The sequence below is a fragment of the Streptomyces monashensis genome, assembly GCF_001866665.1.
Classification (GTDB): Bacteria; Actinomycetota; Actinomycetes; order Streptomycetales; family Streptomycetaceae; genus Streptomyces; species Streptomyces monashensis.
The window spans coordinates 1-57671 of record NZ_MLYO01000004.1; the positions used below are offsets into that span (position 1 = coordinate 1).

The following is a 57671-nucleotide window of genomic DNA, read 5'->3' on the forward strand; positions in this document are numbered from 1 at the left end:
CCAACAAACCCCCCTCCGAGCGTTACCATCGCCCGCATCCAACAGGTCAACAGGTCGCTGGAGGCGTCGATGGAATTGGAGACGGAGCAGCTGATCAACGAACTCCTCCACGGCCGTGGACCGGCCATGCGCAAGGCCTTGTAGAAGGTCGGTGCGCAGGATGCGCAGTACGCTCTACCGGCCGGAGGCCACGTCCCGGGCCGCGTAGGCGAGCAGTTCGCTGACGGCCGCCTCGTTCGAGGCGGGCGGCCGGGCCTTCCATGCCTTCAGTGTTTCCCGCACGGTCTGTGTCACCGTGCGGGCGTGCTCCGCAAGGTCGTCGTCCAGTGCGGCCGCTTCCCCGTCCGGCGTGCGGCCCGTGATGACGACAGGTCCGTGCAGTGGGTACAGAGGCATGCCGCGCCAGGCGCTCGCGAGCGCCCATGCGGCGACGTTCTGGTCGAGCCCGATCACCTGGCCCTCGCCGTGCACGTGCAGGAGGGCACGGTGGTGGTACACGGCCTGGTCGACGGCTCCGGATGTTCCGACGTGCTGACGGATCACGGAGAGCGCATCGGCTTCAGAGAGGGTGAGTTCCGTGAGGGTGGTATCCGGGGCGATACGCAGTGCTCTCATGGCGGTCCTCCTGGTCGCTCAGGGTCCGGTGCGCAGGCCTGCGCAATGATCATTCTGGCTGCGCATTGGGGATCTGATCAGAGGCTTTACGGATTGCGCATCGCCGGGCTTCCGATGCGCAACGGGTGTGCGCCACGCTCTACTGCTGGGTGTCGGCGTGATAGCGGGTGAGGGCGTGCCAGCGCCGCTCGAAGTCGTCAGTCTGCTCGGTGACCTGCGCAGGGGTGATGGGCTTGTTGTACTGCGCAGTGATGCCGCGGGCTGCGCAGTCCTGCGCAACGGCGTCCACCGCAGGGTTCTCATTGCGCACACGGTGCTCGGCCCAGACGCTGTAGATACGGAACCAGAGCGGGTACCGGCGCAACGTGGATGGGCTGACCGGCTTCCCTCCCCGGCCGTGCATGCCCTTCTCCGCGAGATAGGCCGACAGCTGCTCGGCGCCGGGTTCATCGCCGTGCTCGGCCTGGTAGTCCACCCAGGCCAGGAAGTAGCGGTCAACGACGGTGAGGTCGCCTCCCGCCGGGTCCGGGGGTGCAGGCTGCTCGTCGATGGGAGCGTTGACGCTCGGCCCGCGCTGCTCCTTGGCAGCGTGCGCACCCGCACTGGCAGTCTCCTGCTGAGTCTCCGGTGCCGGGCGGCGCGCGGTGGCCTGCTGCTCGCCAGGATCGGCGTCCGCCTCCTCCTTGACGGACGGCTCGGGTGCCGGTGCGCTGGTGCCGTACTCGCGTTCCCGGAATTCGGCGACGAAAGTCTCCACGTCAGCCCCGGTGACCGGCCGTCCGTCGGCGCCCGTGATGCCGTCACGCTGGTGCACGTACCGGGCGAGCGCGTCAGCGTCGGGGTACGCGCCGTACTGCTGCGCGTACGTCTGCCAGGCGTTGTAGAAGTAGTCACCCCAACCGTCGTCCGTGTCGTGCAGGGCTTGTGGTTGTGTCTCCCCCTCGGCAGGTGACGAGTGGCGCTGCTTGAGGAGTCGCAGCAGGGGTTCGAGTTGCTCGTCGGACAGTGGCCCGCCGGCCGCGGTGGCGATGCCGTACCGGTCTTGGAGCCACAGGGCGAACTGCGCCCTGGTGGGCTCGTATCCGAAGGCTGCCATCCAGTCCTGATAGGCATCGGCGAGGTGCTGAGCGTTCCCTTCGTCTTCTATGTCGTGCGGCTGCTCCAGGCGTTCAGCTCGTACTTGCTCCACCGGCTGGGGCTCCACGCCGCCGGCTTGCACCAGTTCCTTCTCCTGGTCGACGGCGGCCTCTAGTTCGGGGCTCTGGCGCTGCGTCGGAACCGGGGTCCGCTCGACGATGAACTGAATCGGCGGCTCATCAATGCCTGCGGCGGCCAATCCGGCCGGGGCCGTCTGGGCCAAGGGGACGCCGTAGCGGGCCAGGCGGAGCGGCATGAGCGACTCCACCGGGGCCTTCCTGCGCCAGGCTCGGCCGAAGCGGGAGCGCAAGCTCGCTTGATAGACGAGGCGTTCCTGCTCCAGCTTGATGACCTGGTCGTAGGAGCGCAGCTCCCAGAGCTTCATTCGGCGCCATAGGAGGAACGTCGGGACGGGGGAGAGCAGCCAGCGAGTGATGCGGACGCCCTCCATGTGCTTGTCGGCCGTGATGTCCGCGATCCGGCCGACCGCGTGCCGGGCCGCCTCGACCGCGACCACAAACAGGATCGGGATCACCGCGTGCATCCCCACGCCCAGCGGGTCCGGCCAGGCGGCCGCGCCGTTGAACGCGATCGTCGCCGCCGTCAGCAGCCACGCCGTCTGCCGCAGCAGCGGGAAGGGAATGCGTATCCAGGTCAGCAGCAGATCCAGGGCCAGCAGGACACAGATACCCGCGTCGATGCCGACCGGGAACACATAGGAGAAGTTCCCGAAGCCCTTCTTGATGGCCAGCTCACGGACCGCCGCGTACGAGCCGGCGAAACCGATGCCGGCGATGATCAAGGCGCCGGACACCACCACGCCGATGAGGAGTCGGTGGGCCCGGGTGAGTACCGGTCGCGCACCGTTCCCTGCCGCAGTCACTTCTGTTGCCACTCCCCTGACGCGTCGCTTTCTGATCAGGCCTCACACTTCCACGGTTCGCCGTGCGATGGAGGTGCTTAGCGCGTGCTTGCGGAGAATCGTCAGCGAAAAGTGATCACATGGGAGTGTCTGGGGCCCTTCCTGTCATCCTTCCGAAGCTCTTCAAGATCACCTACCCAGTAGGGTTGCCTGCACTAAAGGAACGTTCCCGACACTTCGAGCGACTTGCTTCATCTCGGACCCTTCGAGGTGGGTGATTGCGGCGCAATCACCCACCACGGCCTCGATCCGCGGTCTCGGGTCGATAAGCTCGCGTCGCGTCAGATACAGCACCCCACGGAGAAGCCCATGCCGAACAAACCTGGCCTCACGCGAGACCTCGCCGCCGAGAGGGCAGCGCGTAAGGCTGCCAGTCAACAGGCTCGTCTTGTGCCGCAGGGGTTGCCGACGGTGCGACCGGAGCAGCTGATGTCCAGTCCTGAGAACGGGCGCAAGAAGCTCCTGAAGATCGATGAGCTGGCGGACACCCTTCGCACTGACGGTATGAACACCGCGATGACGGTCATCCCGCCAGACGTCTATGTGGAGCTCTACCCACAGCACAGGGAGGCCGTCGAAGCACGCGTTGCTGAAGGCGTCCTCTTTGTCGTCCATCACGGTCACCGGCGGTTGGCTGCGGCCCTGAAGGCCGGCTTGACCGAGGTTCCCATCTTGGTTCGCCGCGAGGTACCGAGTCTGCGCATCGCCGCGATCCAGGAAAACCTCCAACGAATGGGCCTCAATCCCATCGAGGAGGCGCTGGAGTTCCAGGGAGCCCTCGACGAGAAGGATAGGACGGGAAAGGGCCTATCGCAGCGCGAGCTCGCTAAGCGCGTCGGCTGTTCCCAGACCTATGTCTCTCATCGCATCGCCCTGCTCCGTCTTGTCCCGGCCTTGCAGCAGGCGGTCATTGACCACTGGCTCAAGGAGCAGCAGCTGCTGGAGGCTCCCGAGGGCCCGAGCAACTCGGAAGCACGGCTGCTGCTGCCCGTGCGCGAGGCAGCGATCGTCTACTCCCGGCTGCGGCCTGACATGCAGGAAGCATTCATGGGAGGAGAGCTCAGCTCAGCGGACGCGGCCGAGGTCAGCAAGCTTCCCGCAGAACAACAAGCCATCCCCGCGAACGATGGCGTTGGTGATTGCGGCGCAATCACCACCAGGGAGCCGGAGACCGCGCCTCTGCCAGAACCCCGGGCCAGCGAGCCTCCACAGGCGACGGCCGCGCCGACGGCGCCTCAGGCTCAACCAACCGCTTCCGGGCCTCGAGTACCTCAACCCAGCACGAACACAGAGACCAGCACAGCGCCAGCCCCGGAGCCAGCCACCGCAAGCACCTCGGTGGCCACTGCAGAGGAACCACGCGGCGTGATCGTGGTGCGAAGCGTCGAGGATCTGGCTCTCAGCATCGCGGACCTCCTGGATGAGCCAGAAATCGAACAGCTGAAGGCGCTTCTCTCCGCCTGACCCGTGGGCTCACTGTCGCCTCACCTGCTCCTCGCGGTGGGGCGACTAGTTTTTACGCCGCCTCGCCCTGTAACCTGCGCCCCGGTACAGCAACGTCTTCAGGGCCTGCCGCCACAGCATGGTGCTGGCCCTGAGAGATCTGATTGCGGCGCAATCAGCTCGCGCTATCGACAGCCCACCTCGTGCACCGAGGAAGACGCCGCCACACCGGTGGCAACCCACAAATCCGTGCTCGCCACATGGCTCATGGCGCGCGAACTCTGGCTGTTCAACTGATTGCGCCGCAATCATTCGTGGAGGCTCACTCATGACATCGTCCCGCAACCGCAGCACCACTGAAGCGAGTCGCATCGCCCGCGTCCTGGCCCTCACGAACCAGAGCGGCGGCGCCGGCAAGACGACATCGGCAGTCAACATCGGAGCCTGCGCGGCCGACCTCGGCTTCACCACGCTCGTCATCGACGCCGACGCTCAGTGCGACGCGTCGGCTGCCTGCGGCTACGACAACCCGGACGACATTCCCAACCAGGCCAACCTCTACGACGTCCTCACGGGAGTCGCCAAAATCGATGAAGCCGTCGTGCAGGCCATGGCCGGACCCTACGGTGGGGACGACACAAAGCCGATCCCTAACCTGTTTGTCGTCCTCGGCTCCGGCTCCCTCGAAGAAGCAGAGCAGCTACTCGCCCCCAAGACCGGCCGGGAGTTCTGGCTCAGGACTCAGATCGACCGGCTCCGTGACACGTACGATCTCATCCTGATCGACTGCCCGGGCAACCTCGGCCTGATCGTCGTCAACGCGATTGTCGCTGCCGATGACGTTGTGGCCTGCGTGAAGCCAGGGTGGAAGGAACTGCGAGCTCTTACGCGCATGGAAGCGAAGATCGACGAGATCAGCGCGACGTTCTCAGCTATGGGTGCGCACGCGGAGCTGGCCAACATCCTCATCGTTGACTGCCCGACCACTCGGAACCAGGGCGCCGTGTATGACGACAGTCAGCAGCAGGCTAAGGAGGCTTATGAGGAACTCGTCCTCCCGACGGTCCGCAGGAGCCCGCGCATCCCTGAGGCCTATGCCGCGCAGAAGGTGTTGCGCTACTACGACCCGGTGACAGAGAACCCCTCCAAGCTCAAGCCGGAGACTGCCCTGTCGGCCACCGACGACTACTACCTGGTGACGCAGGCGCTGGGATTCACCCGTCGGTGAGCGGTCGTGTGATTGCGGCGCAATCACCGGTACGAGGCCCTGTGCGGTATCACGATTACCGTGCAGGGCCCGGTGCGTAAGCGGGCGTCTCGTTGCGCCGATGGCGATACTCGGGGCCGAGACTCTGTCTTGCCCGCGTGCTACCAAGGCGGCGTGGGCTTGCCCTCCGGGTCGAGCCCGTACGGCCATCTCTGCTGGGGACACCCCTGTCGATCGGCGCCATCGAACGTCCACGGCGCTTCGGTGCTGCCAGCGTCAGCTGCCTGCTTGTACAGGGCGTCGGCGGCCGGCAAGTCCCCGGCCTTCTCACGCATCCGCGCCAAATGCAGCAGGGCGTAGGTGTCACCGCTCACGAGCACTGTCTGTAAGTTGCATCTGCGGCCACCAGGTCCCCGGCTCTCTCACGCATCATGCCCACTGAGACCAGAGCGTCGGGGTCACCGCGCTCAGCGGCTTCCCGGTACAAGGATTCGGCACCGTCTGGATCCCCGGCCTCGTAGTGCATCCACGCAAGGCTCAGCAGGGCCGAGCTGTCACCATCATCCGCGGCCCGCCGGTAGTGAGCGGCGGCACCCTCTCGATCCGCCACCCGTTCTTGTATCCGTGCCAAACCGGAGAAAGCGAGTGCCTCACCGGCATCAGCGGACTTGCGGTACCAGGGCTCAGCACGCCCAGGTTGTCTGTGCATCTCCCACATCTGCGCCAAGTGCAACGTGGCGCGGGCATCGCCAGCATCGACGGCCTGTAGATAGATGGCCTCCGCGCCGTCACGGTGGTGCCAGGGACGCGCTGGGTGCTGCTCCTCTGCCGACTGACGGGTCTTGATCTCGTGGATCTCGTTCGCGAACTTGGTGATGCCGGGGATCACGGTCGTTGAGTGATGGCCTGGGGGCTGGGGGCTACAAGGCCGGTGCGTCCGGACTCATCGAGCCAGCGCTGAGCGTGCGCTCGGTCGTGAGCACCGGCCATCTGTGCGAGGCCCTCGTCTGTAGTCACGTAGACGGTCCACGTCGTACCGTCGGCTTCGCCTTCGGCTTGGGCTGCCGTGATCTGACTGGTGAGCCAGCCGGGCAGGGGCATGTTGTTCTCCGAGGCTTTGGTGGGTCAACCGGGTCAAGGGGTGCGGATGTCTAAGACGAAGGGGGTACCGCGGGCGTCCTTCGGCAGATGCAGGACCCAACACCAGCACAGCTCGCCGCCCGGGTACAGGCCCTCGGACGACCAGCCACCCTCGCCCTTGCAGTCGGGCAGTTCTTGCGGGGCCTGGGGGAGATGCGACTCTCGTGGAGTCGGTCAGCTCCCAGGAGCCGGCCGCGAGCGCGAGGGCGGCCGCCGCAGTGACCGTGACTGGAACGGTTGCGGCCAGCAGCAAAGCGGTTCGGGCCCGCACTCAGGCGAGCAGGATGGGGCAGTTGAGGGCGCCGGTCACTTAGGGCTCACCGGCGGCGGAGCTTGTGTTCTGTGGTGTGGACCGGCCGGCGGCCCCGCTCTCCTGGTCGGGGAGCGCGGGCCGCGGTTGCAGCACGGCGGTTACACGCCGGGCTTCGGCGGCAGCGAGGCCTCGTCCTCGTCGGCGAGACGCAGGTACATGGCCTTGTCAGCGTAGGTTGGGTCGTGGCGGGCAAGTTCGCCGAAGAGGTTGGCCAGGACGTGAAGCTGCTCGTTCGGGCCCTCGCTCGGGTCCGGCTTGGGGTAGCGGCGCTGAACGATCTGAAGCAGGAACCAGTGACCTGCCGCGACGGTGCCGATCGCGACACCTCCGGCGATGGGGCTGATGGCCAGGGTGACGCCCAGGACGACTCCAAGGGCGCCGTAGATCGCAAGGGCCTTGGCCTTGCCGGTGTTGAGAATGTCCTTCAAATCGCCCTCCTCAGCGGTGTGTTGGGGGGAGCATTCCACGTGTCGACGGAGACTGCCTGCCGACTCAGAAACTACTTTCCGTAGTTGGGCGGCCAGTACACTCAAGATCAACATCCCCTATCGATAGGATCGGGCATCTTCGGGCAAAAGCCTCTGGTAGGAGGTAGGTAGGTGGGTCCTACCAGGGATCAGGCAGAATCGGAGGGCGGGGGAGAGGGGTTCGAAGGCCCCGCTGTGGGCCTGCCGTTCGGATACAGGATGTAACCGGATGCCCCGATCGGCATCTTTGCTGGAATGGGCTCGGGGACGTTCAGCCACTTCTCGAACTCCCGGGCGTTGACGCCTTCCTTGACGCTCTGGGAGCCGTCCGGCGTCTTCAGCTTGACGCTGTCCTTGGTCGGGACACCGACGGCGTGGAGGGCCGTCCGCACGCCGCTGACGCTTCCCTCGGAGAGGGCCCCCAGCTTGCTCAGGGGCTCGATCAAGTCGGCCAGATGCACTCCATTGCGGGAGCCGATCCCGCGTCGGACCGTGTCCACAACGGCGGCCGTGCGGTCGACGGGTTCCGGCTCGGCCTTCTCCGCCGGTTTCTCCTCGGGCGCCATCAGCGCAGGATTGATCTCGTCCCGCAGTTTCGGCGCCGGGTCCAAGACGTGAGGCCAGCGGCCCTGTACCCAGAACACCAGGGCGAGCACTCCCCCGACGACGATGATCACCACGCCCCCGGCGAACCGCGTCAGGACTCCGACGGCGACTGAAACGGCGAAGGCAGCGAGCCAGCGGCGGCGCACGGCCTTTTTCAGGGTGTCGTTCAAGTCGTCTTCGGTGAACGGTAGTGGATTGAACTCCTCGGCCCGGAAGGTGTCGCGCAGCTCGCGGGCCTCGATAATCCGTTCCCGGATCTTGTCGCGCTTCTTGGGGTTGGCGTCCTCCTCAGCCTGCGCGTACGCCGCTTCCAGTTCCTTGACGGTCGCCTCGGCGTCGTGCACCCGCTGGGACCGGCGGTTGAACCACGCTACGTACTGCGCGTTCAGCCACCTCGCGTGAAGCCACCGGTTGGACAGGTCGCAGCCGTCCCACCACCGGCCGAACTCGCGGCCGGTGTGGAAAGCGCCCCGGATGATCGCGAAACGCTTGTCGGTCATGTCATCCCACCCCGTGGGAGAAGACCCACCCGATCGTGTGGGCGCCCGCCCAGTTCGCGGCGGCCACCAGGAAGACGCCGTTGACGAAGGGTCCGAGCGTGATCCCGGTAGGGACGCCCCAACGCAGGTCCTGCTTCCACACAGCAGGCAGGCTCTTCCAGCACGTGACCATGAGTGCGAACAGCACGATCATCACGGCGCCCCCGAAGGGGGTGAGCAGCCCGTGGCCGCCGTGGCCGGAGCCGGACACCGTGGATTGTCCGAAGACGTGGATGATGATCCAGTCTCCAATGGCGCCGATCTTGCCTCGGAACCAGCCCAGCACGGTTCCGAGAAATCCCCCCGCCGTCCCGCCCGCCAGGGCGAAGAGGGCGGTAGACGAGAAGAATGGCATAAGGGCCCGCCAGTTGAGTTTCACGAAGCTCAAGGCCCTCCTGGCAGTGGCCTTGGCTCCCTTCGCGGGGGCACCTCCCCCGCCGCTGGACGCCCGCACGATCTTCGTGCACAGCAGCACCAGGCCGACGAGGAGCGACCCGAGCGTGACAACCATTACTTCCCTCCGAGAAGAAACTGTTGGACAGGCGCCCACAGCAACGCGCCCGTGAAGAACGACCACGCCACGCTGAGCAGCGCGAATTCGAGCGCACGGCGGACGGCCGTGACCCGCAGCAGCCGGGCGCCGATCGCCGAGAGGGCTTTCATGACGGCGGTGAACAGCACGTCCACCAGGTCTGCCCCGGCCACGGTGCCCAGGACGGCCCCGGCGAGCAGGGCGACGACGCCGAGGGCGAGCAGGGCGCCGAGCCACCGAAACGGCAGGTTCATCCCGGCGACGGAGAATTGCAGTGCGAGCGGGCCGGCGACCGTGCCCGGAATCGCCGGGAATGGCAGCAGCCACCCCGCGAGGATCGCGCCGACGTGGCGGCTGACTGCGCCGAGGCAGCCGTGCAGCTGCCGCTGGTGGTCTTCCTTTCCCTCGTCCTCCGGGGGCTGCTCCGGCAGGTAGGACGGGGGGTAGGACGGCTGCGGCGAGATCACGGGTTTGTCGTCCTCGACTGCTTCGGGCTCTTTCACCCGCCACCAGTCGCTCACAGCGTCACTCCGAGGGCGAACAGCCGGGCTTGGACGGCGCGCTCGTCCTCGTCCGGGCCGTGGTCCTGGTGCTGTTCCTCGGATGGCCCGGAACCCTCGGAGGGCGGGACGGACCACACGATGCAGCCGGTACTGGTGACGCGGGCGGCGGAGCGCTGCTGGCAGTTGAGCGGCGGGTTGCGGGCCCAGCGCTCATCCGAACCGGGCGCGGATTCGCGCGTGGTGTTGTCCACGGGAGTCGGTGGGTTTCCACACCCTCGCTCGGCGAGCGGCCCGAGGCCTGGGTGCGCGGGGGTGTTCGCGTGCGTGCGAGAGTCGGTCTTGGATGAGGTTCCTGCACAATGGGAACGCATGTTCGGTTCCTGTTCCGGCATGATGCGTAGTGCTCCTGTCTGCCTCGTGAGGGCTGGGGAGTGGCGGCGCCCGGCCGGGCCTCGACAACTCGGGCCGGGCGTCGCATCGTTGTTGGTCAGTCGGCGCTCTGGGCGGCGGCCTTGGCCTTCTTGTCCTCCTCCTGCACCGCGTTGCGCAGGCGGATGAGGTAGCGGTTCTGTCCGCCGCCGACGGCGTCCTTCACGATGCGGACGCTGAGCTTGTCGGCACCACCGAGGACCCTCGCCGCCCGGCGGACCTTTGCCAAATCTGCCAGCCTCAGTGGCCGTTCGTCGGCGTCGCCCTTCTCCCTCGAAGTGGCCTGCTTCCCTTTACCGACAAGGGTTGTAGCGATGTAGACCCTGCGCTTCCGGGAAGACCTACGGCTGTTGCGTGCCATCGCTCGGGCGTTGGCGTCGGCCTCGTCACAGACGGCGGCGAGTGCCGCGAGCATCTGGTCACGGTCAAGGTTGCGGACGGTTCCGTCGGCGACGTCGTCTCGGTAGGAGCAGACCTCTACCGGTGCCTTGCGGACCTTGCCATAGCGCTGCCGGATGTAGCGGGCGCAGGCGCGGCGCAGGCGTTCGAGCTTGAGGGCGTCGGTGTAGGAGGTGATCTCCCACAGACGCATGCGGCGCCAAAGGAGGAAGGTTGGAAGGGGGGCCAGGAGCCAGCGGGAGAGGCGGACGCCGTCCATGCGGGTTCCATCCTCGATGCCCGCAAGTTGGGCGACGGCGTTACGGCCGGACTCGACGCCGATCACGAAAAGTGCGGGCAGCACGGCGTGGAGGCCAGTGCCGGTCCAGTCGCTCCGCCCCCAGGCTCCGGCGGCGTTGAACCACACCGTGGCCGCGGTCAGCAGGTGCGCGGCGGGGCGGAGCGCGGGGACGGGCAGGCGCATCATGGCGAGCGCGAGATCGAGGCAGAGGAACGCGGCGATCCCGGCATCCACGCCGATCGGGACCCAGTGAGCGACTGCCGGGCTGATGCCGTGGTCGATGGCCAGGCGTTGCACGGCGCTGTAGGAACCTGCGAAGCCGATCACGCCGACAACGACGGCCCCGAGGACGGACGTTGTGAGGAGGAGCCACAGGTGCCAGCTGCGGGGCCGGGTGGGGGGTTCGGGTGTGTCCGGGGTCTGCTCGACCGGCTGATCTGCGGCGCGGCTGGAGTCGACGAGCAGCCCAGCATCGGTCATGCGCTTGATGTCACTCTCGTAGTCGGACAGTGTCTGGTCGATGCGGCCGACATCCACGGCGAGGGGCATAACGGGGTTCCTTGCTGGTGACGGGGTCAGGGGTGGTGGGTGATGACGGCTCCGGTGCGGACACAGGACGAGCAGGCCCAGCCCCATACGGGGTGGGGGTCACCGCGTCGGCCCCCGCCGCACACGGGGCAGGTGTCTCCCTCGCCGGGGGCAGGCCAGAGGGAGCCGTTGCCGGCGTGCGCGGTCTTGACCCGGTCCCAGAAGCCTTCGGTCGCTCCCCTGCCGGGCTGTCTGCCGCCGGTGACCTCGTGGCCGCTTCCCCGCCAGGCCTCCACACGGCGGATGAGGCCGCGTTCGCGGAGGATGGCGCAGGCGTGGGCCAGAGTGCGGCGGGACGTGCCGTAGATGTCGTTGAGGTCGTCGTACGACGGGAAAGGGGCGCCGGGCGCGGCGTGGGCGATGCGCCGGGTGATGTCGTCGGCGATCTGGAGGGCGCGGGCCTCGAAGTAGTCCAAAGTACCGTTAGTACCCAGGCCAGTACCGGGGGCAGTACCGCCCATTGCTGCTTGTCCTCCTGAGTATTGGGCTGCTGGTCGTGGTGCCCTGCCGGGATTCGCACCCGGACTGTGGCCGCATGTACGGCGGGGCTTCTGCTGCTGCGCTCCGAGGGTTGAGCCCCCGACCCGGAGGGCCGGGGGCGTGGTGTTCAGGTGCGAGTCAGCAGGGCAGGTTGGGCGGAATGTCTGCGAACTGGCGCCGGATGTAGCCGGTGTAGGAGGGGCCCCAGCCGCCGGGCTCGCTCTGGTGGACCTCGATCAGGTCGACGCCGTTGACGCGTACGCACTGGCCGAGGAATTCGAAGTGAGTTCCCTCGCTGATGCCGCTGTTGGTGGGGGCTCCGTCCTCGGCACGGAGGATGAGGCCGCCGGTGCCGGCCTTGGGGGTGCCGAAGTACTCGGCCGGGTAGGTGGTGTCGGCGGCGGCGCTGGTTGCGGTGCCCAGGGTGACGAGGGCTGCGGCGGCGGTGGTTGCCGCGAAGGCGGTGGCGATGCGGTTGTCCACGAGCATGGTTCCTGTTCTGTACTGGACGATCCCGTGCGGGCGGGGTGGCCGGTCGGCCGTGTCCGCCCCGGTCCGGTGCGCTTCCGCGTGGTGCGGTGTCGATGCCGGCCCGGAGCGACCACGGACTGGCCGGTCAGTCGTCCATGCGTCCGGACCGGCGCGTCTGCTCGGGAACCTCACGCCCCTCGACCGGCGTGCATCGGGCAGCGCGGAGCCGGGCGTTCAGGCCGTCCTGTCCGGCCTTCTGCTTCGGCGTCCAACCGCCGCCGCTCGTGCTGCTGTTCTTGCTGCTGCGTCCGAGGCCGAGTGCCATTACGCACCCCCGGTGGGGGACTGGCCCGTCGGGGCGCCGGGGTTGGTGGACTTCGGCAGAACGTCGTTGGCATGGCCTCGCAGATGCGCGAGCTGGTCGTGCTTGGCTCCGGCGAGTGCTGCGCTGTTCTGCTGGTGCTGGCGGTAGATCTCCAGGTCCTGCTCGCTCACCGGGCACCCCCGGCGGGGGTCCAGGTGCGGGATAGGCGCTCGGCAGCCTGAGCGGAGGACCTGCGGTCCACGGGCGGGACGTGCGGCGGTACAGTCTGGCTCACGGCCATAACTCCCTTGTCAGCTCTGGGAAGGGATGTGGTCCAGGCCCCGGGCCGGTGTTGCAGTCACCGATGCCCGGGGCCGCCGTGTTTTCTGCGGCAGATCGAGACTCACACAAAAGTCGTTGACTTTCAAGTCTCTTGAGATCTCGCGATTCTTGGTGTTCTCTAGATCCTGTGACGCCCCGTACGCTCACCTGCATGGAAGAAGTCATGACGACCGAAGAAGTGCGGAAGAACTGGGGGAACCTGCTGACCGAGATCCGCGCCCGCGTTCGGGGCGCGATCGTCCTGCGGCGCTACAAGGACGAAGTCGCCGTACTGGTCCCGGTCAGCTGGTACCGCCAGGCCGTCGACGCAATTGGGCATCCGAAGACGCTGATCGACCCCTCAAAGACCGAGAAGGAGTGACGCGCGCCAACCAGGTAGCGCGACACGCTCCACAGCAACCGCAGCCGGCTCGCATTCATGCGCGCGCGGCGTCATGACGCACGACAGCCCCGGCCCTGCTGGGATCCGAAGTCAACAACGGCCCTCACTGCGGGCCCACTTGCCCACTCACCCGGTCAATCCAGGCAGAATTCATGACTTGCCCACACCAGTGGCTTGATGATGGCAAGGCAAGGCGGTACGTGCCTGACTGAACAGCGGAGAGGAGACATCCGGCTGCGCCTCCACACGCCGCCACGGCGCTACAGGAAGCGCGAGCGCGGCGGGGGAGGACCAAGGGACGCCAGGTTCTACCACGGGCGCCGCAACGGCTCTGTGCGCCGCCTCAGGACCGTCGGGCTGGTGGCCCGGTCAGCCGACCCGTCGCGCCGGTCGCCGGGTGCCTCACGGCACCGCACGGGGCGCCACCATGAGCGGCTGGTCACGCAGCCAGAAAGAGATGTTGATCAAGAAGTCAGCGCCAGACGCACTCAACCATCCGTAGGCAACGCAGCGCGCGCTTCGCAGAAGACGTCACCGGGGAGGTGCAGCAAACAGATGGGCCAGATCCGTTGGACCGGTCCGCTGCTCCTGCTCCAGGGCGTTCTTGTACGGCGTCAGCGCTGCGAATGCGGCCTTGAGTGTGACGGCGTCCTTGCTCCAGCGTTTGGGTGCGATCAGCTTCAACCGCGGCGTCTCGGGCGGTGGCATGACTTGGCTCTTGCAGTCGATCACCGGTACGAGTCCCAAATTGTGCGTCCAGAGCAGCACAGGCTTCTTCGCGATGAGGCTCCGCAGTTCGAGTCGGGCGACAGGTCCGAGGGTGTGTACGCGACTCCCGACGCGCTTCGGCTGTCCGATGACGACCAGCCCGTCCATGCGGTCCGCGACCAGATTCCAGTCGTAGGGACGGTCGTCGCCGAATTCGGTGCGGTAGTGGCAGATCTGCACACCCGCGGGCAGATCTCCGCTGATGCTGTCCAACCACCGTTGCCAGTTGCGGCCGCTGATGGTGCGAGGTGCCGCACTGACGTACAGCCGGACGGCGTCCTGGCGCCGGCGTTCCGCAGCGATGCGGTGCATGGCCGCGGCATAGCGACGTTGCTGTGTGGGGCTGGCGAACGTCTCCACGTCCAGGGGATCGCCGTTGGTACGGGACAGGTGCGTCGCATGCATGCCGCTCATCATGCCTGGGCGGTGGCTCGGGTGTGGAGCAGGGCGACTAAACAAGGGCTCTGGCGCTCCGTCAGACGTGGTTCGTCCGTTGGCGACACGAGCAGTACCGGGGTGTCGCTTGGGGTTCTCAGAGGGGTACCGTGTCCCCTGAATAAGATCCATATGAACATGGTTAAGCCCCGCGAGGTGGTGCTCCGGGGCCACGGCCGCAGACCTACACAGGGATGGTCTCGACATGGAGCAGGGTACCCGTACCCTCCGACAGGCACACACCAAGGCACCCGCCGTGGCAGCGATGACTCGTACGTCGCTCCGGTTGGGTGCCTTCAATGTCTTCCCGCGCCAGTCCGGCTGCGGATGCGCCTCCGCCCCGGAAGGGGGCGTGATGTCGTAGTCATTTGCGGCGGCGCCCGTTGGAACGGGTCTTCGAGCCGCCGGGACGCCCGGCCACCGAGGTGATTAGCAGTCACCTCGGCTGATGGCGTCCCATCTGCCACAGGGCGGGCTTAGCAGGCCCTCCCGAAGGAACTGTCCGTCCGGTTAGCAGCCGGCCGAACAGATCGATCTTGGTTCGCTCCAGAACCCACGAAGTGCCACAAAGCCCTTCGCTATGCCCTCTCCCAGCCCGAGAGAAGGACAGGACTCATGTTGCAGCATTGGGCTGCCCTTTGTCAGCCCATCCATGCCCGGTTGGCGTATTTTGCGCCGTCTTTCCGGTCACATTCCTCGTCGAGGCTCCGCTCACGCGTGGGCAAGTCGGCGCAGTGAGCACCAAGGCGGCATCGGCTGCGGTCGCTCTGTCACCCCGGTCCGGACTCGTTCCCCTGCCCATGGTGCTAGCGGAGGAGCAGGTCGTCGCGAGGACCAGGTCACGGCGCTCTGGACCGCGACGGTGGCTCCGGTCGGTCGAGTGGCTGGTGGAGGCCAGGCTGCATCCGCGCGCTTCCCCGGTGACGGTGACGGTCGCGCGTGATCTGGCGGAGCGGATGGATTTCGACTCGGGTCACGTGCGGTACTGCCTGGAGGGCATGGTGGTGCGGCTGGGGCTGTCGCGGGCGACGATCAGCCGGCATGTGGCGTATCTGCGGGAGCTGGGCTCCTTGGTGTGGGTTGAGCGCGGGAGCCGCAAGAATGTGCGCCGCGTGCGCGGCTTGGGCGGGTACGCGGGGACCGCGACGGTGTACGGGGCGGTCATCCCTGCCGTCTATGACCACGCGCAGGGTCACACCGTCGTCGGCTCCGGATACGCAGCCCGCATCGTCATTGACCAGCGTGGCGCCGCGCCTGTGTCTGCTGAGCCTGTAGAGGCTGTGGATAACTCGCCTGTGGATAACGTGAGTTCGGAGGCGCGTGAGACCCCTTCCCGTACCTGGGTGAGAGAAGTGGGTCAGCTGAAGGTAGTGGGGGGGTGTCACTACATCTCGCGCCAGCGCGCGAACCGGTCGAAACCGCGAGCCACCCACCAGAGCATTCCGATCAACGGCCGCCGCCGTACGGCGGGCGACGTGCGGCGTGCCGAGCGAACGGTTCGGCTGGTGCGGGCCCTCGTCTCCTGGACGCAGAAGGTCCCGCTCCGACGCCTGGAATACGTGCTGCGCCCCCTGACAGACCGCGGCCTGGGCGCCCACGAAATCACTGCCGAGCTCATGGCGCTGTGTTCTGGCATGGACTGGCGGCCGAGGCAGCCCGACGTGTACATCTCCCAGCGGCTGACCGCGGTCACGGCGTACGACCAGCAGCTCGCCCAAGCACCGGAGACGCCCCTCGCGCCCGGCGAGCATGCCGTTGCGCCGATGAGCAACCCAGAGTGGGCGGCTTACATCGAGCTCAAGCAGCGCCTGGAGGCAGAGTCCGCCGCGCGGCCCCGCACCGACGCCGACCGCGCCGCTGCCCGCGCGACCTGGGACAACTGGCCGACTGTCGCCGACCACTACGCCGAGGCCCCTGACGATGCTCTCGACCTCTACGGGCTCCGCCTGTGCCAGTACGCAGTCGCCCAGGCCGACCGCCTCGAAGACCGGAGCCTTGTGTGATCAGCCCATCCGGGGTGCTGCCCTGTGCAGAGCTACGGCCGTTTCCACCAGCTCACTCCCGGGAGACGGGCAGGGCTCGCCCGCCGAATGCATCGCCTGGCACCTTGGCTGCAGTAGCCGAACCACACCTGCTACCACCCTGCTACCACGCGAATGTGACTTCCGCGAAGAGGCAGCCCCAGGTCCGGCTCGAAGAGGCGGTGCTGGAGGCCGGCAAGGCCGCCGCGGCCGCCCGCCGACTGGACTTCAACAAGTACGTGGAACGGCTCATCATCGAGGACACCACGGGTGCCCGCGCCGCCGGGATGGCGGCAACCCGGCGGCTCATCGATGAGCACGGCGTGTCCCTCGACGACGTGGAGCAGCACCTCGACGCCCCCTACGGCCAGCAGCAGCCGGGCGCCGCCGCATGATCCTGCACGTCGACGAGTCCCGGATCCTCGAAGTGGCAGAACGGGCCGGACACCGCGGCCCGGCCGCCGACGACTACGGCGCGCCCATCGCCGCCGTCGCCCGCCATCGCGGCGAACTCCTTGAGACGCCCGTCTACGACGGTGCCTACGCCCACGCCGCCGCGCTGGTACACACGCTGGGCCGCTGTCGCTGGCTGGAGCGCTCAAACCTGACCGTCGCCTATGCCATCGCAGTCATGTATCTCGAGGCCAGCAACACCCCGGTCAGCCCCACCCGCGAACAGCTCACCGCACTCGCCCACGAGCTGAAAAATCCACGCTGCACCGCCGAACGGATTGCCTCCTTCCTGCGCACCTGGAAACCCTGACCATAGGCTCCGGACGGAGGAGAGCTTTCTCATCACCGCGGATCCTGGTTGGCGGGCGGCTGCCCTTCGTGACAACTGTCCTTGCCGAGCGGGTGCTTCTAAGCTCCGTATCGGTGATCACCGCTCGCGCAGTGGCGACACAGGCACCCGTTCTGCACGCGGCTGACGCCCGCCGGCTTTGGCGGTCCGCGCCCACGAAGGGCGGCGGGGACACCGGTGAGGAGCGGGCTCGCGGGCGCCGTTGATGATGCCGGTCGAGGGCAGGGGAGAGACGTGGAACGAGTGTGTCTTGACGAGGCGCTGCAGGTAGGCGACTACCTTCCGGTGGCCAGGGAACGGATGACCCCCGAGGACTTCCGACCGGGGGAGGGCTACGCCCGCATCGAGTGGCTGGAGCACATCCACGACCCCTCGTTCCTCGACCCCGAGTCCACCGACCTGTTCACCACCACGGCGGACACCATCGTCGCCGTCTGCTGCCAGGGACTTCCCGGACCTGTGCTGCTCAGGGGCGGTGACCATTGGGTGCTCACCGAAGTGGACGCTGAGCGTCTTGCCCAGGACGCCCAGCACCCGAGCTGGCCGACGCGCCAGGAGTTGTTCGTCGGCGGCCAGGTCCCGCAGGAAGTCCACTGGAGCCGCGGCGACCTCACCGGCCCGGTCGGCGTCACCACCAGAGACGCCGGCGGGTCGCCGACCCGCCGGGCGGCCTCCTTCACCAAGCCGGCCAGCACCCTGCGCATTGGCGACTACCTTCAGATACACGCCGTACGGTTCCCCGAACATGACATGGGGACCGACGAGGGCTACCACCGCGTCGAATGGGTCGGCCATCTCACCGGTGAGCGGATCGCGGGACTGCTCGCCGACCCCGTATGGGCGGGCGGCACGGTCACCCTGGTCACCGTCCACGGACTGTCAGGCATGCTCGTCCTGCCAGAGAAAGACGTGCGGGTCCTGGTCCAGCCCAACCTCGAACGCGTTAGCTCCGACAACCAGGAGGCCTGGCACGAGGGACCCCACTTCGAGCTGACCGGTGTCCTCGAGCCCGACCCCGCCGTCCAGGACACCAAGGACGCCGCATACCGGCCCGCCGCCCCCGAGGACGAAGCCGACCTGTACCCCACGGTCTTCTCCACCCCCGAACGCCGCACCCTGCACCTCGAAGGCGTCACCGGCGTGCGGGCGGTGCCGACCGCCGCGCTGCCCTGGCCGCACGGCCTGTTTAAATGCGAGTACGCCGAGCGCGGCAAGCGCATCGCGGGCACCTACCCCGGCGGCCGCCGCGAGGACCAGACCGCCCACGCCGAACTGTTCGCCGAACTCGGCGAGGAGGAGTTCGCCGCCTGCCCGTACCACCAGGGCGACTGGCCGGCCATCGCCGAGGCCGTCCTGGCGCACGCCGAAGTCGACGAAGACGAGGAACCCGAGCGGGCCGCGCGCCTGTACGCCATGGAGCACCTCAGCCCGCGGGACCGCGAATGGGCCCAGAGAATGGTCAGCGACCACATCTGGTGGAACGAGGGCTCCGACTCCCTCACCAACGGCCAGCACCGTCTGTGCGCCATGCGCGCGGGCGGAGTGGCGAACGTGCCGGTCAACGGGCGTTACCTGCCGGGGAAGCAGCAGCCTGACGCGGTGGACGCGCGAGAGCACGCTCGCATGACCGTCGAGCGCTACTGGATCGAGCGCCTCGTCGACCTGTGGGGACCAGGCCCCTGGCCGGAGCGTCTCGGCCCGCTCGTCGCCCGCCACCGCATGCTGCGGCGGCCACTGCCGCGCCCAGACCGACGACCGGAGTGACTCTCCGCAGCGGACGGCAGGGCCTCGATCGAGCCACGCGCGCCCGGTCGACGGGGCGGCGTGTTACAACAGCCCTCCCAGCGGCAGGACGCGCTCGGCGAGTTGCCCCCGCAGGCGTCCTGCGGCGGTGTCGGCTTCGGCCAGCCAGTCGGCGGTGACCAGCAGTTCGGCGTGCTCGGCAACTTGGTCGGGTGACTGGGTGCAGAACGCGGCGACATGGTCCAGCTGCAGCCCGCCGTCCTCGGGGTACCCGAGACGGCCGTCGGGGCGGGTGTGGGCGGCGGTGTACAGGGCCAGGAGCCTGGTCGCGGCGCCCAGCTTCTTCTTCCTGATCTTCCGGTCGCCCACCACTTTCTGGGCCCACCCGGAGATCCTCGCCCGGGTGATCTTGCCGAAGTCGAACGGGCGGGTCTGTTCGGGCAACAGCGCGGGGACGGTGATGCTGGTGGGATCTTCCGGCTGGGAGGCCATCGCCGCGGCGACGGTGCCGGGCAGGCGCAGCCAGTCGGCCTCGACCAGCCGCTGAAGCACCTGCTCGGCATCGCCGGGGAGCCAGCCGGTGAGGTCCTGGCCGGTGATGTTCCCGGTGCCGGCGCGCGCGGCCCGCAGGGTGAGCAGGAGCACCGCCAGGCGCACCTCCGCCTCCGGGTACGGGGCGTGGGACTGGGCGTAGTCCAGCACGGCGCGGGCGTGCGTGGCCTGGTTCCGGGTCAGCAGCCGTTCCACGAGCGGCACGTCACCGCCCGCGGTGTCATCGACAGGGTGCCCGAAACGGTTGGCGTGCATCTCGCGGGTGGTCTGCGCGGCCTTCTCGGCACGCGCCGCCTCATGGTGCAAGGACCCGTCGCCGCTCGCGTCGGCCCACAGACGGAAGGCCCGGGCTTTGCGATCGTGGAGCAAGGCGAGCAGGGCGAGGTCGGGCTCGGGCTGCTGCTGGTAGGCACGGAAGGCGTCCCCGAGCTCGATGAGTTCCACCCGCAGCACGTCCGGCGCTAGGTCGTGCGGCACGACCCGCTGTGCGATCTTCCCCCACCGCTTCGCTCGCTGGGACGCCGGCCGAGGTGAGGCGGCACGGGCACCGGGCACCGACACCGGCGCGGCGGGCTGGGATGGCGAAGCAGCGGAGGCGGGGGAGGGACTGTGGTCGGAGAACACCGCCGTCACACCGTCTTCCGCCGTGCCGCCTACGGGCTCCCGCTTCGAGGCCGGCTTCCCCGCCGCGTCGGTCGCTTCGGTCGCTGTCGGGGTGGTCCGGGCGGGGGCGGTGTCCAGGACGCGGCAGCCGGGAAGGGCGGCCGCGCACCGTGCGCACATCTCCGCGATCCGCCACAACCGTCCGGCCCTGTCCACGTACACCGTCAAGGTCACCGGGCCCCCGCACCGCGTCGCCGCTCGCGCCGTCGGCCGTGGTCCACCCTGGCGTCCGGGGCGGGAGTCGGGGTCGGGGGTGTGCCAGGCGCAGTCGGCGGCACGGCAGCCGCACCACGCCTCGCCGCGCGGCCCGCCGCCCGCACGGATGCCTGCCAGGTGCAGGTTGATGTGCCCGATCGCAGCCTTGCGGCCCTCCGCGGCGCTGGCCAAGTGCTGGTCTGCGCAGGCCCGCTGGGAGCACGTGAGCCTCACCGCGCCTGCGGAAGGCCGGCCGTGAGGGTCCAGGCGCACTGTCCACACCCGCCCCGCGACGCGCTCCTGCTGTGTGCCGGCCTCCACCGCCATATGCGTCCTCCCAGCGTTGCCCGATCCGTTGCCCCGGACGGGTTCCCATCATCACGGATGTCGGCACGCGGGCAGGGGATCCCGGCCTGCATCGGCACCTCTGTCCTCGCAGTGCTCGGCCGTCCTCGACTGCTGCGAGGCTGTGCAACATCTCACACGAGGAGGGCAGCGCCGAGGTCGCGCAGGCCGGTCCCCGCTGGTGGGCGCCGGGCGGGGGTGTGCGGTGCCGGACTGGTGGGTGCCGCCGACGGTGTTCGCGCGGTGGATCCGTTGATGGCATGTCAACTTCTGTTCCGGGGTGTGGCAATTGCCGACAGGTGCCGGGGCGTGCGCGGGATCCGGGCGTCGGCGGATGGACGTGCGCGGGGCGCGGGGCGGACTGGGCGTTGGGCGGAAGCCGCGGGACTGTACCCAGCGCCTCTGACAACCGGATGCCTCATCAGGATTCAGCCACTGAGGAGGTTTTGCGCCACGCGGTGATCACTTGCTTCCATGGCGCTCACTCACCGCCTTGACCTGCACGGATGCCGGTCCGGGGCGGTGCGGGAACTGGAAGAAGGAGCATCGTGTCGAGCCTGTTTCGCGTTGACCGGGACCCCTGTGTCGCGGTCCGCGTCCGCCGAGGCCTCACCGTGAGCGAGGCTGAGGAACTCGCCGCCCTGGTCCCCGGAGCCACCGAGGGGACCACGGCCGTTGTCGGGCTGCGCCCGCTGTTCGCCGCCGCGCATCTGCTGGCCGATCTCGACGTGCAAGAGCCTCCTCTGGAGGCGATGTGGCGCCGCGTCCTGGCCGCGATCGCCTTGCGGGTAGGCGGCCTGGACATCTCGCAGGGCCAGGCCTGGCTCGACACCCGAGAGGACCTCCTGGCGCAAGGCCGGTTCGACACCAGCCGGATCGCGGAGTACTTCGATCCGTCCCCGCAACGCTGGCGACTGTACGGCGGACCGCGCCCGTTCCTGCAGGACCCGCGGCTGGCCGACGAGGGCGGGGACCTAGCCCCGCCCGGGCGGCTGGTCATGAGCCGTCCGTCGGGGGCGAACGCCGTGTGGACGGACTCCACTCCGCAAGATGTTCCCGTCAAGGCTGCAGACGCAATCGGCTGGCTGCTGGCCTGGCGGGGCTACGGCCCCTCCGGCACCGGCGGGACCCGCAAGCACGGCGGCCGCAGCAGCCACATCGCCAAGGCTGGCCCCTACCGTGCCCTGATCTCCTACTTCCCTCACGACCCCGAAAGCCTGTTCACCACGCTCGTCCTGTCCGTCCCCGAGCCCAGCTCCTGGCCCACCAACCCCGGCCCGGACCTGGCCCCTTGGGAACGCGAGGACCTGCCTGACCCCCTGGCGGTGGCGCCGCCCTGCGGGCCCGCCTCTCTGCTCGCCGGGCGCACCGCCCACGCCGTCCTGCTGACCGGCGACGACATGGGCTCGACGGTCGGATGCCAGGTCACCTGGGGCACCACCACCGACCTGCCGGCAGCAACGGACCCCTACGTCATCGAACGCGACACCGGCGGCCCCGTACGCGCCTCGCGCAGCCGGGCCGTCTGGCGCGACCTGGACGCCCTGCTGCTCCACCAGCGGCCCGGCGACAAGAACACCTGCCGCCGGCCCGCCGTCTTCGACCACCTCGCCGAACTCGACCCCGACCTCCTCGCCCAGCTCGGCGTCCGAGCCCTGGGCTGGGACCAGGACCGTCAGGACCGCGACCGTGCCTGGTACAGCGCCACCACCCCGCCCGTGCTGCGACACCTCGCCGAAGCAGATCCCGACGGCGCTGCCGTGATCGCGGCCGCCCGCGCCAGCGCCGAAACCTGGGCCGGCCGGCTACGCCGCGCCCTCGAGACGGTCTGGGACCACGTCTACGGCAAGCGGCGCAAGGAAGAGCGGCCGGGCTTCGCCGACCAGGGCGCCGCACGGTACTGGGAGCGCGCCGAGGCCGAGTTCTGGACCACCCTCGCCGCACCCGACACCGCTCCCGCCTTCCAGCGCCTGGCCGTGGACTGCTTCGACACCAGCGCCACCGTCCTCAAGGCCACGGCCCACGGCCGCCGCGCCGCTGCCGAAGCCCGCGCCCAGCTCACCCGCCCACCCCGCGCGGCCTCCCGCTCCCGACGGCAGGCCCCCTGACCGCCCCGACCATCCGGAAGAACACGATGACTCTCCCCGAGCCCGGCCCGAGCCCGGCCCACGCCCTGGCCACTCCGGCACCGGAGCCGCCCGCGTGGCTGGCCCGCGAAACCGCCTACATGAGTTACGTCGCCGACGTCTGCTCCACCCCGCAAGGACGCCGAGATCTCAGGGACGGCCTGAACCTCCGCCGCCTGGACGAGTCCTGGCGGATGATGCGGCATCTGCGCCCCCGCATCCCCAACTGGGGCCCGGACGCCACCGTCGCGCACCTCGCCGTCGCCGGCCTCTACGCCCATCAAGCAGCCAACCCCACCACCGACCACGCCGTCCCCACGGTGTACGACGCTGCGCACGGAAATGTCGGCTGGTCCCTCGAACGCGCCGTCCACCACAGCGTGCTGCGCGAGGACAGCACCGCCGACCTCCTGGAACGCGTCGCCCGACAGCGCCGCCTCAAGCCCGCCCTGGCACTTCTGCACCGGCCCGTCATCCGCATGACGGCCGCCGGCATCCCGGTCTCCTGGCCGCGACTGCTGCGCGACCTGAACAGCTGGCCGAAGTACCGGCTCAAGATCGCCGACGCGTGGATGCAGAGCTACTACAGCCCCGAACCGACCCACCCCGCGAACACCACTGAGGAACTTTCCGCATGAGCCTCGTCATCGACGCGCACGTTCTGCACGCCTACCCGCTGTCCAACCTCAACCGCGACGAGTTCGGCTCGCCGAAAATCGCCGTGCTGGGCGGTGTTGAACGCACGCGGATCTCTTCCGCCTGCCAAAAGCGCGGCTGCCGCATCAACACCGAGACCGTCCTCGGCGAGCGGGCCCTGCGCACCCGCCGCATCCCCGAGAAGGTCGCCACCGAACTGCGCGATCGCGGCTGGAGCGACCAGGACGCCCTCGACGCGGGACAGGCCATCGCCCTGACCGCGCAGTTCTCTGGGATGAAGCTCGCCGAGGCCGGCACCACCAACTACATGCTCTTCGTCCCCGAATCCGCCATCGCCGACCTCGCCGAACTCGCCGTCACCTACCGAGACCTGCTCGCCCAGGCCGCCGACCACGCCCGCGCCCAGGCCGAAGCCGCCGAGAAGACCCAGACCAAGAGCAAGGCAAAGACGAAGACACCCACGCTGGACAAGGCCACCAAGACGAGGATCACCGAGCTGCGGGACGCCGTACGTACCGTCCTGTGCCGCAGCAACGCATCCATCGCGGCCTTCGGCCGCATGCTCGCCAATACCCCCGAAGCCACCGTCGACGGCTCCATCGCCGTCGCCCACGCCACAACCACCCACGCCGGCGAAGAACAGCCCGACTTCTTCACCGCCGTCGACGACATCCCCGGCACCGACAACGGCTCCGCCCACATGGGCCAGCACGCCCACACCGCCGGCACCTTCTACCGCTACGCCACCATCAACGTCGACGAACTCCTGCACAACCTCGACGACGACCACACCATGGCACGCGACCTCACCCACGCCTTCCTCACCGAGTTCGCCCGCCACGTCCCCACCGCCAAGAAGAACAGCACCGCACCCTTCACCCCGCCCGCCCTGGTCCACCTCACGGTGCGCACCGACCAGCCCATGAACCTCTCCGGCGCCTTCGAAGCACCCGTCACCGCGGACGACACCTCCGGCTGGACCACACCCAGCATCACCGCCCTCGACCGGCACTCCGCCGCCGTCAACGCCTTCCTCGGCGACGAACACCTCCTGGCCGCCGCCCACTCCGGCACGGCCGACCTCACCCAGGTCACCGCCCTGGGCACCCACATCCCCCGCCTAGACAACCTCGTCACCACCATCACCGACACCGCCTTCACGCAGGCAGCCGAGCAGTGACCAGCGGACTCCTCCTGCATCTGTCCGGCATCCAGTTCTGGGGCGGCCCCCAAGGCGGCACCACCCGCACCAGCCACCCCCACCCCACCCGCAGCGGCATCACCGGCCTCCTCGCCGCAGCCCAGGGCCGCCCCCGGGGCAGCGACCTCACCGACCTCGAACAACTCACCCACACCATCCGAATCGACCGGGCCGGACAACTCCTCCTCGACTTCCACACCGTCGGCGGCGGACGGCTCAAACACGAGACCGTACCTACCGCCGAAGGCGGACACCGCGGCAACGCCCTCGTCTTTCGCGACTGGTACCTCCACGACGCCGCATTCACCATCGCCCTCACAGGACCAGAACCCCTCATCCACGACCTGGCCCACGCGCTGCGCCACCCCGTCTACCCACCCCACCTCGGCCGCCGCGCCTGCCGACCCGACACCCCGGTCCTGATCACCACCACCGACGACCCCTACAGCGCCCTCGAAGACCTCCCCCTACACCGCACCGCCCCCCGCACCGGCGACACCGTGCCGGTCATCTTCCTCAACGAACACCCACCCACCCACACCACCCCCCACACCCGCACCATCGACGACGTCCCCCACCCAGGCCGCACCTTCACCACCCGCCGCCTATGGGAGTCCACCCGCCACCTCCCCACCACACGCTGCGCAGGCCTCGGGACCACCTACCTCCAAGCACTCACCTCACACCGCACAACCAGCTGACAACCCGCCCGCACGCGCGGGAAAACCTACGGAGCACCACAGATGGCCCCCACCGCCCACCTCACCCGACTCAAACTCAACCCCATGTCCACCGAGGCCGCCCGCGACCTCCGCAACGTCCACTCCCTGCACCGCACCGTCCTCACCCTCGCCCCCGACAACCTCGGTGACAGCCCCCGCGCAGCAGCCGGCATCCTCTTCCGCCTCGAACAACACCCCCGCGGCCACACCCTCCTCATCCAGTCCACCCACCCTCTCAACCTCGACGCCCTCCCCATCGGCTACGCCGCCGCCACCGACGAACGCGACCTCACCCCCCTCTTCACCTGGTGCCAACCCGGAACCCCCATCCGCTACCGCATCCACGCCCAACCCACCCGCAGCCTCGCTATCAAAGGCCGAGACGACAAAGGCCGATTCAAACGAGGCCGCCGCATCCCACTCCACGGAGACGACGCAACCCACTGGTGGCACGAACGAGCCACCGCAGCCGGCCTCACCCCGCACACCGAGATCACCAACACAGCACCCCAACCCGACCTCGTCGGCTGGAAGACGAACCCCGAGCACAAGAACAAACGGATGCACATCCGAGACCGCGTCACCCGCTTCGAAGGCACCGCCACCATCACCGACACCACGGCCCTCCACACCGCCATCACCACCGGCATCGGTCGCGGCCGCGCCTTCGGAACAGGCCTCCTGTCCATAGCCCCACTCGTCCAGGCCTAAGCACCACGCATTCCAGCCAGGCCTCACGGTCATGAACCTTGATAAAAGAACAGCAAAGCCCTCAAGAATGAGCAGGTCACGAAGCGTTCGGCCCGCAGGCGCGGGTGTCCGACGGTAGAGAGCAGCGGCGCGCAGAACCAATTCAAGTTCGGCCCGCAGGCGCGGGTGTCCGACGTACAGGTTGCGTCCCTTGGCCAGTTCGTTCCAGTTCGGCCCGCAGGCGCGGGTGTCCGACGGTGATGCACCTCGTCAGTTTGTGCGCCGCCATGTTCGGCCCGCAGGCGCGGGTGTCCGACGATCGTGCTGAGCCTCGTGTCCATGGCCGCGGCCTTCGGCCCGCAGGCGCGGGTGTCCGCCGCGGCACTGGATCAGCCTCGTGCCCCGGTGGGCGTTCGGCCCGCACGTGCGGGTGTCAGCCGATGACGCCCATGGACGATGCGATGCTGCACCTGTTCAGCCTGCACGTGCGGGTGTCAGCCGGTCTTGCCGACGCAGCCTTTCTGGTTGCCGACGTTCGGCCCGCGCGCGGGTGTCCGCCGTCCTCACGGGCCCGCAGGGCCGTTCCGGACTCGCTCAGCCCGCACGCGCGGGTGTCCGCCGTAGCGCTGACGGGAGTGCCCGTACGCGAGCCAGTTCTGCCTGCACGCGCGGGTGTCCGTCAGCGCCGTCCAGGCCGCCGATGGAGTCGGCCTCGTTCGGCCCGCAGGCGCGGGTGTCCGTCGGTCTCCGGGTCAACGCGGCCGGCGACGCCCTCGTTCGGCCGGCAGGCGCGGGTGTCCGTCGGCCCAGCAGGGTCAGCAGGGAGCGAAGAAGTGGTCCGGCCTGCAAGCGCGGGCGTCCGCCGTACTGCGAGCGCGGCCAGGATCAGAAGAACGCGTTCAGCCCGCCGCCTGCGGGTGTCCGTCGCTCGTGCTGATTGGCGACCAGCATCAGCTGCAGTTCAGCCCGCAGGCGCGAGTGTCAGCCGCCGAACAGGTGGGCGAGGACCACGCGGCTGGTATCGGCCCCCAGGCGCGGGTGTCAGGCGATCGCGGCGGTGTAACCGGTTGAGTCGACGTAGTTCAGCCCGCAGGCGCGGGTGTCCGGCGTAGGCCTGGAACCGCAGGTCTGTGTTGGCATTGTTCGGCCCGCAGGCGGGTGTCCGGCGATCTGATCTCGCTTACCCTCGCGTTCGGCCCGCAGGCGCGGGTGTCCGACGCCCCCGGGGGTCAGTACCGAGTGTTAGCAGCAGTTCGGCCCGCAGGCGCGGGTGTCCGACGTGGCCACCTTCGTCTTCCATGACGCAGAGCACGTTCGGCCCGCAGGCGCGGGTGTCCGACGATTTTGAGTTGGGTCTTCTACGGCGTCAGCCTGTTCGGCCCGCAGGCGCGGGTGTCCGACGTCCCCGCTTTCGCACGGCTGCTGCTCGACGCAGTTCGGCCCGCAGACGCGGGTGTCCGACGGTGTCCGGCGATCTGATCTCGCTTACCCTCGCGTTCGGCCCGCAGGCGCGGGTGTCCGACGTAGCCGTGCCAGATATGCACTCGGTGGTGGGGGTTCGGCCCGCAGGCGCGAGTGTCCGACGCCCCGTCATCACGCCGTGACCGAGGAAGGGGTGTTCGGCCCGCAGGCGCGGGTGTCGGACGGCAGCCCCCGGCAGTTGGGGATTCACCGCGGCGCTCGGCCCGCAGGCGCGGGTGTCCGACGCCGCCTTCGGCGGTCGCCTTCGGCGACCCCGGGTTCGGCCCGCAGGCGCGGGTATCCGCCGTACGGGCCCGAGTCGCTCCCCGGTGTCGCGTCGTTCAGCCCGCAGGCGCGGGTGTCCGCCGGCCTGATCGGCGCTGCGTTTGGCGCTCTTCATGTTCAGCCCGCAAGTGCGGGTGTCCGCCCTACTGCAACCACGTCCGTGCCCTGATGCTCCAGGTTCAGCCCGCAGGCGCGGGTGTCCGCCGCGGCACTGGATCAGCCTCGTGCCCCGGTGGGCGTTCGGCCCGCACGCGCGGGAGTCCGACGATCCTTCACCAGGTCCTCGGGCGTACACAGCGGTTCAGGCCGCACGCGCAGGGTCCGACGCCGCGCACCTTGCGCGGAACGACGAACACAGGGTTCAGCCCGCAGGCGCCGGAACCCGCCAGTGATTCTCGGCGAGGACCTCGCCTCTACGCGTAGGTGTCCGTCGGTGCCCGGCGTCCTGGAGGGGTAGTCATCAGGTTCAGTCTGCAGGCGTGGGTGTCCGACGAAGTTCGGGCGGGTGCTCTACGAAAGGCTCGCGTTCAGCCCGCACACGCGCGGGTGTCCGGCGTCTTTTGCTGAGGGGGCGGCCTTTGTCGTCAGGTTCAGCCCGCACGCGCGGGAGTCCGTCGCCGACCCAGAGTACGGCCGGACCGCCGGAGATGTTCAGCCCGCACGTGCGGGTGTCCGACGTGGCGCCAGGGCCACACCCTCGGTGGACGGATGTTCGGCCTGCACGCGCGGGCGTCCGACGGTGATGGCGCGGACCGCGCAGCCGGTGCGTGGGTTCCAGCCTGCATGCGCGGGTGTCCGACAGAGGAACTGGGTCGCTTCATCAAGGAGCAGGACTTCAGCCCGCAGGCGCGGGAGTCCATCAGTGATCCGCGGTGAGGATTTCGCCTCCACCGTGAGGATCTGCCTGCACACGCTGGTGTCCGCCGTCGCCGAGGACTGGCTGCACCTGCAGCATGGGGTTCAGCCCGCACGCGCGGGAGTCCGACGCAGCGTGACGTTTCTCGACACTGGCCTCGGAAGTACAGCCTGCACGCGCGGGAGTTGTTCCAGAGCCGCGGTTACGGGAAGCATCACGCAGCGCAGCCGGTCAGCGCACGCGCGGGAGTCCGACGTACATCGACGCGTTCGGGGTGAGTACGAGGTCGTTCAGCCCGCACTCGCAGGTGTCCGGCGCTCAACTGACACCAGCGGATGGCGAAGTACGAGTTCAGCCTGCCCGTGCGGGTGTCCGTCGTCCCCCGGAGCGCGCCATCAGGCCGCTCCTACCGTCGAGCTTGCACGCGCGGGAGTCCGACGCCGATCGGCCCGTGGTACATCATCTCGTATTCGTTTAGCCCGCACGAGCGGGCGTCCGACGGTCTCTTCCGCGATCCGCTCCAGGTCGGCCGGGTGCAGCCTGCACGCGCGGGAGTCCGTCGCGGCGGGGGGACAGACGCGGGTATCAGTGGCTGTCCACCCCGCGAGCGGGAGTCCGTCGGCGTTCCTGATATACGCCTTCCTCGCCAAGCAGTCCAGCCGTCACGCGCGGGAGTCCGTCGCTGAGCTATTCCCTGGAGGAAGAGGAGGCGACGTTCAGCCCGCACGCGCGGGTGCCCAACGACCTGGGCGAACCCGTTGCTGAGGGACTTGCCGTTCTGCACGCGCGGGTGTCCCACACTCCAGCCCAGGACCCGCATGGCGAAGCCGGAGTTCAGCCTGCACGCGCAGGTGTCCGACGTCGAGGATCCACGGCAGGATCAGCTGCGAGGTATTCAGCCTGCACGCGCGGGTGTCCGTCGTTGCGGCATTCGGAGACTGTTGATGCGGCCGTGTTCAGCCATGCGCAGGTATCCGTCGGCTGACAGCGATCGCGGATCGCGGCCGCCCGGGTTCAGCTTGCACCGCGCGGGTGTCCGACGAACCGCCGCCTGATGGTCGGTCGCACCCTGAAGTTCAGCCCGCACATGCGAGTGTCCGACGAGACATGCCCGACTACCAACACTACGCCCTCCGTTCAGCCTTCACGTGCGGGTGTCCGACGGGGCAGGTCGGCTGGGTGAGCTGCGACTACATATTCAGCCCGCATGCGCGGGCGTCCTTCGAGGAGCGCTGCGGACCCGGCCCAGGCGCCGCCGTTCAGCCCGTAGGCGCGGGTGTCCTTCGGTCCTGGCGGAGGGGCCAATCATCTGCGGAGTGTTCAACCCGTACGCGCGGGTGTCCGTCGTGGATCTTGAGAGTCGGGTCTCCCCCTTCCACTCCAGCCTGCACGCGCGGGTATCCGTCATAGCCGTCGTAGATCAGCAACCACACGAACCAGTTCAGCCAGCACGCGCCGGTGTCCGTCGGCACGCCACCTGTCCGGACGTCACAAGGCCGTTCATGTTCAGCCCGCACGCGCGGGAGTCCGACGATTCGCACCGCCATCACGGTGGTGAGCGAGATGTTCAGCCCGCACGTGCAGGCGTCCGACGCAGGACATGGTCAGCTGGGGCGTGGCTTACGGGTTCAGCCTGCACGCGCGGGTGTCCGCGGATCGCATTGGCGTCGTGGCCGTATTGCCCTCGTTTTAAATTTCCGAAAATCTCTCACTCGTATTTGAGGTGTTTATCTACATGTCTTCTGGGTTGTATTCTTGCGTGTGGGGGAAATTCGAGGAGCTTCCCGAGCCGTATCCGTTGGGGTGTCATTCGCTGGATACGGCGGCGGTTGCATTGGTTCTGTGGGATGTGCATCTCTCTGCCGGTCAGCGGAAGTTCGTCGCTGGTTCCTTCGAGGTCTCGGAGTGTCAGGCTCGTGAGTTGGTGGGTTTCTGGGCCGGTCTGCACGATTTGGGGAAGTGCTGTCCGTCGTTCCAGTCGGCTCCGAGTGGTCCTGATCCGGAGTTCTTGCGGGAGGAGGATTTCGCTACGCCTTCAGGCTGGATGAACGAGGGTTCTGTACGTCATGAGCGGGTGACGCATCTCGTTCTGCCGTCGCTCCTTGCCGCCTACGGGTATGACATTTCTGTGCGGCCGGGGCGGTCGGTGGCTCATCAAATAGCGCAGATTCTTGGCGGGCACCACGGTGTATACGGCTCCATGCTGGACCGGGTGGCGCTGCGGCATCCGGAGCGGAGTGAGCCGCGGGTCGGGACGGCGTCGGGGTGGCGGGAGCAGCGGGCGGCGTTGGTGGATGTCGTGCACCGGGCGTGCGGCCGGCCGGCGGCGCCGCAGCGGGTGGCTTCTGCGGGCGCCGCGGTGCTGGTGACCGGACTGGTGGTGCTCGCGGACTGGATCGCCTCAGGGAACCAGTGGGTCTCTGCCCGGCAGCGTGCCTGGCTGACGGCGGCGGACGGGGACTGGGAGGCTCATTTCCAGAGGGCGTTCGCCGCGGCAGGACCTGTGGTCAGAGCCTTGCAGCTCGACGCGCCGCAGTGGGCGCCCGCGTCCCGGTTCGCGGATGTCTTCCCGGAAATCACGGACCCGTATCCGCTGCAGGCCGACATCGCGGCCCGGCTGCCGGGCCTGGTGAACGGGCCCGGGATCTTGCTAGTGACCGCGCCGACCGGGGACGGCAAGACGGAGAACGGCCTATTCGGTGCCCGGCTGCTCGGCGGTGCGGCCGGCCAGCCCGGGCTCGCGGTGCTGCTGCCGACGATGGCCACCACCGACGCGATGTGGGACCGCGTGCGCGCCTACGTCCGCCATAGCGCGTCAGCTGACACTCCGGTGACGCTGCTGCACGGGATGGCATGGCTGCGGGAGGGCTACTCCACCGACGCCCCGGACACCGAACTCGCCGACGACGGCGTCTCCACGACGGCTGGCGACTTCGTACGCCGCAAGCACCTGGGCCTGGCCGCCGGCGCGGCGGTGGGCACGTGGGACCAGGCCGCGATGGCCTGCCTGCCGATGAGGTTCAATGCTCTGCGCTGGCTCGGCCTGTCCGGCAAGACCCTGATCATCGACGAGGCCCACGCCTACGACGCCTTCGGTCACGCGCTCACGGTCCGCCTGCTCCAGTGGCTCGGGCACCTCGGTACACCCGTTGTGCTGCTGTCCGCCACACTCGCCGGCAGCCTCGCCGAGCGTCTGGTCCACGCCTACCTCCAAGGCGCCGGCCACAGCGAACCCCCGAGCGTGGCACCGGCCTACCCCGGCTGGCTGTTCGCGGACGCGACCACCGGCACCGTGACCACCTCGGCGACCATCCCCAGCACCCGCGCGCACGCCCTCACCCTCGACCAGCACCTCGTGCGCCACACTCACGACCCCAAGCCGGCCGACGGCCGCGCCGCACACCTGGCCCGGACCCTGGCCCCGCTCTACGACGAGAGCGAAGACCCGGGCGCTGTTCTTGTGGTGTGCAACACGGTGCCCGATGCCCAGGCCACCTACCGGGCCCTGGCCGCCCGCACGGGTACGCGAGCGGTGAACCTCCTGCTGCTGCACGCCCGCATGCCGCAGTGGCAGCGCGAAGACCTCACCCGTCGGCTCCTTCAGCTCCTGGGCCCCCGTGCCTGTCGGCCGCGTGAGCCGTGGATCGTCGTCACCACTCAGGTCGCGGAGCAGTCCCTCGACGTCGACTTCGACCTCGTCGTCACCGACCTCGCTCCCCTTGCCCAGCTCCTCCAACGTGCCGGACGCGGGCATCGCCACGCTCTGGCCGGCCGCGGCCGCCGGCCCGCCTGGGCACCGACCCCGCGCCTCGTCGTCCTCACACCCGACGGTGAGCTGCCCCCTCCCGCGTGGGGAAACGTCTACGACCCCGCCTTGCTGCGCCGCACCCGTGACCTCCTCGCCACCACCGCCAAGGGCCCCGTCGCCATCCCGGAGGACGTCACCTTCATGATCGAGACCGTCTACGCGGACCTCAACACCCTGGCCGAGCACGCCCTCGACGACGACCGCCGACGCGCCGGACACGACGCCGCGCACGCAGCGGCCGCCGACACCGCCGCCATCCCCGCCCCCGGCACCCTCACCGACCTGTACCCGGTCACCGACCGCGACCTCGACCCCGACCTGCTCACCACTCGCCTTGGCGCCGACTCCGCACGGCTCCTCCCCGTCTACCGCACAGCCGACGGCACCTGCTGGCTCGACCCCCAGTGCACCCAGGAGCTTCCGATGCCGGCACCCGGCCACAAGCGCCTCACCCGCGACCAGGTCGCCGACCTCGCCCGCCTGAGTGTCCCCGCACCCTGCATCTACCTGTCCGAAGGCCCCGACACCGCCCCGCCTCACCAGTGGAACAAGACCCCACTCGCCCGCGAACTGCGCCTGCTGCCCCATCGGGTGACGTCCGACGGGCAGATACAGGGACACCGGACCGAGCGGCACATACTCCGCCTCGACCCGGTCCTGGGCCTGGTCCGCACTCCGGCACGGTGAGACCGGCCGGCCCGAGCCACCTCGTTCTGGGGCTGATCGGTGTGACCTCGAACGGTGTCACCGCAGCGCTGGCAGTGTGGGCCCTTCCCTTGCCCGGGGCACCGGCCCCACTCCGACTTCTCGCCCCCTGATGAGGCCTGCCCGGTCCATGTCATGCGGTGCCGTCTCCGGGGCGAACTCAGACAGTGGGAGGCTCGGCCGCAGGGAATCGGCCGACCCACATTCGCCAGGCGAAGGCCAAGGCGACCAAGCCGATGCCGAACACGAGCGGCCACAGCGCCCACGGCAGCGGCAACGGCAGATGAGCCATCACAGCGAAGGCCGTGGTCCACACGATGATGAACAGCGGCGCGATCCAGAAGATCGGCACCCTGCGGACCGGTGGGCGGCTTCCGTAGGCGGTGGCGATGGCGAGGTGTGCACTGGGGACCCCGGCAAGAAAGCACCAGCGTGCCCATCCCACGCCGCGCATGCTGTCGGAGTTCAGGGCGATGATGAGGGTGGCGGTGACGAGGCCGAGGTGGCCCACCGCCAGGACGGTGATCACGATCCGGATGGGCACACTGACCCTGGTCCGGATCAGGGGGAGATCGGCAGGCCGCTCCGGGGCATCGGTATCGGGTTCGGATTCTGCTTCGTCGTCTTCCTCGTCGGCGGTGTCCTCGTGCAGGAGCACGTCGATGAACTCGTCCATTTCTTCGGCACCGGTAGCGACTTGGGCCTGTACCTCGCCAAGGAAGGCGGCGGCCCACTCGTAGACGTCGCGGTCAACGTCGGGTTGCGCGGCGCGGTCGGTAATCGAGTGCTCAAGGTCGGCGAGCCACTGCTGGGCCTGATCGGGGCCGAGTTCGGTAGTGATGGTCTGGGCGGCCAATGGAAGCAGCCGCTCCGGGTCTGAGGCGACGGCCCGGTGCGCGGCGTCGGCGAGAGCCGGCTGTTCCTGGGCGGCGCGGATGACGGTGCTGAGAGTCCGGCGGCGCTGCTCGGGTGCGAGGACGTCGTGCTGAAGGAAGTGTTCGACGAACTCACCCCCGTTGCTGGTACCGGCCTCGGTGAGCCAGGCGGCGGCCAGCGGTGCGCCGATGGCGCCCCAGTGCGCTCCGTCCACGGCGGGGTAGGCAGCGGCCAGGACGTCGTCGAGAGCGGCGAGGCGTTCCGGGTCGGGAGGGGCAGTGGCCCCGTAGCCGTGGTGATGGACGTCGAAGCCGGCGCGGATGGCTGCCTTGCCGTCCCGGGCGGTGGTGGCGCCGGCCAGCAACTGCGCGCTGACGAGGGTATGCAGCAATTTCATGTCGACGGCGCCGGTACCGAGGCGGGCTTCGGCGATGCGGCGCAGGTAGTTCTCCTCGTTGGCCAGGAGAACCTCCATGGGATGGTCTTTGCGGGCGAAGTCCGGGTTGGCGCGGGCCAGGACGTCGGCGAGCGCGGCGACGTGGTGGTAGATCACCGGCTGTCTGAGGGTGTGCTCGATGCCATCTCCGTAGCGGCGTGGGGCGTCGGCGACCACGGTGTCGGACCAGGTGCTGTCCGCGTGACCGGCCTGCTGGAGCAACCGGATGCGGCGGGCGAAGGCGGCCTTGGCCTCCACGTAGATGTTCTCGGGACCGTGGCCTTCCAGCGCGTCGTCCGGCGTGAGCATGAACGTCTCCCTGGCCGCGCCGGCCTGCTGCGCGCGCAGATAGCGGCTCAGGGCCGGCCACCACCCGTCGTGCCCGCGGGCCAGGAGGAGCACACGCACGCACGCGCCGTCATGCGGAACCGCCAGTGCCCGCGCCAGGTCCCGGATCTGGGGGATGTGTGCTTCCGCGAGGTCGACGGCGATGAGCAGCGGGTACGAGGAGGAGGCGAGCATCCCGTAGTCCGTGTGCGGCGGCGTCTCGGAGAGGAATCCGCCGCTCCACGGCCGGGAGTTGTCGTGCCTGGCCGTGAGGCGGCTGAGGAGCTCGACGACCAGGCGGGACTTGCCCGTACCACCCAGGCCGGTCACGGCCGCGACATCCACCTGGCCAGGGCCGTTGCACCACTGTTCGATCTGGCCGATCAGATCGGTCATGCCGGTGAGACCGACGACCTGCGCGCGAGGGTCGAGCAGATGGGAAGAGGACAGCGTCGGACTGGGTATGTCGTCGAGCAGGCCCTTGAGGTCAGCGGGCTGCAGGCGTGGGGCCATGCCGGTGTGCGCGCTGACCGCGGCCGCGAAGCTCTTGTCCGCCAGAAGGTGGGACAGCGGCCGCACCAATATGCCGCGATCCCATTGGGGGTCGACCAGGGTGGCCATGGCGACCAGTACGCCGTTGCAGAACACCCCCGCCCCTGACAGGCCTTGCCAGTTCCTCACATCGGTCACCACGGCGCCGTCGACCTCGAGCGAGTACATCTTCGACCGGGAGCCGGTGTGCGGGGCGATGCGCCCGTCGACGGTCTTCAGATCGTCAACGTACCGCTCAGATCGAGCGGATACTTTGCGGCGCATCGCCTTGGCGAAACCCGTGGTGGAACATACCGGGCGCCGCGCTGGATAGTCGGAGACCAGCTCGCCGAAACCCACCGCCTGGACGCCGGCGCCAACCAGAGCGCGGTCGGCCACCAGCAGCACGACGTCCCACTCGGCGCTCTCCCAGACCGCCACAGCCTCGCTGAACGTCGCACTTGCCATATCCCGGACCCGCACCACGTGGCCTTCGCCCGGCTTGGCGACATGATGAGCGGTGAGTATCAGACCGGGAGCAAGCAGACAGCCGGTGCCGTACGAGTCTGCGGCCTGGTTGAGGACCTCGACCGTGCGCTGCGCCGTTCCCCCTCCCACCATTGGGCCCTACGCGAAGCCGTCGATCGGGCCGCCACGACCGCGTGCCGCATCCCCGATCGGTAGATCACGCCCGCTGTCATCGGGGGCCACCTGCAAGGTGACTGTCATCCGGTGCGTAGCCGTGCTCGCCCGCTCGCCCCTGGCGTCCGCGGACACGACCAAGGCCTTCACCCCGCCGCCGGCCACAGCAGTCTTCCGCAACTCAATCCCAAGATCGAGCACGATCTCCTTGACCGTGAACCGGATCGGCGAGCTGTCCCCATCCAGCTGCGCAGCGGCAAGTCCGCTGCGTACCGCCTTGATCGCCTCAGACAGCTCGGTGGGCTCTAACTCCATGTTCTCCCCTGATCATTCGCGCCGAACGACCCAGTCTGCCGGGCAGCCACCGGTTACGGAAGACGGCGCCACCGCCACAACACCAGCGCCGTCGGCGAGTTGGACAGGCCAGGCTGGAAGCGTGAGCCGCCCCACTCGCTCCCCGGGGACCGCGCTCGGCGCCAGGTCAGGCGAGCCGCATCCTGAGCAGGCGGCAGCCCCACGGGAGGCTCTCCCGCCTGACCACCAAGGGGCGTGAGACTCCACATCCGGGATGGCCGCCGTCGGCGGCCCTCCCGCGCCCGAGGCTCGCCCGGCTGCCCCCTGTAGCACTCAAAGGCCAACCAGGAGGGTTCAGCCACACCAGGCCGCCGAGTCTTCCGTGACGCACCCCAGAACCTATGTTCGAACGCATGCTCGAATTCTGCGTTATGGTGGACACTTCAAGAGACGCAGGTCAGCTAGGGGGTTCGCGAGAGGCAGGTGGCGCAGGGGTGATGGATTTACTCATCTGCATGTCGCCTCCGGCTACTCCGCCCGCTACGGCGCCTCCCTCCCGGACGCCCTGGTGCGGCGGGCGGCCGAGTGCGGCATGACGACGCTCGCGCTGACCGACCGCGACACCGTCGCCGGCACGGTCCGTTTCGCCAAGGCTGCCGCGGCCGCCGGGGTGCGGCCCGTCTTCGGCGTCGATATCGCCGTCGCCCCGCTCAGGCCGCCGGCGCCGCACGCGGCCCGGCCCCGTACCCCGGCCCGCGGCGGCGCGCACGTGATGGAGCCGCCGCTGCGGATCACCCTGCTCGCCCAGAACGCAGCCGGGTGGGCCCGGCTGTGCCGTCTGGTATCCGCCGCGCATGCCGAGGCCGACGGCACCCTGCCCGTCGTCTCGTGGGAGGTCTTGCGCGCGAACGCCGGCCAGGACCTGGTCGTGCTGCTCGGACCTACGTCCGAGCCGGTGCGCGCCCTGTCCGCCGGGCGTCCCGATCTCGCCGAGCAGGTGCTGGTGCCGTGGCGGGAGCTGGCCGGGCCACGGCTGCGGCTGGAGGCCGCATATCTGGGTCGGCAGGGGACCGGCCCAGGGTCGCTGCGGCTGGCCGCGCGCACCGTGGGCCTGGCCGACCAGCTCGGCGTGCCCGCGGTGCTGACCAACACGGTCCGTTATGCCGACCCCGCCCAGCACCGCCTGGCCGACGTCCTCGATGCGGCGCGGCTGCTGCGCCCGGTCGATGGCCGGCACCTGGACGGCGGCGAGCGGTGGCTGAAGGACCCGGCCGCCATGGCGGCGGCCGCCGAGCAGATCGCCCAGGCCCTCGGCGAGCACCGCGCGCGGGCCGCTCGCCTGCTGGCGGAGACCGAGGCGACCGGCCAGTCCTGTGTTCTGACCCCTGCCGATCTCGGGCTGGGCCGGCCGCACTTTCCCGAGCCGTCCGTCGTGGGCGCCGGGGCGGAGCCGGGGTCGGCGATGCGGCTGCTGCGGCAGCGGTGCGAGACCGGGATGGCCGCCCGCGGCCTGGACACGGACCACCGCGCCGTCAGGCAGCTCGACTACGAGCTCGGCGTGATCGGCCGGCTCGGTTTCGAGGGTTACTTCCTGGCCGTGGCCCAGGTGGTCGCCGACACCCGGGCGCTCGGGATCCGGGTCGCCGCACGTGGCTCGGGTGCCGGCTCCATGGTCAACCACTCGTTGTTCGTCGCCACGGCCAACCCTCTGGAGCACCACCTGTTGTTCGAGCGGTTCCTCAGCGAGCGGCGCACGTCGCTGCCGGACATCGACCTGGACGTGGAGTCCGAGCGGCGTCTGGAGGTCTACGACAAGATCATTGAACGGTTCGGGCGTGAGCGGACCGCGGTCACCGGCATGCCCGAGACCTACCGGGCCCGGCACGCCCTGCGCGATACCGGACTCGCCCTCGGCCTGCCACCCCAGGTCGTGGGCGACATCGCCAAATCGTTCCCGCACATCCGGGCCCGGGACATCCGCGCCGCCCTGACCGAGCTGCCCGAGCTGCGACAACTAGCCAGTCAGGCGAGGAGGTTCGGGCCGCTGTGGGAGCTCGCCGAGGGGCTGGACGCGCTGCCGCGCGGCTACGCCATGCACCCCTGCGGCGTGATCATCTCCAACGCGTCGCTACTGGACCGGCTGCCGGTGCAGCCGACCCCGGCCGGCTACCCCATGGTGCAGGCAGACAAGGAGGACGTCGAAGACCTCGGCCTCCTCAAACTCGACGTCCTCGGAGTGCGGATGCAGTCCGCGATGGCCCACGCGGTCACCGAGATCCGCCGCACCACCGGCCGCCAGCTCGATCTCGACAACCCTGACCACGTCGACCTCAACGACCGGCTCGCCTTCGAACTCATCCAGGCCTCCGACACCGTCGGCCTGTTCCAGCTGGAAAGCCCCGGCCAGCAAGATCTGGTGGGGCGTCTTCAGCCGCGGCACATGCAGGACGTCATCGCGGACATCAGCCTCTTTAGGCCCGGCCCCGTGCAGGGCGGCATGCCCGCACTGTTCATCGCCGCCCGCCACGGCGCGGCACCGAAGTACGCGCACCCGGACCTGGAGCCGATCCTGTCCGACACGTCCGGCGTGGTGATCTGGCACGAGCAGATCATCGCCATCCTCGCCCGGATGACCGGCTGCGACCGTGCCGCCGGCGACGTCGCCCGCCGGGCCCTGGCAGATCCCGACCGGCTGCCCAAGGTCGAGCAGTGGTTCCGCCGCGCCGCCGGCGAGCGCGGCTACACCAAGGACGTCCTCGACGACGTGTGGGAGACCGTCACCTCCTTCGGCGCGTACGGCTTCTGCCGCGCCCACGCCGTCGCCTTCGCCGTCCCCGCCCTCCAAAGCGCCTACCTGAAAGCACACTTCCCGGCGTTCCTGTATGCGGGGCTGCTGGAACACGACCCCGGAATGTGGCCCAGCCGGGTCATCGTCGCCGACGCCCGCCGCCACGGCGTGCCCGTCCTGCCCATCGACGTCAACCGCTCCCGCCTCCAGCACAGCGTCGAAGCCACAGAGGACGGGTGGGGCGTGCGCCTCGCCTTCTCCACGGTCAAGGGCATCCACTCGGCCGAGACCGCCCGCCTCACCGCCGGCCAGCCGTACACCAGCCTGCAGGATCTGTGGCAGCGGGCCCGCCCGTCGCTCCCGCTCGCCCAGCGTCTGATCCGCATCGGCGCCCTCGACGACCTTGCCGCGGACCAGAGTCGGCGGGACCTGCTGCTGCAGGCCGAAGAGCTCCACCGGCAGTACCGCAACCGGACAACCACCGAGGGACAGCTCCCGCTCGGCGGCGAGCTGGTGACCGCAGAGCCGAGCGGCCTGCCGGAGATGACCAGCCGCGACAAGCTCAGCGCCGAAATCGACACGCTCTCCATCGACGTCTCGCAGCACCTGATGGAGCACCACCACCGGCTGCTGCGGGAACTCGGCGCCACCGACGCCGCCCATCTGCGCGCGTTGATCCCCGGCCAGAAAGTACTGGTCGCCGGGGTACGGGCCTCCACGCAGACCCCACCGATCCCGTCCGGGAAACGGGTCATCTTCTGCACGCTGGAGGACGGCTCGGGCCTGGTCGACATCGCATTCTTCGAAGACAGCCACGCCGCCTGCGCGCACACCGTGTTCCACTCCGGGCTCCTCCTGGTACGCGGCACCGTCGAGGCCCGCGGCCCGCGCCGCACCGTCGTCGGCGAAATGGCTTGGGATCTTGAAGAGGTCGCCACCGCCCGCCGCGACCACGGCCCCCAGGCCGCCCTCGACCTGCTCGGCCGGACCACCCCGGCCCCCACTCCGGCGCAGCCCGCCGCCCCAGCCCGCACGCTCGCCGATGGGACCGCTGGGGCCCGCCTGCACCCGTACGCGGACCTCCAGCCCGCCGGCACCCGCTCGGCGGACCTTCGCCGTCTGGGGCACCGAAGCCCCGGAAGCGCAGGGTGATCACCGTGGGCGAGGGACGTCAGATCCTCCACATCCGGTTTGCTCTTGCACCCGAGCACAACCCGGATCTCCTTCAGCAACTGCGCCGTCTCCTGGAAGACTTCACACCGCGCGTGCAGATGCTGGAGCCGGACAGTGCTGTCGCGGACCTGTCCGGAGCGATCCGGTTCTGGCACCGGGACGCCCGGGGCGTCACCGAACTCATTCAGCTGCGGGCCCTGGCGTACTACGAGCTGCGCAGCTCGGCCTCGGCCGCGCCCAACCGGCTGCTCGCCGCCATGGCCGCCGCCCTCACCCCGCCCGGCCGCCGCACCGTCATCGAGGACTCACCCGAGGCGATCGACGCGTTCCTGCGGCCACGCCCCGTCCGCGAGCTGCCCGGCATCGGCACCCGAACCGCCGCCGCACTCGCCGAATACGGCCTGCACACCATCGGCGACGTCGCCGACGTCCCCCAGCTCACGCTGCAGCGCCTCCTCGGTGCCCGCGCCGGCCGCACCCTCCACGAGCAGGCCCACGGCCGCGACACCCAGATCGTCGACCGCACCCCGGCACCGGCGAGCATCAGCGCCGAACATCACTTCCCGCATGACGAACTCGGCCCTGCCGAGCACCGGCGCACCCTGCTTGCCCTCGCCGACGACCTCGGCGCCCGCCTGCGCACCAGCGGACAGATCACCCAAGGGCTGACCTGCACCATCCGCTACGCCGACCAGAGCACCACCCGCCGAAGCCGCACCCTGCCCGAGGCAACCCAGCACACCCTGCCCCTGGCCCGCGCTGCGTACGCGGTGTACGAGTCCCTCGGACTACAACGCGCCCGGGTACGCCACATCAGCCTGCGCGCCGACGCCCTCCTACCCGCAGCCAAAGCCACCCGCCAGCTCACCCTCGACAGCAACGACGACAAACCCTTCGCAATCGAAGCCGTCGCCGACCGAGCCCGCGCCCGCTTCGGACATGGCGTGCTCTACCCGGCATCCCTCGCGATCGCAGCAGGAACTCGATCGGCCCGAGCACAGGGCCGCGGTCGCACTGGCGCGCGCTGGATTTGAGGCAACCAGTAATCTTCGACCGGGAATTCGGCAGATCGATCCAGGGGGACTGACCGTCGGCCAGGACGACCGTGGTGGCCAGTAGCTCGGGACGGTCCGCCACGGCTACAGGGACTCCTGGCCCTCACCGTCCCCGCGGCGGACATGCTTGAGCTGGGACCGGGCATCGGGCAGGTCGGTCGAAGCCACGTCGTCCCAGAACGCATGCGTGACGATCGAGGCGGCGAGAGTGCGCTCCCGCTCCCGCAGCCCCACGACCTCCGTCTGCTCCTGCTCTGACCAGCCCGGCGAATCCGGGTAGGACTTCGGTGCGTTCTGCCAGTAGCCGTCGGGGCGCTGCCAGGCCTCCATCGGCTCGACGGAGTACGGCAGATTCTTGATCAGGTCTGCGAGGTCAGCTCGCACCTGCGTGAGGTCCTGCTGGGCGACGAGGAGATCGTCGGGTTCTCTGGGGTTTTGGTAGCTGTGGTGTGACATTGCGCCTCTTGCTGTCGTTTGGTGTATTACGACGGTTCTTCGGGGGTGTGGCTCTTGTAGTGGATCGTTGCGATCGACATACAGAGCATGGGAACGAATGTACGAAACATTTCTCGTCTTGATGCCGTCGGGGACCCGGTACTGGACCGTGGTGGACGACGAGCTGGAAGTCGTCGAGCAGGCGGACCGCTTCCTGAGGGAGGTACGCCTGGCCCGGGGCCGGGCAGAGACGACAACGAAGGCGTACGCCGAGGCGGTGTCCTTGTTCCTGCGCTGGTGCGCGGGCACAGGGCGGGACTGGTCGACAGCGGCCCGGGACATGGGGCTGTTCATGGTGTGGCTGCGGTGGGCGCCGGGCAACGGTGGCCAGCGCCAGGCCGTGGTACCGGGGCCGGGAGGAACGCCGGTCCGCGGGGATGCGCGAATCAACAAGGTGCTGACCGCGGTACGGATGTTCCTGCTTCACGCGGTGGTCAACAAGGCCGCACCAGCCTGGGTCCTTGAGCAGCTCTACGAGCTGGGGGATGACCGTGACCTGCCGGCGGAGGCACGGGGCGAGAGCGGTGGGATGCGGTATCGGCTGCGGGCCCGTCACCGGCTGCAGGAGCCGGAGACGGAAGTGGACCGGGCCAGTGACGAGGAGGTCGTGGCGATGCTGCGGGCCTGTCGGTCAGCCCGGGACAGGTTGATCGTGCTGCTGCTGTCGCGGGTGGGGTTGCGACCGGGACAGGTCGCAGGGCTGCACCGCTGTGATGTCCACCTGCTGATGGATTCGCGCTCGCTGGGGTGCGATGTCGAGGGGGCCCATCTGCACGTGATCCGGCGGCAGAACGTGAATGGCGCCTGGTCGAAGTCGAGGAAGTCGTGGGTGATGCCGGTGGACTTCCTGGTGGTGCAGGCCGCCGACCAGTACGCGGTGGAGCGTTACGAGATCCTCGGGGAGGGCGGAAGCGACTTCTTGCTGGTCAACCTCTTCCGCCCGCCCTATGGCTCGCCGGTGACCACCGGCGCGATCGGAGAGCTGTGCGAGTCGCTGTCGGGACGGGCGAGGCTGGGCCGCCGGGTCGGGCCGCGGATGTGCCGGCATGCGATGGCCAGCAACGTCGTGGATGCCGGCGGCACGCTGGATGAGGTTCAGGCCCTGCTGGGCCAGAAGAACCCGGCCTCACCCCGTCCCTACCTGCATCCGGACCGAGCTCGCCTGCGCGCGGCCGTTGAGCGCGTGGCTTCGCCCCGCCTGATTGAGGGGGAGACCCGGTGAATGTGGCGGTCGCAACGCCCCAACGCGGGGCAGGGGAAGACACGGTCACCACAGGGCTCATGGGCGCCGTCCAACCGGAGTTCCTGCAGCTGCTCAGCTGGGATCCTCACGTCCGGGTCTTGGTGCTGCCTCGCTCGCACCCGCAGTTCAGCGGTGAGGATTGCCTGGTGGCCGGCTGCGACAAGATGTCCTACTACGCCCACCAGAAGGGAATGTGCACCGGTTGCACCGAGCGGTGGAAGAAGAGCGGCCTGCCCTTCGACGAGTTCGTCACCATCCAGCGCCCCGGCCGGATGGTCGGGTTCTTTCCTTGCCAGGTCGCGCACTGCGAACGGCCGGGCAGACGCGCGACGCTCCTGTGCTCGGCGCATGACTACCAGAGGCGCAACGTCTACGGGCTCCCGCTGGAGGACTTCCTCGCTCACCCCGAGGTGCAACCGCTGCCAGCCCTGGGGCCTTGCCAGGTCGCTGCCTGTGACCGGCAAGGCGAGACCAGGGACGGGTACTGCACGCCCCACGCCGACCAATGCCGTGACCTCCGTCAACTAGGCGTCTTGGAGGACGAGGATCTTTGGCGGCTGACCACCCCGGCCATCGCGGAGTCCCGCAAGGTCAGCCTGCGCGGACTGCCCGACCGTGTGGTCGCCGAGATCATCTATGGCCTCCAGGAACGGATCGCCCAGGGACTCCTGCACAAGGACTACCTGCTGCGCAATTTGTCCAACAACGCCCGTGCTCAGCAAGTCACTTCACTCGACGAGCTCGACCTGGACGTCCTCACCCGCACCGACAGCACGCAGGCCAGGGGCTTCCTCAAGCACATCCGCCGCTTCGGCCTGAGCCCGGAGACCGAACGCCACAAGGACGTCTGGGACGCGAGCGCCTTCGGCCTCGGCGGCACCTTCTCCTTCACCGGGATCACCCAGCCCTGGCTGAGGGAAGGAGCCAAGGCCTGGGCCCTCGACGACATCCCCCGACGTCGCGGAAAGAGTGGCAAAACCGCCGTCCAACGCACCCTGAAGTCCCTGAGCCGCTTCTCCAAGAGCCTGCACCTGAGCCGGGATGACCACGGCGTCGACCTGCCCCAGCTCGGCCGCGTCGACATCACGGCCTTCCTGGTCCGGCTGAGCTTCCTCAACCAACGCGGCGACATCTCCGCCTGCACGCAGTACATGACCGTCCGCGACACCAGACGCGTGCTGACCCGGCTCCGGACCCTGGGCCTGACCAAGCCCGGCCAGCCCCTGCACGGCCTGGCGGACGACTTCGCCCTCCGCCAGGAGGACATCCCCGACGACCCCGAGGACTCCGAAGCCGGCCGTGACCTGCCTCCGGAAGTCATGCGGCAGCTCTGCGCCAACCTCGACTCCCTTGAGACCGTCAGCTTCACAGACGTCCGCACGACCATCGAGCTGATCATCGACACCGGCAGGCGCCCCAACGAGATCTGCAAACTGCCATGGCAGTGCCTCGACCGGGAAAGCGACGGCAGTCCCGTCCTCGTCTACGACAACACCAAGAACCTTCGGCACGCTCGCCGACTACCGATCCCCGGCGCGACCGCCGCACTCATCATCAAGCAGCAACAACGCGCCCGCGCCCGCTTCCCCAGCACCCCGACCGACAAGCTCAAACTCTTCCCCGCGACCCTGGCCAACCCCCACGGCACGAAGGCGACAACCTACGAGTGGGTATCGGCAAAGCACCGGGCCTGGGTGAAAGGACTGCCCGAGTTCCTCGTCCCCACCGTGATCGTCGAAGACGGCAACCGGGTCACCAAGATGCTGCCCTTCGACAAGAACAAGATCTACCCCTACGCCTACCGGCACACCTACGCACAACGGCATGCCGACGCCGGGGTCCCCCAGGACGTTCTCCAGTCGTTGATGGATCACCGCGAAGCCAGCACCACACAGCGGTACTACCGCGTCGGCGAGAAACGCCGCCGCGAAGCTGTCGAGCGGGTCACCACCATGCAGTTCGACCGGCACGGCACACGCATCTGGCGCCAGGCCAAAACCCTGCTCGACTCCGAACACGCCCGCCGCGCCATCGGTTCCGTCCAAGTCCCCTACGGCACCTGCACTGAACCCTCCAACGTCGCGGCCGGCGGCCACGACTGCCCCGTGCGCTTCCGCTGCGTGGGCTGCGGACACTTCCGCACCGACGTCTCCTACCTCCCCGACCTTGAGGCATACCTGGCCGACCTGCTGCGCAACCGTGAACGTCTGGCCGCCTTCGCCAACGCCGACCCCTGGGCCAAGGCCGAGGCCACACCATCGGACGACGAGATTGCCCGTGTACGCCGCCTGGTTCAGCGGGTGCGCCAGGACCTCGACGACCTCACCGACGAGGACCGCGCCCAGATTCGCGAGGCAGTCACACTGGTCCGCCGCAGCCGCGGCGTGTCCCTCGGCATGCCACGCGTCCGCCAGCCCCTGCCCGACCTTCGCCCGGAGAGAACCGGATGACCAGCATGACCGACGGACGGCGGGCCGACTCGGCCCGCCGCCGCGAACGCGTTCTCAAAGCCCTCGATGTCCTGCTCCGAAGCGACCAGGACATCACGGTCTCCGGCCTGGCCCGTGCGGCACGAGTGGACCGCACCTACCTCTACCGGCACCGCGACCTCCTCGAACGCGTCCACGCCGCCGCAGCCGCCCCACCAGAAGAAGGCCGGATCGCGGCCGTCAGCCGCGCCTCGCTGCGGACAGACCTGACCAACGCGCTGGAGCGAAACAGACGGCTGACAGTCCGGGTCCGGCAGTTGGAAAAGCGTCTGTCCGAGAGCCTCGGTGAAACCGCATGGCAGGAATCCGGCCTTGGCGCATCCGCCGACATCGACCAGCTTCAACGCCGCATCACGTTGCTCGAACAAGACCTGGCCGACATAAGAGGCCAGCTCGATGAGCGGACCGAGGAACTCGATGCCGCGCGGGCGGCTAACCGGGAACTGACCCGGGCACTGAACCAAGCCCGATGACGCCATCTGCGGCAGAGCATCGAGTTGCGAATGATCTTCTCGTCAAGGGCTGGTGTCCTTGAGGGTGTAGCGGGCCGAGCGGGTGGTCCAGTTTCCGGCTCCCGCGGTGACGTTGTTCAGTCCCTCTATGAATCGGCGCACGTCTTGCCTGCGGCCCAGTGGCGTGGCCTTGAGTTGGTCGACCCGGCGCTCAAACTCGTTCATGCTCTGCTCGAACTGGTGCCGGACGGTGTCGGCGGCTTCTTGAAGGGTGCAGTGCCGTGCGCGGGCGATGACGATCACGAGATTTTCGTCGGGTTCCCCGTCTGCCATCTCCTTCTTGAGGGAGAGGTAGTCGTGCCAGAGCAGAACACGGTCGTTGTCGGCCCGCTTGAGGGCTTGGAGGGCGGGGTCATCGAGCACGTCCTCCAGGTCGATACCCGCGCTGATCTCCACCATGATCTGGTCGATGTACTGGCCGAGCTGCACCGCACGGGCTGCCAGATAGTCGTCCACGCTGGTGAACGGGCCGTGCTCGCAGAGATGAGCGTCGTAGGCGATACAGCCACGAACGAAGTCCGCCACCTCATGGCGGAACCGGTGGAGTTGGCGGGGTGGAACATGCTCGGCGAAGCCTCGCCAGATGTCGGCGAGGATGGGACCCCAGCGTGTCTCGATGGGCAGCCGGTCAGGGGATAGGACATCGGTCAGACTGGCCTGCATGAGCGGCGTGGATGCGCCGTATCGTCGTCCGTCCCATTCGTCGTCGCGCTCGATGAGTGCCGCGCTTATCGCGGTGATGTTCCACAGACACTGCCGATCTGAGGCGGGCCAGGCCGCGGCCGCGAGATACGGGTAGTCCTTGGCCCTGATCTTGCGCTGCCGACGGTCGTCGAACAGGCCGTAGGAGAAAAACCAGTCGTAGAAGTCCTCGGGCTCGGGCCGGTAATGGGGGCTGAGCTTGACCGGGTAGCGAAAGTCCAGTGCCGACATTCTGGGCATCGGGGTTCGGCCGGGTAGGGACGGCTCCATGGTTATCTCCTTCACAGTGTGGCCAGGCCGGCGTCATGCCGCTCTCGCGGTCGCCGTCGTGGCGAGTTCACGCAGGGCCGTGGCGACGGCGGGTGGGAGTCCCGCACGAGCGAGGGCCTGTTCGGCCTGTGTGCGGCGCGCGGTGATCATGCTCTCGACCGTGTCGCGGGCACCCGTGGCGATGAGGATGCTGCGGATGATCAAGGCGCCTTCCAGGTTCATGTCCGGGTCACTGAGGAGGGCGTTCATCTGGTGCTGCTGGGCGGGGGTGGCGTGCCGCCAGGCCAGTGCCAGCAGCGCGGTGTGTTTGCCCTGCCGGATGTCATCCAGAGCGGGCTTGCCGGTGATCTCTGGGGCGCCGAAGGCTCCCAGCAGGTCGTCCCGCAGTTGGAACGCCTCCCCGACGGGCAGGGCGTACGCGCTCAAGTCCGCGCGTAGCCGGGCGCTGCCGGCGGCCAGGGCCGCTCCGATGTGCAGGGGGCGCTCGACCGAGTACTTCGCGGTCTTGTACCGCGCGATCGCCATGGCCAGCTCCAGATCACCGGTCGGGAGCCCAGCGGCTGTCAGGTCGAGGTACTGGCCGTACATCACCTCGGTGCGCATCGCATCCAGCAGCGGCAGCACGTCGGCCAGCTGGGCATCGCTGAGTCCCGCGGTGTGCAGGAGTTCATCGGACCAGGCCAGCGCCAGGTCGCCGATGAGAACCGCTGCCCCGGCCCCCAGTCGGTCCGCAGCATGTGCGCCGTGCCGCGCCGTGTACCGGGCTGCCAGCGCCTGATGGACGGTCGGCTGCCCGCGGCGGATATCCGATCCGTCCATGATGTCGTCGTGGATCAGCGCGAACGTATGAAACATCTCCAGCGACGCGGCGGTGGCCAGGACGGGGGCTGGGGGGCTGCCCTGCCCTCCTGCGGCGTGCCAGCCCAGGACACATAGCAGAGGGCGGATACGTTTCCCTCCGGCGAAAAGGAAGTCCCTGAGGGCGCCGGTGACTTCGTCAGGCCAGCGGCAGGCGGCTGCGGTACGGGCCTTGGCCGCCAGAAAGTCGTTCAGAACGGTGTCGGTGCGAGCGCGTAAGTCGGCCAGCTCCATGCCCTTTGCCTCCGGACATCCAAGGCGGCTGCCACAGACCCCCCTGCAAGGGAGACCGGGCCCGAACCGATGATTCCCGCATTGGTACACGGTTGAACTAGCGGCTGGATCTCAACGGTGCATTCCCGTGGCGCCGCGCAGGCCGGTGGTACCTGCCACGCGCCCCAGATCACTAAGTTGCCATCGGCGACACTTCAGCCAGCGCTAGCACCACAGCTGTTGCGCTAGCTAGAGTTCAACTGCGAGTGGCTGAGCTGCACAAACCCGAGGTGCACACCACTACGACAGCCTCGCTCCCCCAGAGAAGTCGGGGTAGTCATACGTTGCCACGACTCCCACATTAGTTCGACCCGCCGACAAGACCTCCGGCACTGTGCCTCTGCCGCGTGGCGGACGGATCCCAGGGCCCAGCCGCCCGGGAGCAGGTGCACCGTGGGTGGGTCTACAGGTCGAGAACTGCGCGTAGAGCCTGGTCCACCCGGGTCATCGCGGAAGGGACGACCTCGCCGAGGAGTTTCGCGCCGTCGAAGCGGCCGGCTCTGAGCTGTTGGAGGTTGACGGCGACCGCCGTGCAGGGAAGCGGGTCATCGATCACCACGGACATGGCCGTGTCGGGGTAGCGGCCCGAGGGGTGCAATACGATCGCGAGCACCGCCCCGTAGGCCTCTTCCAGACCGGTCAGGGAGACGACCAGGACGGCGCGGCCGTCGGCAAGAGTCCAGATCTCGCCGCGCCTCACAGCGTGTCGCCCTCGCCCGCCAGGTCGTCGCCGAGACCGAGCGCGGCGAGCTGGTGCGCGGCGTCGAGGGTGGCGGCCCGGCGTGCGGCGCGCACGACGTACGCGTTCACGCTCAGGCCGGCCTCCGAGGCGGCGGCCTTGATCGAGGGGGCGAGATCGTCGGGGATCCGCAGGGTCATCGTGGTGACAGACATGGACCCAGAATAGACACCGCTTTATGGTGGCGTACATCGGTTGCGAGGTGAGCACGCGCTGTGGTAGCCCACGGTCGTCACCCGGCCGGATGCCCTGAGACAGGACTCACCGGACCGGTACACGTGCCAGCCGCCGAGCGGGCGGTGGAGGCGGGACCACCGGACTCCTGCCCGCCGCCCTTGCCGTGGCCCAGCAGAACAAGCGAGCCGCCGCGCACGCCCAGGACACCGCCCAGCGCACCCTGGCGCCCCAACAGCGTGCGCGGTGCGCGCGGCAACGGATGCCGCACCAGCTGAGACCTGCGCCGGCGGGCATGATTCGTCTCGATTCCCCTTCCCGCTGAGCCGAGTTGGGCTTGGATGGGGCTGCGACCTCGTCAAATACACGAAGGAGAGGGGACCGGTGATGTTCAGGCACTCCGGGAAGACGGAGCTGTCGGCGAAGCGACTGCTGCGGAACGCGGTGGCCACCACACCGTCCCGGTTCCTGGGAGCGCGCCGCCGCCGCGGCTGGGTGCTGTACCGGTGGGACACGCAGTTCGGTGTAGTCATCCTCGCGTACACGGTGCCCGGCGAGGAAGGGACGACGTTCCCGAGCCATGCTCTACTGCGCGAGCTGGCCGAGGACGCCGTGGCCCTGGCCGTGGTCGAGCCCGACTACGGGCCTCCTGACGGGCCGAGCATCGAGGCGGTCGACGCCGACGGCCCGGACGAGTACTACGGCACCACCTGGCACCACCTGGAACGCGTGCTCGGCATGCCCGCCCCGTACTGGCACTTCAACCTGCGCGATCCCGAGCTGATGATGAACTGGGAGCCCGGCGCACCCACCCTGCACGTGCCGGCCGTCGTCACTCCGGACCCGGCACCGCTGATGCGCCTGGCGGCGGAAGAACCCGACGGCTCCCACGCCGCCGTAGCCGCCCTTGATGTTGCCCGCCTTGCACTGTGGGACAGTGCGCGGGCGGCATGCGAAGAGATCACCAAATACGTCGACGCCAGCGACAGTGTCGCGTCCATCGCGATCGCCGCTCGCCCCACGATGCCGCACCAGCCGCCATCCATCGCTGCAGAGATCCTCCGTGACGGCTGGCGCACCATCCTGTCCCGGACCGACGTCCTCGCTGCCCGCTGCGCGCGCCTGGGTGACGTCCTCGGAGCGAGCGGCTACTTCCCCGGGTCACGCAAGGTCACCGTGGATCCGTCGTCCTGCGCGCAGGCCGCACAGTGGGCGGCCCGCCTACGGCCCGGAACCCGCACCGCGCTCGCCACCTACCTCGGCGACGGCCAGGAACCCGACATCCTCGTCGACCCGGTCACCGACATGCCCGCCGCGCACACCAGCGAGGGGACGATCGAGACCGTCGCCCCCCACCGGCTGCCGGCGCACTCCGCGCTCGCCACCCTGACCATCGGCCACCGCGCGGTGTGGGTGACCACGAAGGACGGCACCGTCTTCCTGGCACCGCAGAGAACCGGCAGCTACACCTACGGCTACCAAGGCGGCGGCCCGATGGCCCTGGCCCAGCTCATCGACCTTCTCCTGAAGGACATCACCCACGCCGCGCCCGGATACGGTGACGCGCAACGGCCTCCGGCAGGCCTGGACCATGCCACCGAGGAGGGCTGGAAGGGACGCAGGGCGCCCTTCACCCTGACACGGGCGGAGCTTGAGGCACTGCGCGACGCATGAGCCGCGCGGGACGGGTTGCGATCGCCGGGCGAGCGTGGCGGCGCCGCAGCCGACCGACATCCGACATCGTCGCAAGGAGACGAGAACACTGATGGACTTCCCCGCGTTCACCGAGGCGGCGCCGCTGACCGCACTTGAGATCGAGGCGCTGCGATCCCTGTACACGACGCTTCAGGACTTGCGGCACGAGTACGAATCCGCACGCGCTCTCTCCCACCGTTTCTACCGGCTGGAGGAGACCGCGCAGGTGTACACCCACGGCCGGGCCCTGACCCACCACCCCGACGCCCTGCACCGGCTCGGCATCCTGTCTGACCGCTATGAGCGCGGGGTCGGGATGCTCGCCTGGCGGCACGCGAGTGCGGCGACGGTGCTCGGCATCAGCATCCTGGACCGGCTCGTGGGCGGCCGGCCCGCGATGACGGCGGCCGCGATCACAGCGCTGTGCGAGGAGCCGACCCTCGGCCGGCTGCGCGAAGCCTTGTCGATCCCGTGCACCGATCTGCTGGTCGCGCGTGAACCTGATTTCCGGGACCGGTACGAGGATGCCCGCCGCGGCCTGCTCCGCTCGGTGGAGGGCGTGGTCGAGAACGCCGCGCAGATCGGCGACGGCGTACCGGAAGACGCGGCTGAGCTGTGGGCCGGGCGGCTCAGCCAGTTCGACCGTCTGGACACGGACCCGCTGTATGACGGGATCCTCGGTCCGCTGCTGCCCTTCGCCGACCATTTCCCCAACGAGGTCGACTGGTACCTGCGGCAGTCCCGCAAGGGCGCACTGCCCCAGCCGATCTGAACGCGACAGTAGGGCAGCGGTCCGCGCCGACGCCCGGGTGACCGACGGCCGCAGTGCACCTGAAGCGACGCCCTGACACGCCACTCTACTGAAGGTAGAGTGGCTGTATGAGCGAGCGGGACACCAGCATCAAGACCACCAGGGACGTCCGTGACCGTCTCAAGGTCCTGGCCAGCGAGCACGGAACGTCCATGAGTGATTTCCTGGCGGAACTGGTGGCACGGGAGCTGACCGAGGACGAGAAGGAGCAGCGCGTCCAGCAGGCCCTGGAAGAGGTCCGGCAGGCGACGGGCGTGACCGTCTCCGACGAGGCACGCGTGAGGGCTCGCGCTTTCCTTCAGAACCTCGGACGGGAGCACCGCGCCGCGTGATCCGTGTCGTTCTTGATCACACGTGCATCCTGGCGCTCGCGGAAGGCGACGAGTTCCTCAACGGGCTGTACGTCGAGGCCAGCTACGGCTACGCCGAGATCGTGATCCCCGCCCTGTCCGCAACGGTCGCCGACCGGGACAATCCGGGCGCTGGCCAGCACGCCCTCGAACGCCGCTTCACGACCGCCAGCGACTACACCCGATCACACGCGCTGGTCGTCGGCGCGTGGCGCCACGTGGACTGGCGGGTGCTGCATCCTGCGTCGTCGGTGATCGTTGCCCGGCAGGCCGGGGAAGACGCCACCCTGCTGTCGATGGATCCCGACATGTATGCCGGCACCGGGGTCAGTCCGCTCAATCCGATGGGCTCATGACGGAGAAGGGCTGCCTGCTCAAGAAGGCGATCATGGATCACGAGACAGCGTCGGCACGTGAGCAGCAACGCGCGGCGTCCGAGATCGGCTCCCTCGCCGACGCCGTCGGCGTATCACGGGCCCGATCGATCACTGATCGTCTCGACACGATCGAGCGTGTTCTGTTCGCTGTCGCCCGTGCGCAGGGCATCGACCCGTAGCGCCTTCAGCAGACCGTCGGTCTGGACGTACAGCGCGGTGGTGGCAGCTGGTCGGGGCGAGATCATCCGCGGCGTCCTGGTCGTGGAGGAAGTCTGCCTGCCGACGGCCTCACAGGCAGCGGTGACGCCGCTCTGCCGTCCGTATGATGACGGCGTGACAACCCGCCGCACTCTTGGCGCCGGCCCGCACAGCACGCGCGTCCGCGCCATGCAGGCTGACCTGCTCGGCGTCCTGCCCGACGTCCGTCTCCCCGACCTGGAAGATCTGCGGGCCCGTGGGGTGCTCGGCACCAGTCCGGCGCTAGGGCCTGTTCAGAGTCGTGATCATGTAGCAGGCCGGAGGCTGCGCCCCGTTGATGATGCGACGGTGGTCGGCGAACGGGCGCCCTGCCTTCCCGACGTTGTGGGGAAGACAGAGCGCCAGGCGTGCCCACTACTCGTCGGTCACAGGCGCAGGCGCCCGCTCGTGGTCACCGAGGCTCGTAGGCGGTGGCCAGCACAGAGACCGTGACCCAGTTGGGCAGGAGGCCGTCATCGTTCAAGTCTTTACGGCTCAAGTGGCGTGCGCTCGGCGTCATCCCCACCAAGTCCAGGGCCTCCAGCCCGACCAGGGCCATCGGGTACTCCACCCGTTCGGTAACGACGGCCTCGAAGCGGGGGTCCATCGCCCGGTGCAGGCGCTGTTCCTTGGCCGGGTCGATGGTGACCATCGCGGGTATCCGGCCGCGCAGTTCGGCCAGGTGCCGCTCAGTAGGACGGACCACGATCAGCCGGCCGCCCGGGCGGAGCACTCGGTGAAACTCAGTTGGATTGCGCGGGGCGAACACGTCCAACACCACGTCGGCCACCTCGTCAGCCACCGGGAAGGGACGGAAGACATCCCAGGTCGCCGCGGCGGCTCGTTCATGGGCTCGGGCTGCCAAGCGCAGCGCGCGCACCGACGTATCCAGGCCCAGACCTCGGGCACCGGGAAACTGGTCGAGAACGCCGGCCAGGTAGTAGCCCGTGCCGCACCCGACGTCCACGACCGTGCCCCGCTCAGGCAGGGAGTCGGCCGCCAGGCGGGCCACGGCCTGGCGGATGGGAGCGTACCTGCCGGTGGTCAGGAAGCGGTCCCGAGCCCGGACCATGGCCGCGTCGTCGCCGCTGGTGGCGCGGGTGCCCGTCAGGAGGCTGGCGTAGCCGTGGCGGGCGATATCGAAGGTATGGCCCGCCGCACAGCGCAGTACGCCGCTATCGGGGTGCAGGCGGCGCGTGCGGCACGTCGGGCAGCGCAGCAGGTCGAGGGACAGTTCGAGGGCAGAGGGAAGCAACACGGGCACGAGGAACTCCTGGCACGGGTGAAGGGAAGAGACCGTGCCTGCACGCGCACACAGAAGGTCACTGCCTCAGGAAGGAACGGGCAGTGCCAGGAAGGTGGTTCGCGCAGCAGGCACACCAAGGAGGGCGACGCCGTCCGACATCGCCCTCAACGCCTTCCGATCACAGGAAGCAGCAGTGCGGGGTGCTCATGAATGCCACGCCATAAGTCTACGAGCCTCGCCGCCGAAGTTGAGAGACACGGCCGGCCTGCTCAGAATCGTGATCATGTAGTGGGCCGGAGGCTGCGCAGCCAGATGACCGCGCCGCGCAGCTGAAGCCCCGCCATGTAGCTATCCGGCCTCTTGTCGAAGCGCGTGGCCAGCCCCCTCCAGTCCTTGATCTTGTTGATGCACCGCTCCACGGTGTTGCGTTCCCTGTACGACTCGGCGTCGTGGGCGACCGGGCGTCCGCCCCTGGTGCCCTTCTTCTTCCGGTTGGCCGCCTGGTCCGCCTTCTCCGGGATCACCGCCTTGATCTTCCGACTGCGCAGGTGGGCGCGGTTGGCTCGGGAGGAGTAAGCCTTGTCGCCGGCCACCGCGTCGGGCCGGGTGCGCGGACGTCCGACCGGCCCGCGCACCCGCACCCCGGCCAGCACGGCGGAAAACTGCGGGCTGTCGGCGGCCTGCCCGGGGGTAAGCACAAACGACAGCGGACGGCAGCGTCGGTCGGCCGACAGGTGAACCTTGGTGGTCAGGCCGCCGCGGGAGCGGCCCAGGGACGCCGCCTTCAACCGCGCCCGGCGCCGGCGCCGCTGCCGGCGGCTCTCCACACGCTCTGGATCGGGCTCGGCCTCCTGGGCCGGGGGGATCTCCTCGGCTTCGGCTGCGGCCTGCCGCTTGCGTTGCTTTCGTGCCTTTCGCGTGCCCCCTTTTCGGCCTCGGCGGCCTTCTCCAGGGCGGCAAGAACCTCCTCGTCCACGACCATGCCGACTGCGTCGTGGTGGGCGCGGGCGGTGGTGGAGTCCACGCTGACCAGGGACAGGTCCACCTGCCCGCGGCGGGCCGCCTCGGCGATCACGGCCTCCATCACGGCTGCGAAGACCCCGGCATCGCGCCACTGGGCAAACCGGTCGTAGACCGTGGACCAGGAGCCGAACGCCTCCGGCACGTCCCGCCACGGGCTGCCTGTACGGAACCGCCAGATGACCCCCTCCAACTGGTCCCGTAGGTGCTCCGGATAGGGACCGTACTGCCCGATCGGCAGGTGGGGTCTGATCAACTCCCAGTCATCGTCGCTCAGTTCACGTCGCAGCACACGAGAAGATCTACCAGTTCGATCATGGTTGCCCGAAGTGATCACCGGAACCGAGATCACGACTCTGAACAGACCCTAGCCCGCCAAGTGGCCGCCCTGGACCACCTCAGCGACGGCCGGGTCACCTTCGCCGCGGGCCTGGGCGGTCCGATCGACGACGAATACCGCAGCTTTGGCGACACCGCCGAGCCACACCTTCTCGCCGAGCGGCTGGACGAGGGACTGGAGCTCTTGCGGCGCTTCTGGTCCGGTGAGCCGGTGAACCACCACGGCCGGCACTACGAAGTCCGGGACGTGACGCTGCTGCCCGCCACCGTGCAGCGGCCCGGTCCGCCGGTGTGGATCGGCGGGTTCTGGCCGCGTCGCCTGCCCATGCGGCGGGCAGCGCGGTGGGACGGCGCGGTGCCGCTCTTCGAGACGGCCCGGCACGGGCATGTGCCCGATGTGGCGGAGGTACGGGACCTCGTCGGCTATGTACGCAAGCACCGCACGGCCGAGGCCGAGCGTCCCTTCGAAATCGTGCTCGGCGGTGCCACGCCCCCGGACGCAGCGAGGGCCAAGGACGTGATCGGTCCGCTGCAGGACGCCGGCGCCACCTGGTGGGACGAGCGACAGGTCCAGACCGGCCCCGACCTGGACCGCCTTACTCCGGTGCTGCGCCGCATCGAGGCGGGGCCGCCGGTGGTCTGATCAACCATTCGAGGTTGTGCCGGACGCGTCCAGCACCCCCCCTGGGGATTCGTGACCGCGAGGGCGGGGAATTACATGACGTTGATCATGCAGATCGTGGGGAAATGCGTGACCGCCGACACCCCCGCGCCCGCGGGGGTAGCTCGTCTTGGGCACACGCGGAGCGCGACCGTGCGGGGTCGTCCCCGCACCCGCGGGGGTAGCTCTGCTGACAGGGAATCAGGGAGGTTAGGATGCAAGTCGTCCCCGCACCCGCGGGGGTAGCTCATATCCGGGGACGAGAACGCCTTCCACCCACTCGTCGTCCCCGCACCCGCGGGGGTAGCTCCTGGATCGTGCAGGCAGGTCACCCGATGGCGATGTCGTCCCCGCACCCGCGGGGGTAGCTCCTGGATCGTGCAGGCAGGTCACCCGATGGCGATGTCGTTCCCGCACCCGCGGGGGTAGCTCGACTCAGCTTCTTGTGTGGGAGCACGTCTGTCTGTCGTCCCCGCACCGCGGGGGTAGCTCCTTAAGCGGCGCGCCTCGATGGTGATCGCAAGCGTCGTCCCCGCACCTGCGGGGATAGCTCCGCGACCTCCGGATCCCAGTAGGCGCAGACGTTGTCGTCCCCGCACCCGGGGTAGCTCGTGGGCGGCCACGTCGGCATACCCCTTCCCCTCGTCGTCCCCGCACCCGCGGGGTAGCTCCGGCATGTCGACGAACCAGGCCACCGCGAACGGGTCGTCCCCGCGCCCGCGGGGGTAGCTCGAGGCGGCAACCTCGCGGAGAGCAGATGGGCTCGTCGTCCGCGCACCCGCGGGGATAGCTCGTTCATCAAGCACGTTCCGTCCCCGCGCGTGCGGGGAACAGGGGTTCCGGCGCCTCTGCCCTGACGAGGAGATGGGGCCATCGCCCCACGCGCGAGGAGCGCAGTCTTGGGTAGCGCCGAGGCCCGCGCGTGGGCACAGGCCCCGTATGGGCAGATCGTCCCGACCTTCAGAGGTCACGCATTGACCGGAGGCGGGCGGCGATCTCGTAGGAGTTCATCTGCATCGTGCGAATGTCGGTGATCAGGTCGCGCCAGGCTTCGAACTTCGTGTTGATCTGCTCCCCGTGCATCCGCAGGTACGCCACCGCCAGGCCGTAGCCGTACAGTTCGTTCCTGGTCGGGAGAGGGCGCAGCAGGACGCACTCCTCCAACATCACCGCGGCCCGCCAGAAGGCGTCAGGGTGGTGCTGGTCGTGGCGGGGCGGGTCCACCTTGTGGCGGGCCGCCACGCCGACGAGGACAGAGAAGTCGTTGACTTCGACGTCGTCGGGAAGGATCTCTTCCTGGCGTTCCAGGAACCACCGGTAGTCGACGTAGTACTCGGCGGGCACCGGTCAGGCCGCCCGCGGGGTGCGCCGGACGGGTGGGCCACCGAACTCGGCATCGAAGGCGGACACTGTCGCCGGGTCACCGGTCACCTGCCGGAAGACCTCAGCACCCTCGGCGAGAGCACGCTCGTGCTTCTTCTCCTCGGCCAACGTCGCCAGGTAGTCCTCCAGGGGCATCCCCGCGTCGTCGGCCAGAGCCTGGAACGTGTCCCTGGTGCTGTCGTCGATCTCGATACCGGCCATGCTCTGAGTATGCCGCGCAGCGCCCAGTCCCGACCAGCGACTGACAAAAGTTGCTCTGAACTGCGCTTTTACTCTTCACTCTGGTCGTCCTGTGCGTGCGGGGAGCAGTGATCGGTCGTGCCCGGGTCACGGGGAAGGTGGGACCATCCCGGCTCGTGCGGGGGGTGGTGAGCCCCGGATTTACTCAACCCGACTGGGGAGCTGTGGTGGCCCACACGCACGTGGGTCACCACGATGGGGGCTCGCGATTGCGATTTTCGCCAGGATCGCTCTCGATCTCTATTCAGTTCAAAGAAGGACGAAGTGCCACAAGTGGGGCTCTCGAAGATCGTGTTGCGAA

Annotated in this window: 47 protein-coding genes, 3 pseudogenes and 3 CRISPR repeat arrays; of the genes and pseudogenes, 24 read left to right on the plus strand and 26 right to left on the minus strand. The window is 68.9% G+C overall.

Annotated features, from left to right (window positions below; translation table 11 throughout):
• Positions 1 to 174: 174 nt before the first annotated feature.
• Positions 175 to 615 carry a hypothetical protein gene (locus BIV23_RS00165; protein WP_071378610.1) on the minus strand — a complete coding sequence of 147 codons (441 nt, stop codon included), beginning with the start codon at positions 613 to 615 and terminating at the stop codon, positions 175 to 177.
• Between the two features lie 1308 nt (positions 616 to 1923).
• A pseudogene (locus tag BIV23_RS00170) lies at positions 1924 to 2635 on the minus strand (DUF2637 domain-containing protein); the annotation flags it as partial.
• A 348-nt stretch (positions 2636 to 2983) separates the two neighbouring features.
• Between BIV23_RS00170 and BIV23_RS00175 the strand changes: the two are divergent.
• Together BIV23_RS00175 and BIV23_RS00180 are read left to right on the plus strand one after the other, a co-directional pair.
• Positions 2984 to 4138, plus strand: a complete 1155-nt coding sequence (locus BIV23_RS00175; protein WP_107471011.1) for a ParB/RepB/Spo0J family partition protein — start codon at positions 2984 to 2986, stop codon at positions 4136 to 4138.
• A 307-nt stretch (positions 4139 to 4445) separates the two neighbouring features.
• Positions 4446 to 5345: a ParA family protein gene (locus BIV23_RS00180; protein ID WP_071378612.1), complete on the plus strand. Its 900-nt coding sequence runs from the start codon at positions 4446 to 4448 to the stop codon at positions 5343 to 5345.
• Between the two features lie 349 nt (positions 5346 to 5694).
• On the opposite strand, the gene BIV23_RS00190 is transcribed toward BIV23_RS00180, so the two are convergent.
• From BIV23_RS00190 to BIV23_RS50030, 11 genes are all read right to left on the minus strand, one after another.
• Entirely contained in the window at positions 5695 to 6213 is a 519-nt protein-coding gene (locus tag BIV23_RS00190; protein ID WP_071378614.1) for a tetratricopeptide repeat protein, read from the minus strand.
• 662 nt (positions 6214 to 6875) lie between these two features.
• Entirely contained in the window at positions 6876 to 7205 is a 330-nt protein-coding gene (locus BIV23_RS00195; RefSeq protein WP_071378615.1) for a hypothetical protein, read from the minus strand.
• A gap of 188 nt (positions 7206 to 7393) precedes the next feature.
• Positions 7394 to 8350, minus strand: coding sequence for a hypothetical protein (locus tag BIV23_RS00200; protein ID WP_071378616.1), 957 nt, complete (start codon positions 8348 to 8350; stop codon positions 7394 to 7396).
• A 1-nt stretch (position 8351) separates the two neighbouring features.
• The gene (locus tag BIV23_RS00205) at positions 8352 to 8900 is read right to left on the minus strand and encodes a hypothetical protein (protein WP_071378617.1); all 549 of its coding nucleotides are present in this window, start codon (positions 8898 to 8900) and stop codon (positions 8352 to 8354) included.
• Positions 8900 to 9442, minus strand: a complete 543-nt coding sequence (locus BIV23_RS00210; RefSeq protein ID WP_071378618.1) for a hypothetical protein — start codon at positions 9440 to 9442, stop codon at positions 8900 to 8902. Before BIV23_RS00210 ends, BIV23_RS00205 begins: the two co-directional genes overlap by 1 nt.
• On the minus strand, positions 9439 to 9675 hold the full coding sequence (locus BIV23_RS00215; RefSeq protein WP_071378619.1) for a hypothetical protein: 237 nt from the start codon (positions 9673 to 9675) through the stop codon (positions 9439 to 9441). The genes BIV23_RS00210 and BIV23_RS00215 overlap by 4 nt, the downstream gene beginning before the upstream one ends.
• A gap of 236 nt (positions 9676 to 9911) precedes the next feature.
• Complete coding sequence (locus BIV23_RS00220; protein WP_071378620.1) at positions 9912 to 11081, minus strand: DUF2637 domain-containing protein; 1170 nt, start codon at positions 11079 to 11081, stop codon at positions 9912 to 9914.
• Between the two features lie 26 nt (positions 11082 to 11107).
• Positions 11108 to 11536, minus strand: a complete 429-nt coding sequence (locus BIV23_RS48155) for a GntR family transcriptional regulator (protein WP_071378621.1) — start codon at positions 11534 to 11536, stop codon at positions 11108 to 11110.
• Between the two features lie 202 nt (positions 11537 to 11738).
• On the minus strand, positions 11739 to 12089 hold the full coding sequence (locus BIV23_RS00230; RefSeq protein ID WP_071378622.1) for a hypothetical protein: 351 nt from the start codon (positions 12087 to 12089) through the stop codon (positions 11739 to 11741).
• Between the two features lie 127 nt (positions 12090 to 12216).
• Positions 12217 to 12396, minus strand: a complete 180-nt coding sequence (locus tag BIV23_RS00235) for a hypothetical protein (protein WP_071378623.1) — start codon at positions 12394 to 12396, stop codon at positions 12217 to 12219.
• A complete protein-coding gene (locus BIV23_RS50030) occupies positions 12396 to 12566 on the minus strand; it encodes a hypothetical protein (protein WP_177239617.1) in 171 nt (56 codons plus the stop codon). The genes BIV23_RS00235 and BIV23_RS50030 overlap by 1 nt, the downstream gene beginning before the upstream one ends.
• Positions 12567 to 12880: 314 nt before the next feature.
• On the opposite strand from BIV23_RS50030, the gene BIV23_RS00240 reads away from it, so the two are divergent.
• A complete protein-coding gene (locus BIV23_RS00240; protein ID WP_071378624.1) occupies positions 12881 to 13078 on the plus strand; it encodes a hypothetical protein in 198 nt (65 codons plus the stop codon).
• Between the two features lie 552 nt (positions 13079 to 13630).
• Here the strand turns inward: BIV23_RS00240 and BIV23_RS00245 are convergent.
• Complete coding sequence (locus BIV23_RS00245) at positions 13631 to 14272, minus strand: hypothetical protein (RefSeq protein ID WP_071378625.1); 642 nt, start codon at positions 14270 to 14272, stop codon at positions 13631 to 13633.
• Between the two features lie 950 nt (positions 14273 to 15222).
• On the opposite strand from BIV23_RS00245, the gene BIV23_RS00250 reads away from it, so the two are divergent.
• From BIV23_RS00250 to BIV23_RS00265, 4 genes are all read left to right on the plus strand, one after another.
• Positions 15223 to 16305 (plus strand): hypothetical protein, encoded by a 1083-nt coding sequence (locus BIV23_RS00250; protein ID WP_143079014.1) that lies wholly within the window; start codon positions 15223 to 15225, stop codon positions 16303 to 16305.
• Positions 16306 to 16460: 155 nt separating this feature from the next.
• Positions 16461 to 16718 carry a hypothetical protein gene (locus tag BIV23_RS00255; RefSeq protein ID WP_245790249.1) on the plus strand — a complete coding sequence of 86 codons (258 nt, stop codon included), beginning with the start codon at positions 16461 to 16463 and terminating at the stop codon, positions 16716 to 16718.
• Positions 16715 to 17086 (plus strand): fic family toxin-antitoxin system, toxin component, encoded by a 372-nt coding sequence (locus BIV23_RS00260; RefSeq protein WP_071378627.1) that lies wholly within the window; start codon positions 16715 to 16717, stop codon positions 17084 to 17086. The genes BIV23_RS00255 and BIV23_RS00260 overlap by 4 nt, the downstream gene beginning before the upstream one ends.
• A 273-nt stretch (positions 17087 to 17359) precedes the next feature.
• A complete protein-coding gene (locus BIV23_RS00265) occupies positions 17360 to 18889 on the plus strand; it encodes a hypothetical protein (protein WP_143079015.1) in 1530 nt (509 codons plus the stop codon).
• Between the two features lie 63 nt (positions 18890 to 18952).
• On the opposite strand, the gene BIV23_RS53470 is transcribed toward BIV23_RS00265, so the two are convergent.
• On the minus strand, positions 18953 to 19897 hold the full coding sequence (locus tag BIV23_RS53470; protein WP_342746337.1) for a hypothetical protein: 945 nt from the start codon (positions 19895 to 19897) through the stop codon (positions 18953 to 18955).
• Positions 19898 to 21237: 1340 nt separating this feature from the next.
• On the opposite strand from BIV23_RS53470, the gene casA reads away from it, so the two are divergent.
• From casA to BIV23_RS00300, 6 genes are all read left to right on the plus strand, one after another.
• A complete protein-coding gene (casA, locus tag BIV23_RS00275) occupies positions 21238 to 22731 on the plus strand; it encodes a type I-E CRISPR-associated protein Cse1/CasA (protein WP_177239620.1) in 1494 nt (497 codons plus the stop codon).
• Positions 22732 to 22757: 26 nt separating this feature from the next.
• On the plus strand, positions 22758 to 23387 hold the full coding sequence (casB, locus tag BIV23_RS00280; RefSeq protein ID WP_071378631.1) for a type I-E CRISPR-associated protein Cse2/CasB: 630 nt from the start codon (positions 22758 to 22760) through the stop codon (positions 23385 to 23387).
• Entirely contained in the window at positions 23384 to 24586 is a 1203-nt protein-coding gene (gene cas7e / locus BIV23_RS00285; protein ID WP_071378632.1) for a type I-E CRISPR-associated protein Cas7/Cse4/CasC, read from the plus strand. The genes casB and cas7e overlap by 4 nt, the downstream gene beginning before the upstream one ends.
• Positions 24583 to 25308 carry a type I-E CRISPR-associated protein Cas5/CasD gene (cas5e, locus tag BIV23_RS00290; RefSeq protein WP_071378633.1) on the plus strand — a complete coding sequence of 242 codons (726 nt, stop codon included), beginning with the start codon at positions 24583 to 24585 and terminating at the stop codon, positions 25306 to 25308. Before cas7e ends, cas5e begins: the two co-directional genes overlap by 4 nt.
• A 42-nt stretch (positions 25309 to 25350) precedes the next feature.
• Positions 25351 to 26040 carry a type I-E CRISPR-associated protein Cas6/Cse3/CasE gene (cas6e, locus tag BIV23_RS00295; RefSeq protein ID WP_071378634.1) on the plus strand — a complete coding sequence of 230 codons (690 nt, stop codon included), beginning with the start codon at positions 25351 to 25353 and terminating at the stop codon, positions 26038 to 26040.
• A gap of 85 nt (positions 26041 to 26125) precedes the next feature.
• Positions 26126 to 26460: a CRISPR direct-repeat array (repeat unit 29 nt; unit sequence GTTCGGCCCGCAGGCGCGGGTGTCCGACG).
• Positions 26461 to 27209: 749 nt separating this feature from the next.
• Positions 27210 to 27787: a CRISPR direct-repeat array (repeat unit 29 nt; unit sequence GTTCGGCCCGCAGGCGCGGGTGTCCGACG).
• Positions 27788 to 30356: 2569 nt separating this feature from the next.
• Positions 30357 to 33116, plus strand: a complete 2760-nt coding sequence (locus BIV23_RS00300) for a CRISPR-associated helicase/endonuclease Cas3 (protein ID WP_071378665.1) — start codon at positions 30357 to 30359, stop codon at positions 33114 to 33116.
• 178 nt (positions 33117 to 33294) lie between these two features.
• On the opposite strand, the gene BIV23_RS00305 is transcribed toward BIV23_RS00300, so the two are convergent.
• Both BIV23_RS00305 and BIV23_RS00310 read right to left on the minus strand, forming a co-directional pair.
• Positions 33295 to 35772, minus strand: coding sequence for a hypothetical protein (locus BIV23_RS00305; RefSeq protein ID WP_177239623.1), 2478 nt, complete (start codon positions 35770 to 35772; stop codon positions 33295 to 33297).
• A 159-nt stretch (positions 35773 to 35931) separates the two neighbouring features.
• A complete protein-coding gene (locus tag BIV23_RS00310; protein WP_071378636.1) occupies positions 35932 to 36261 on the minus strand; it encodes a trypco2 family protein in 330 nt (109 codons plus the stop codon).
• Positions 36262 to 36514: 253 nt separating this feature from the next.
• Between BIV23_RS00310 and BIV23_RS00315 the strand changes: the two genes are divergently transcribed.
• Positions 36515 to 40180: a DNA polymerase III subunit alpha gene (locus BIV23_RS00315; protein WP_425443450.1), complete on the plus strand. Its 3666-nt coding sequence runs from the start codon at positions 36515 to 36517 to the stop codon at positions 40178 to 40180.
• Positions 40181 to 40185: 5 nt separating this feature from the next.
• Positions 40186 to 41235 carry a DNA polymerase Y family protein gene (locus BIV23_RS00320; RefSeq protein WP_245790251.1) on the plus strand — a complete coding sequence of 350 codons (1050 nt, stop codon included), beginning with the start codon at positions 40186 to 40188 and terminating at the stop codon, positions 41233 to 41235.
• A gap of 105 nt (positions 41236 to 41340) precedes the next feature.
• Here the strand turns inward: BIV23_RS00320 and BIV23_RS00325 are convergent, their stop codons facing one another.
• Positions 41341 to 41712, minus strand: coding sequence for a nucleic acid-binding protein (locus BIV23_RS00325; protein ID WP_071378638.1), 372 nt, complete (start codon positions 41710 to 41712; stop codon positions 41341 to 41343).
• 151 nt (positions 41713 to 41863) lie between these two features.
• On the opposite strand from BIV23_RS00325, the gene BIV23_RS00330 reads away from it, so the two are divergent.
• From BIV23_RS00330 to BIV23_RS00340, 3 genes are read left to right on the plus strand one after another with little or no spacing between them, the layout of a single operon-like run.
• Positions 41864 to 42973 (plus strand): tyrosine-type recombinase/integrase, encoded by a 1110-nt coding sequence (locus tag BIV23_RS00330; protein WP_245790253.1) that lies wholly within the window; start codon positions 41864 to 41866, stop codon positions 42971 to 42973.
• Between the two features lie 59 nt (positions 42974 to 43032).
• A complete protein-coding gene (locus tag BIV23_RS51055) occupies positions 43033 to 45444 on the plus strand; it encodes a tyrosine-type recombinase/integrase (protein WP_071378640.1) in 2412 nt (803 codons plus the stop codon).
• On the plus strand, positions 45441 to 45956 hold the full coding sequence (locus BIV23_RS00340) for a DUF6262 family protein (RefSeq protein WP_079172828.1): 516 nt from the start codon (positions 45441 to 45443) through the stop codon (positions 45954 to 45956). The genes BIV23_RS51055 and BIV23_RS00340 overlap by 4 nt, the downstream gene beginning before the upstream one ends.
• Positions 45957 to 45998: 42 nt before the next feature.
• Here BIV23_RS00340 and BIV23_RS00345 read toward each other — a convergent pair whose 3' ends face one another.
• The 4 genes from BIV23_RS00345 to BIV23_RS00360 all read right to left on the minus strand — a co-directional run bounded on the left by BIV23_RS00345 (position 45999) and on the right by BIV23_RS00360 (position 48992).
• Positions 45999 to 46928 (minus strand): terpene synthase family protein, encoded by a 930-nt coding sequence (locus tag BIV23_RS00345; protein ID WP_071378641.1) that lies wholly within the window; start codon positions 46926 to 46928, stop codon positions 45999 to 46001.
• A 72-nt stretch (positions 46929 to 47000) separates the two neighbouring features.
• Complete coding sequence (locus BIV23_RS00350) at positions 47001 to 48059, minus strand: polyprenyl synthetase family protein (RefSeq protein WP_071378642.1); 1059 nt, start codon at positions 48057 to 48059, stop codon at positions 47001 to 47003.
• Between the two features lie 442 nt (positions 48060 to 48501).
• A complete protein-coding gene (locus tag BIV23_RS00355) occupies positions 48502 to 48798 on the minus strand; it encodes a hypothetical protein (protein ID WP_071378643.1) in 297 nt (98 codons plus the stop codon).
• The gene (locus BIV23_RS00360; RefSeq protein ID WP_245790255.1) at positions 48795 to 48992 is read right to left on the minus strand and encodes a toxin-antitoxin system HicB family antitoxin; all 198 of its coding nucleotides are present in this window, start codon (positions 48990 to 48992) and stop codon (positions 48795 to 48797) included. The genes BIV23_RS00355 and BIV23_RS00360 overlap by 4 nt, the downstream gene beginning before the upstream one ends.
• Before the next feature lie 406 nt (positions 48993 to 49398).
• Between BIV23_RS00360 and BIV23_RS00365 the strand changes: the two genes are divergently transcribed.
• The 5 genes from BIV23_RS00365 to BIV23_RS00385 all read left to right on the plus strand — a co-directional run bounded on the left by BIV23_RS00365 (position 49399) and on the right by BIV23_RS00385 (position 52423).
• Positions 49399 to 50685: a hypothetical protein gene (locus BIV23_RS00365; protein ID WP_071378644.1), complete on the plus strand. Its 1287-nt coding sequence runs from the start codon at positions 49399 to 49401 to the stop codon at positions 50683 to 50685.
• Between the two features lie 91 nt (positions 50686 to 50776).
• Complete coding sequence (locus tag BIV23_RS00370) at positions 50777 to 51478, plus strand: hypothetical protein (RefSeq protein ID WP_071378645.1); 702 nt, start codon at positions 50777 to 50779, stop codon at positions 51476 to 51478.
• Positions 51479 to 51585: 107 nt separating this feature from the next.
• Positions 51586 to 51849, plus strand: a complete 264-nt coding sequence (locus tag BIV23_RS00375; RefSeq protein WP_071378646.1) for a hypothetical protein — start codon at positions 51586 to 51588, stop codon at positions 51847 to 51849.
• Positions 51846 to 52223 (plus strand): PIN domain-containing protein, encoded by a 378-nt coding sequence (locus BIV23_RS00380; RefSeq protein WP_079172829.1) that lies wholly within the window; start codon positions 51846 to 51848, stop codon positions 52221 to 52223. The genes BIV23_RS00375 and BIV23_RS00380 overlap by 4 nt, the downstream gene beginning before the upstream one ends.
• Positions 52220 to 52423, plus strand: a complete 204-nt coding sequence (locus BIV23_RS00385) for a hypothetical protein (RefSeq protein WP_071378647.1) — start codon at positions 52220 to 52222, stop codon at positions 52421 to 52423. Before BIV23_RS00380 ends, BIV23_RS00385 begins: the two co-directional genes overlap by 4 nt.
• 470 nt (positions 52424 to 52893) lie before the next feature.
• Here the strand turns inward: BIV23_RS00385 and BIV23_RS00390 are convergent, their stop codons facing one another.
• Both BIV23_RS00390 and BIV23_RS45365 read right to left on the minus strand, forming a co-directional pair.
• Positions 52894 to 53745, minus strand: a complete 852-nt coding sequence (locus BIV23_RS00390; protein WP_071378648.1) for a methyltransferase domain-containing protein — start codon at positions 53743 to 53745, stop codon at positions 52894 to 52896.
• A gap of 263 nt (positions 53746 to 54008) precedes the next feature.
• Positions 54009 to 55039, minus strand: a pseudogene (locus BIV23_RS45365) (IS5 family transposase).
• Between the two features lie 69 nt (positions 55040 to 55108).
• Here BIV23_RS45365 and BIV23_RS00405 point away from each other — a divergent pair.
• Positions 55109 to 55729, plus strand: a pseudogene (locus BIV23_RS00405) (LLM class flavin-dependent oxidoreductase); the annotation flags it as partial.
• A gap of 117 nt (positions 55730 to 55846) precedes the next feature.
• Positions 55847 to 56179: a CRISPR direct-repeat array (repeat unit 28 nt; unit sequence GTCGTCCCCGCACCCGCGGGGGTAGCTC).
• 528 nt (positions 56180 to 56707) lie between these two features.
• On the opposite strand, the gene BIV23_RS00410 reads toward BIV23_RS00405, so the two are convergent.
• Positions 56708 to 57091, minus strand: a complete 384-nt coding sequence (locus tag BIV23_RS00410) for a toxin Doc (protein WP_071378650.1) — start codon at positions 57089 to 57091, stop codon at positions 56708 to 56710.
• Positions 57092 to 57094: 3 nt separating this feature from the next.
• A complete protein-coding gene (locus tag BIV23_RS00415) occupies positions 57095 to 57331 on the minus strand; it encodes an antitoxin MazE7 (RefSeq protein WP_071378651.1) in 237 nt (78 codons plus the stop codon).
• Positions 57332 to 57671 lie beyond the last annotated feature (340 nt).

Excerpts from the sequence above, each read along its gene's own strand:
- BIV23_RS00220 (WP_071378620.1), bottom strand. The coding sequence starts at position 11,081 with ATGCCCCTCGCCGTGGATGTCGGCCGCATCGACCAGACACTGTCCGAC.
- BIV23_RS00245 (WP_071378625.1), bottom strand. The coding sequence starts at position 14,272 with ATGCATGCGACGCACCTGTCCCGTACCAACGGCGATCCCCTGGACGTG.
- BIV23_RS00300 (WP_071378665.1), top strand. The coding sequence starts at position 30,357 with ATGTCTTCTGGGTTGTATTCTTGCGTGTGGGGGAAATTCGAGGAGCTT.
- BIV23_RS00230 (WP_071378622.1), bottom strand. The coding sequence starts at position 12,089 with ATGCTCGTGGACAACCGCATCGCCACCGCCTTCGCGGCAACCACCGCC.
- BIV23_RS00235 (WP_071378623.1), bottom strand. The coding sequence starts at position 12,396 with ATGGCACTCGGCCTCGGACGCAGCAGCAAGAACAGCAGCACGAGCGGC.
- casB (WP_071378631.1), top strand. The coding sequence starts at position 22,758 with ATGACTCTCCCCGAGCCCGGCCCGAGCCCGGCCCACGCCCTGGCCACT.
- cas6e (WP_071378634.1), top strand. The coding sequence starts at position 25,351 with ATGGCCCCCACCGCCCACCTCACCCGACTCAAACTCAACCCCATGTCC.
- BIV23_RS00365 (WP_071378644.1), top strand. The coding sequence starts at position 49,399 with ATGTTCAGGCACTCCGGGAAGACGGAGCTGTCGGCGAAGCGACTGCTG.
- BIV23_RS00375 (WP_071378646.1), top strand. The coding sequence starts at position 51,586 with ATGAGCGAGCGGGACACCAGCATCAAGACCACCAGGGACGTCCGTGAC.
- BIV23_RS00385 (WP_071378647.1), top strand. The coding sequence starts at position 52,220 with ATGACGGAGAAGGGCTGCCTGCTCAAGAAGGCGATCATGGATCACGAG.
- BIV23_RS00180 (WP_071378612.1), top strand. The coding sequence starts at position 4,446 with ATGACATCGTCCCGCAACCGCAGCACCACTGAAGCGAGTCGCATCGCC.
- BIV23_RS00340 (WP_079172828.1), top strand. The coding sequence starts at position 45,441 with ATGACCAGCATGACCGACGGACGGCGGGCCGACTCGGCCCGCCGCCGC.
- cas7e (WP_071378632.1), top strand. The coding sequence starts at position 23,384 with ATGAGCCTCGTCATCGACGCGCACGTTCTGCACGCCTACCCGCTGTCC.
- BIV23_RS00315 (WP_425443450.1), top strand. The coding sequence starts at position 36,515 with ATGGCCGCCGTCGGCGGCCCTCCCGCGCCCGAGGCTCGCCCGGCTGCC.
- BIV23_RS00205 (WP_071378617.1), bottom strand. The coding sequence starts at position 8,900 with ATGGTTGTCACGCTCGGGTCGCTCCTCGTCGGCCTGGTGCTGCTGTGC.
- BIV23_RS00370 (WP_071378645.1), top strand. The coding sequence starts at position 50,777 with ATGGACTTCCCCGCGTTCACCGAGGCGGCGCCGCTGACCGCACTTGAG.
- BIV23_RS00360 (WP_245790255.1), bottom strand. The coding sequence starts at position 48,992 with ATGTCTGTCACCACGATGACCCTGCGGATCCCCGACGATCTCGCCCCC.
- BIV23_RS00415 (WP_071378651.1), bottom strand. The coding sequence starts at position 57,331 with ATGGCCGGTATCGAGATCGACGACAGCACCAGGGACACGTTCCAGGCT.
- BIV23_RS00350 (WP_071378642.1), bottom strand. The coding sequence starts at position 48,059 with ATGGAGCTGGCCGACTTACGCGCTCGCACCGACACCGTTCTGAACGAC.
- BIV23_RS00305 (WP_177239623.1), bottom strand. The coding sequence starts at position 35,772 with ATGGCAAGTGCGACGTTCAGCGAGGCTGTGGCGGTCTGGGAGAGCGCC.
- BIV23_RS00310 (WP_071378636.1), bottom strand. The coding sequence starts at position 36,261 with ATGGAGTTAGAGCCCACCGAGCTGTCTGAGGCGATCAAGGCGGTACGC.
- BIV23_RS00240 (WP_071378624.1), top strand. The coding sequence starts at position 12,881 with ATGACGACCGAAGAAGTGCGGAAGAACTGGGGGAACCTGCTGACCGAG.
- BIV23_RS00260 (WP_071378627.1), top strand. The coding sequence starts at position 16,715 with ATGATCCTGCACGTCGACGAGTCCCGGATCCTCGAAGTGGCAGAACGG.
- BIV23_RS51055 (WP_071378640.1), top strand. The coding sequence starts at position 43,033 with ATGGGCGCCGTCCAACCGGAGTTCCTGCAGCTGCTCAGCTGGGATCCT.
- BIV23_RS00200 (WP_071378616.1), bottom strand. The coding sequence starts at position 8,350 with ATGACCGACAAGCGTTTCGCGATCATCCGGGGCGCTTTCCACACCGGC.
- BIV23_RS00325 (WP_071378638.1), bottom strand. The coding sequence starts at position 41,712 with ATGTCACACCACAGCTACCAAAACCCCAGAGAACCCGACGATCTCCTC.
- BIV23_RS00165 (WP_071378610.1), bottom strand. The coding sequence starts at position 615 with ATGAGAGCACTGCGTATCGCCCCGGATACCACCCTCACGGAACTCACC.
- BIV23_RS00345 (WP_071378641.1), bottom strand. The coding sequence starts at position 46,928 with ATGTCGGCACTGGACTTTCGCTACCCGGTCAAGCTCAGCCCCCATTAC.
- BIV23_RS00175 (WP_107471011.1), top strand. The coding sequence starts at position 2,984 with ATGCCGAACAAACCTGGCCTCACGCGAGACCTCGCCGCCGAGAGGGCA.